Raw genomic sequence first — 57,671 nt, 5'->3', positions numbered from 1 at the left:
ATTCGTTATCCGATCCCGGAATGGTCACTTTACCGGTCAGGTTGACACGGGAACCATCCGTCGGGAAGTAACCACGGTCGAGCTTGTTATAGGTCCAACCATAGTTAAACGTGAAGTCGTCCGTTTTGAAGCTGTTATCCTGATCAGAGGTGTTTGGATGCTCACCCATAGAGTAGAGATAACGCCACATCGCAACCTGCGGCTGCATGTTGGACAGGGAGTTATGGACATAACCCAAACCCGCACGTAGCGAGTTATATTCGTTGATCGGGAAGCCCAACGTCACGTCTGTACCATAACTCTTGTTGGTATAGTCGGACAGGTCAGCGTCATCTGCCTGGAAGTCATTATAGAAGACACGACCGCCAAGGCTTACACCATCTACAGTGAAGTACGGGTTGGTTACCGACAATTCAGCATAGGTCTGGTAATCGTTTTTGGTCCCGTTGATACCAACAGCATAACCGGTACCTAACCAGTTATCCTGCTGCACGCCAGCCTGGAAGCTCACACCACTTTCAGTACCGTAACCGATACCAAAGTTGAAGCTACCGGTGTTGCGCTCTTTTACCTTGTAGACCACGTCAACCTGGTCCGGGCTACCCGGAACACGTTGAGTATCGGTATCAACCGTTTCAAAGAAGCCCAGACGATTCAGGCGTTCTTTACCCTGATCGACCAGATCGCTGCCTAACCAGGCACCTTCCATCTGGCGCATTTCTCGGCGCAGGACGGCATCTTTCGAGGTGTCGTTACCTTCAAAACGGATCTTACGTACGTAGAAACGGTTACCCGCATCAACGTTCACACGTAATTTAACGGTTTTGTCGGCGTCGTTGATTTCAGGCATCGACTGAACGCGCGGATAGGCATAACCGTAGCGACCGAGAAGTTTTTTAATGTCATCTTCCATTTTGGTCACTTTGGTGCCGTTATACAGCTCACCCGGCTCGATCTTAGTCAACTGTTCGATTTCCGCAGAGTGCCCGGCAAGGTTACCGCTCACTTCAACGCCAGAGAGTTTGTACTGATCGCCTTCGGTGATGTTTACCGTGACGTAGATACCTTTTTTATCTGGAGTCAGACTGACCTGGGTAGAGTCGATGTTGAAACGGGCATAACCGCGATCCAGATAGTAACTGCGCAGGGTTTCAAGGTCGCCCGCCAGTTTCTGTTTCTGATATTTACGATCGCCTACCACGTTCCACCACGGCACTTCGTCACGCAGCTGGAAATGAGAGATCAGTTCGTCGGTGGTGAAAGCATGGTTACCAACAATGTTGATTTGCTGGATTTCAGCTGACACACCTTCCTGGAACACCAGTTTTAGGTCAACACGGTTACGCGGCAGTGGGGTCACGACAGCTTTTACGCTGGCGCTGTATTTACCGACGCTGTAGTAGAAGTCTTCCAGACCTTTCTCGATATCGGCAATGGTGGTGCGATCGAGGGATTCCCCCACTCGCACGCCAGAAGCCTCGAGGTTTTGCTTCAGCATGTCATCTTTCACCGATTTGTTACCGGAGAAAGTGATGCTGGCAATGGTCGGACGTTCTTTTACCTGAACCAGAAGGGTATCACCATCACGAAGGACGCGAACATCCTCAAAGTTGCCGGTAGCAAACAGAGCGCGAATGGTATTACTGATATCTTCATCATTAACCGTGTCGCCTGTGCGCACCGGCATACTGAGGAGGGCCGCACCAACGGCGACACGCTGAAGGCCTTCGAAATGAATGTCTTTCACTACGAACTCTTCAGCACCGTATACGGTGGCGCTGCTAAACAGCAGCGACGCTATGAGCAACTTTTTCATCGCCATCGTTATTATGCGTTCTTCCTAACTAACTCTCATAACCGAGAGAAATCATTGAAAAGTGCAAGCCCCATTAACAGCACCAGCAGAATCGAGCCAATGCGATAACAAAAGTCTTGAACCCGCTCGGATACCGGTCCGCCCTTGATCTTTTCGATCGCAAGGAACAGCAGATGCCCCCCGTCAAGTACGGGCAACGGAAACAGGTTAATTATCCCTAAGTTCACGCTAATAAGCGCAAGGAACGGCAGGTAATAAACAACCCCGAGTTCCGCTGTCATCCCAGCCCCCTTGGCGATAGAGATCGGCCCACTGAGGTTGTTCAGTTTCACATCACCGGTGATCAATTTTCCCAGCATACTGACCGTCAGCTTCATCAATTGCCACGTTTTGTCCGTGGCCTCAACGATGGCGTTGAACGGTCCATACTGGCGTACAACTTTATACTCGTCTGGCAAAGGAATGACTTTCGGCTCAATGCCGGCAAAACCAATCGCTTTACCCTTACCCGGTTTGCTCTCCGGGATTAATGTCACAGACAAGGGACTCCCCTGTCTTTCGATATCTAACGCTAACGGTTTATCCGGGTTATCCCGGACAAGCATCACAAACGTCAGCCATTGCGTTAATGGCTGACCATCGACTTTAACGATCCTGTCGCCTGCTTGCAAACCCGCCTTACTTGCCGCTGAGTTTGGTGACACATTTTCCAGTACAGGTTCAATTTGCGGACCACGAGGGCGAATACCCAAAGAAGATACCGGATCTTCCTTATCAGGCTCAAACGCCCAGTTTCGCAAATCAAGCTTTACATCTCGTCGTTGATCGCTGCCAAAAGGTGCCACCGTAAGGGTGGTGCTTTCGTCGCCGATTTTGTCAACCAGTTGTAAGCGCACGGCATCCCAATCAGGCGTTTCGATACCATCTACAGCTTTTAGTTCCGTGCCAGGTACAATTTGTGCTTGTGCGGCAATCGAGTTGGCTGATATTTCACCAACAACCGGGCGAACGCCGGGAACACCAATGATAAAAACCAGCCAGTAAGCAAAGATAGCAAAAATGAAGTTTGCAACCGGACCTGCGGCGATTATCGCTGCACGCTGGCCAACAGTTTTATTGTTGAAGGCATGGTGGCGAAGTTCCGGAACAACCGGTTCTGCGCGTTCATCCAGCATTTTGACATAACCGCCCAGGGGGATCAGGGCGATGACATATTCGGTGCCGAGTTTGTCAGTGCGGCGCCAGAGCGCCTTACCAAAACCTATTGAGAAACGCTCAACGCGAACACCACAGCGCCGGGCAACCCAGAAATGACCAAATTCATGCACGGTGATAAGCACCCCCAGTGCAACAATGAACGAAGCCAAATCCCAGAGAAAACTCAGCATAATACCTTCCGTTAAAGCGTCCTGAATACCAGCAACAACAGGCAAGCAAAGACCGGCACCGCAGCCGTCAGGCTATCAATACGATCTAAAATACCACCGTGTCCTGGAATTAAATGACCGCTGTCCTTAATTCCTGCTTCGCGCTTAAACATGCTCTCAGTTAAGTCGCCGAGCACAGAAGCTAACGCTGCGACAATGGAGCAAATGAGTAAGGTGACGGGTGCGACGTCGAGATTCGCCCACATACCATAACCCCATGAGATTACTGCTGCGGTCGCGAGTCCGCCAATAAAACCTTGCCAGGTTTTACCCGGAGAAACCTTCGGCGCCAGCTTATGTTTGCCAAATAATTTGCCAAACATATATGCCCCTGAGTCAGCTCCCCAGACCAGGATCATGACATAGAGCAGCCATATCGCGCCACTGTAATGATTCTCGTCATAGTGCCAAGCACGTAACGTCAGCATGCCCCAAAAGAAAGGCACAATGGTTAATACACCGAAAATAATGCGTAACGTTTTAGAGTTGCGCCAGATTGCCGCCGAACCGGGGTAAAATAGCACCAATAATAACGCAACACCCCACCAACCAAGTGAAGCCCAAAGTGAGACTTCAACCAGTGGTTGATGAATATTCCGATGATATTCCGGCAATAGAAAAAGCATCAGCGCCAGCAATAACCCGCACAGCACCGCCAGCCATACCCGCTGCGAGCGAGTGGTAAAACCGCTAAGCTGTCCCCATTCCCACGCCGCCAGCATACAAACTACCAGCGTAACAATGGCGAACCCCACCGGCGGCAACAAAAACAGCGCCGCGATGACTACGGGTATTAAAACAAAAGCAGATATCAGGCGATACTTCAGCAAAAGCGACCCCCATCAGGCTGTTTCATCACCGGGCTCGGTGCCGCCGAAACGACGCTCACGATTAGCAAAGGCATTTAACGCCCCTTCAAAGTCTTGTTCATCGAAATCGGGCCAAAGAACATCTGTAAAGTAAAGTTCGGCATAGGCAATTTGCCAAAGCAAAAAGTTACTAATGCGATGCTCCCCCCCAGTCCTAATTACTAAATCTACAGGGGCCAGTTCATGCATACAGACATGCTGGTTAAGCATCTCTTCATCTATCTGATCCGGTTGCAGGTTTCCTTGCTGCACCTTTTCAGCCAGTTGCCTGACTCCCTGGGCAATATCCCAACGTCCACCGTAGTTCGCCGCAATATTTAGCGTCAGACCGGTATTCCCGGCAGTTAACGCTTCAGATTTACGAATACGTTCTTGCAAACGCGAGTTAAAGCGACTGGTATCGCCAATAATACGCAGACGCACGTTATGTCGGTGCAGGCTTTTTACTTCGCTATCAAGCGCCCACACAAACAGTTCCATTAACGCACTGACTTCCTGCGCTGGTCGGTTCCAGTTTTCACTACTAAAGGCATACAGCGTTAACGCCTCAATACCGTTGTTGGCCGCAAAAGAGACAGCCCGGCGGACGGATTTTGCCCCGGCTTTATGCCCAAAGGCACGAATCTTCCCTTGCTTTTTTGCCCAGCGACCATTGCCGTCCATAATGATCGCAACATGGCGACAGCCATGTGCTGGCAATTTTTCGCTAAGTGGTTGAGTAGCAGACAACATCACGCGTTTTTTATTCCCTGACAGGGTTTACGGTACTCAGGAATACTGAAGCCTATACAAAAAAAAGCCGTGTAAAACCACGGCATATCTGACCTTACAAAGCCAACTACTGACGATCAGATGGCGCAGACTATATCACTGAAGCCCTACGCTAACAAATAGCACGACTCTCTGTAGCCGGATTATCCTCAGCTTGCGAGACGCATCACCTCTTTTCTGGCGACCTCACGCGCATTGGCATCAACAGACAACACATCGTCCACACATTGTGGTTCGCGCATATCCATTTTTTCCAGCACGGATAAATTCAACGCGGCGATATCCGTAAAGCGGATTTGTTGCGCAAGAAAGGCTGCAACAGTGATTTCGTTTGCGGCATTCAATGCGGTCGTCGCTGCCTGGCCCTGTTCGAACGCCTTCATCGCCAGTTTCAGGCATGGATAACGCTCATAATCCGGTGCGGCAAATGTCAACGCACTTAATTTGCAAAAATCGAGCGGCTTCACGCCAGAGTTCACGCGATTCGGCCATGCCATGGTGTGGGCAATTGGCGTACGCATGTCGGGTTCGCCCAGTTGCGCCAGAACGCTACCGTCCTGATAACGCACCATCGAGTGAATCACTGACTGCGGGTGAATCAGCACTTCCATCTGGCTGGCGCTGGCGTTAAACAACCAGCGAGCTTCAATGTATTCCAGACCTTTGTTCATCATGGTAGCCGAATCGACAGAAATTTTACGTCCCATCGACCAGTTCGGATGACGGCATGCTTGATCGGGCGTCATTGTTGCCAAATCGCGCAAGGGCGTCTCACGGAAAGGGCCACCAGACCCGGTAAGTAAAATGGACACCACGCCATTTTGCTCAAGGTCAGCGTATCCCAGATTATGCTGAATAGGTTGCGGTAAACTCTGAAAAATGGCGTTGTGTTCGCTATCGACCGGTAATAACTGTGCTTTACTCTGCATTACTGCGTCCATAAACAGACGTCCGCAGGTGACCAGTGATTCTTTGTTTGCCAGCAGGATGGTTTTACCGGCGCGGATCGCGGCAAGGGTAGGTAACAGGCCAGCAGCGCCCACAATCGCCGCCATCACCTGATCAACATCTTCAAGCGCCGCCATATCGCAGGCAGCTTGTTGCCCGCTTAAGACTTCGGTGCGGCTACCCTGTTGCTGTAGCATCGTTTTAAGAAGTTTCGCACTCGCTTCATCGTCCATAACGGCATAGCGGGGAGAGAACTCCAGGCACTGTTCTACCATGCGAGTGACATTTTTGCCTGCCACCAGCGCAACTACGCGGAAGTGTTCGGGATTATGGCGCACCACGTCCAGCGTGCTGCAACCAATCGAGCCGGTCGAGCCCAGAATGGTGAGTTGCTTCATGAAACATCCAGAGTTGAGACAGAATAAAAAGCAAAACGCCGCCAGCCGATCCGCAAGGATCTACTGAGCGGCGTTTTTTGTCGTTCAAGAAATCAGAACTGCATCAGTTCTGCTTCTTTGTCTGCCAGCGCCGCTTCAATTTTCTTGATTGCAGCATCAGTCAGTTTCTGTACATCGTCCTGAGAACGGCGATCGTCGTCTTCGCTGATCTCTTTTTCTTTCAACAGTGCTTTCACTTTGTCGTTCGCATCACGACGCACGTTACGTACTGCAACACGCGCCTGTTCAGCTTCGCCACGAACGATTTTGGTCAGATCTTTACGACGCTCTTCCGTCAGCGGCGGCAGCGGAACACGAATGTCGCTACCCGCAGAGTTCGGGTTCAGGCCGAGATCGGACGCCATAATCGCTTTTTCAACGGCCGGAGACATTGAACGGTCAAACACGTTGATTTTCAGAGTACGGGAATCTTCTACCGTTACGCTTGCCAGCTGACGCAGCGGCGTTGGCGTGCCGTAATATTCCACGACAATGCCATCCAGCAGGCTGGGAGAAGCACGACCCGTGCGTATTTTGCTGATTTGGGTTTTGAACGCTTCAACGCATTTGTCCATGCGTACTTCAGCATCTTTTCTGATATCGCTAATCACGTTACGAATCCTTGAAAACTTGTCTCAGTCAGACCAGACAGTCACACACAGTGGAAGTGTGCTAAGTATAGCCCTGATTAAACATATTACGGGTAATTGTCTGGATTATTAGGCTATTTTATTTGCCATTTTGGCCCCGGGCAGTGCTCGCCATCCTCACGTACTTATGTACGCTCCGGTTGCTGCGCGCTGGCCGTGACCAGACTGCCTGCAACAATAACGCCTTATAACCAGACTTACGCCCCCGCGATACTTATGCGGAATCTTACCCTTATTTATCCATCACGGGAATTATTCCGTGATTAATGTTCCTTCTTTTTCACCCATTACCACACGGCGCAGTGCACCCGGTTTGTTCATGTTGAAAACACGAATCGGTAATTTGTGGTCACGAGCCAGCGTAAAGGCCGCCAGGTCCATGACTTTCAGCTCTTTTTCCAGCACTTCGCTGTAAGTCAGCTGCTCATACATAGTTGCAGTTGGATCTTTCGCTGGATCAGCAGTAAACACACCATCAACTTTGGTCGCTTTCAGCACCACATCGGCTTCAATTTCGATACCACGCAGGCAAGCTGCGGAGTCAGTGGTGAAGAATGGATTACCCGTACCGGCGGAGAGGATCACCACACGGTTGTTACGCAACAGGCTGATTGCTTCTGCCCAGCTGTAACTGTCGCACACGCCATTCAACGGAATAGCGGACATCAGACGAGCGTTCACATAGGCGCGGTGCAGTGCATCACGCATTGCCAGACCGTTCATTACGGTAGCCAGCATCCCCATGTGGTCGCCCACAACGCGGTTCATACCCGCTTTCGCCAGACCAGCGCCACGGAACAGGTTACCCCCACCAATCACCACACCAACCTGAATACCTAGTTCAACCAGCTCTTTAATTTCCTGAGCCATGCGATCCAGTATGCTTGCATCAATACCGAAGCCTTCCGTGCCCTGCAGAGCTTCGCCACTCAACTTAAGCAGAATGCGTTTATAGACGGGTTTTGCATTGGTAGCCATGTTTCTTTCCTGAGACTGTCAACGATTGAAATGAATTAATACTAGCGACATTGTACGTCGCTTTTCAGCGCAGCCCCATAAGGGTTAGCTGAATTTACAAGATGGGCGCAAAAAGAAGCCGCCCTCAGGCGGCTCCTTTTCGATAATTAAGACTGCTTGGACATCGCAGCAACTTCTGCTGCAAAGTCAGTCTCAACTTTCTCGATGCCTTCACCTACTTCGAAGCGGATGAAGCCAGTCACTTCAGCGTTATGCTCTTTCAGCAGCTGACCAACAGTTTTTGCCGGTTCCATAACGAACGGCTGACCGGTCAGAGAAACTTCGCCGGTGAATTTCTTCATGCGGCCTTCAACCATTTTCTCTGCGATTTCTTTCGGCTTACCAGACTGCATCGCGATGTCCAGCTGTACCTGGTATTCTTTCTCTACCACTTCAGCGGATACGTCTTCTGGTTTGATGAATTCTGGTTTGCTTGCAGCAACGTGCATAGCGATGTGTTTAACCAGCTCTTCGTCAGCGCCTTTAGCAGCAACCAGAACGCCGATACGTGCACCGTGCTGATAAGAACCCAGAACGTCGCCTTCCAGCGCAGCAACGCGGCGAATGTTGATGTTTTCACCAATTTTCGCTACCAGCGCAACACGTTCTTCTTCGAACTGTGCTTTCAGAACTTCAACGTCAGTGATTTTGCCAGCTACAGCTGCGTCCAGAACTTTGTCTGCGAACGCCTGGAAACCAGCGTCTTTCGCTACGAAGTCAGTCTGGCAGTTAACTTCCAGAATGATGCCGTAGTTGCCGTCGATTTTGGTTTTGATCACGCCGTCAGCAGCAACGTTGCCTGCTTTTTTCGCTGCTTTAATAGCACCGGACTTACGCATGTTTTCGATTGCCAGCTCGATGTCGCCGTTAGCTTCAGTCAGTGCTTTTTTGCAATCCATCATGCCTGCGCCAGTACGCTCACGCAGCTCTTTTACCAGGGATGCGGTAATTTCAGCCATTCTAAAATCCTCGGAGATGTGATCTGCCCGGCGTTAAACCGCACAGATATAAAAGTGAAAAAGGGGGCCATATGCAGGCCCCCTAACCAAACGTGTACTACCTGGTCTATAAGGGCTCTCCCCCCTTCATATTTCGCGCCGCAGATGCGTTGTCTTCGCTCGCTCATCCCGGTCACTTACTGATGTAAGCTCCCGGGAATTCTCGAGCTTGCCGCCTTTCTGCAACTCGAACTATTTTGGGGGAGTTATCAAGCCTTATTACTCAGCTTCTACGAAGCTTTCTTCCGCCTGGGAAGCCAGATCCTGAGAACGGCCTTCACGTACGGTTGCAGCAACAGCGCCCAGGTACAGGGTCACAGCACGGATTGCGTCGTCGTTACCCGGGATAACGAAGTCAACACCGTCCGGATCAGAGTTGGTATCAACGATAGCAAATACCGGAATACCCAGGTTGTTTGCTTCTTTGATAGCAATGTGTTCGTGGTCAGCATCGATTACAAACAGAGCGTCCGGCAGACCGCCCATGTCTTTGATACCGCCCAGGCTGTTTTCCAGTTTCTCCAGCTCACGAGTGCGCATCAGCGCTTCTTTCTTGGTCAGCTTTTCGAAAGTACCGTCCTGAGACTGAGTTTCCAGGTCTTTCAGACGTTTGATGGACTGACGAACGGTTTTCCAGTTAGTCAGCATACCGCCCAGCCAGCGATGGTTCACGAAGAACTGGTCGCAGCTCAGAGCAGCGTCTTTCACCGCTTCGCTTGCAGCGCGTTTAGTACCAACGAAAAGGATTTTACCTTTGCGAGAAGCAATCTTGTTCAGTTCAGCCAGAGCTTCGTTGAACATCGGTACAGTTTTCTCAAGGTTGATGATGTGAACTTTGTTACGCGCACCGAAGATGAACGGCTTCATTTTCGGGTTCCAGTAACGGGTCTGGTGACCGAAGTGAACACCAGCCTTGAGCATGTCGCGCATGGAAACAGTTGCCATGATTAAAACCTCTATATAAAAGTTGGGGTTATGCCTCCACGTATCCCATATTACCGACCCCAAAGGGCACCCCGGAATATGTGCCGATACGTGTGTGTTGTTACACAAAGTGAGATTGTCGCTTCCGTCCAGTCTGTGTATACGAAATGGATCGGAAGTCCGGCGCGCTTTATACCACAAATACGTTGCGGACACCAATAATTGTTGGCGCTGTGTACAGCACCAGACGATGAATTTTCTATTATAGAAAACGTTCAGTGGCACGTTTGGCGAAATTCAGAATGATTCTCAATTTGCCCGGGTGTGATACCATTGACAGCACTTACATATATATTGTCGGTATCACCGACGCTGATGGACAGAATTAATGGCTATCTCAATCAAGACCCCTGAAGATATCGAAAAAATGCGCGTCGCTGGCCGCCTGGCTGCCGAAGTGCTGGAGATGATCGAACCCTATGTTAAACCGGGCGTCAGCACCGGTGAGCTGGATCGCATCTGTAATGATTACATTGTTAATGAACAACACGCGGTTTCTGCCTGCCTCGGCTATCATGGTTATCCGAAATCTGTTTGCATCTCTATTAATGAAGTGGTGTGCCACGGTATTCCGGACGATGCCAAGCTGCTGAAAGATGGCGACATCGTTAACATCGATGTCACCGTTATTAAGGATGGTTTCCACGGCGATACCTCGAAAATGTTTATCGTCGGTAAGCCGACCATCATGGGCGAACGCCTGTGCCGCATCACGCAAGAGAGCCTGTACCTGGCGCTGCGTATGGTGAAACCAGGCATCAATCTGCGCGAAATCGGTGCAGCGATTCAGAAATTTGTCGAAGCAGAAGGCTTCTCTGTCGTTCGTGAATATTGCGGGCACGGTATTGGTCGCGGCTTCCATGAAGAACCGCAGGTGCTGCACTATGACTCCCCTGAAACCAACGTCGTGCTGAAACCAGGGATGACATTCACTATCGAGCCAATGGTCAACGCGGGTAAAAAAGAGATCCGCACCATGAAAGATGGCTGGACAGTAAAAACCAAAGATCGCAGCTTGTCTGCACAATACGAGCATACTATTGTGGTGACTGATAACGGCTGCGAAATTCTGACGTTACGCAAGGATGACACCATCCCGGCGATAATCTCGCACGACGAATAAGAGGAAGACAAACGCAAAAATGCCTGATGCGTCCGACCTTCTCCATTTGCAAGGAGTTGTAGGCCGGATAAGGCGTTCACGCCGCATCCGGCATGAACAAAGCGCACTTTGTCAACAATCTGAAGCCGGCGAATGCCGGCTTTTTTAATGTGATAATGTAATCTTATGGGTGGCGCACGATGAATACCCTTCCAGAACAGTACGCAAATACCGCTCTCCCCACCCTGCCCGGTCAACCGCAAAATCCATGCGCCTGGCCCCGTGATGAATTAACTGTCTGTGGGATAAAAGCCCATATCGATATCTTCCAGCGTTGGCTGGGTGATGCCTTTGATAGTGGGATCTCCGCTGAACAATTGATTGAAGCCCGCACTGAATTTATCGACCAGCTCCTGCAACGGTTATGGATTGAAGCAGGATTCAGCCAGATCGCCGATCTGGCGCTGGTTGCCGTCGGTGGTTATGGTCGTGGCGAGCTGCATCCGCTTTCAGACGTCGATTTACTGATCTTAAGCCGTAAAAAACTTCCGGACGATCAGGCACAAAAAGTGGGCGAGCTGTTAACGCTGCTCTGGGATGTGAAGCTGGAAGTCGGTCATAGCGTGCGCACGCTTGAAGAGTGCTTACTGGAAGGATTATCAGATTTAACCGTCGCAACCAACCTGATCGAATCCCGCTTGTTAATTGGCGATGTAGCGCTATTTCTCGAACTGCAAAAGCATATTTTCAGCGAAGGATTCTGGCCGTCCGATAAGTTTTACGCGGCGAAAGTTGAAGAACAAAACCAGCGCCACCAGCGTTATCACGGCACCAGCTACAATCTTGAACCAGATATCAAAAGTAGCCCCGGCGGCTTGCGCGATATCCACACTCTGCAATGGGTGGCCCGCCGTCATTTTGGCGCAACATCACTCGATGAAATGGTCGGATTTGGCTTCTTAACGTCTGCGGAACGTGCAGAGCTAAATGAGTGTTTGCATATTCTCTGGCGAATTCGCTTCGCCCTGCATTTGGTGGTCAATCGTTACGATAATCGCCTGTTATTTGATCGCCAGCTTAGCGTTGCCCAGCGTCTGAATTACGGTGGCGAAGGTAACGAGCCTGTCGAACAGATGATGAAGGATTATTTTCGCGTTACGCGCCGCGTTAGCGAACTTAACCATATGCTATTGCAACTGTTCGACGAGGCTATCCTCGCCCTCCCTGCCGACGAAAAACCGCGACCAATAGACGATGAATTTCAGCTACGCGGCACGCTTATCGATCTGCGCGATGAAACGCTGTTTATGCGCCAACCAGAAGCGATATTACGCATGTTCTATACCATGGTGCGCAACAGTGCGATCACCGGCATTTACTCCACCACACTGCGCCAGTTACGTCATGCCCGTCGCCATCTGCAACAACCGCTGTGCAATATTCCGCAAGCGCGAAAGCTATTTTTGAGCATTCTGCGTCACCCTGGTTCGGTGCGTCGTGGACTGTTACCGATGCATCGCCATAGCGTGCTCGGTGCCTATATGCCTCAATGGTCGCATATCGTCGGGCAGATGCAGTTTGACCTGTTCCACGCCTACACGGTGGATGAACATACTATTCGCGTGATGTTGAAACTGGAGAGTTTTGCCAGTGAAGAAACGCGCCAGCGCCATCCGTTGTGTGTGGATGTCTGGCCGCGATTGCCGTCACCTGAGCTTATCTTTATCGCCGCACTGTTTCACGATATCGCCAAAGGGCGCGGCGGCGACCACTCTATACTCGGCGCACAAGACGTAGTGCATTTTGCCGAGCTCCACGGGCTGAACTCGCGCGAAACGCAACTGGTAGCCTGGCTGGTTCGCCAGCACTTGCTGATGTCGGTCACCGCCCAACGCCGCGATATTCAGGACCCGGAAGTCATCAAGCAATTTGCCGAAGAAGTGCAAACGGAAACCCGGCTGCGCTATCTGGTATGCCTGACAGTGGCCGATATTTGCGCCACCAACGAAACACTATGGAATAGCTGGAAGCAAAGCCTGCTGCGCGAACTCTATTTCGCCACCGAAAAACAGCTACGACGCGGGATGCAAAACACGCCGGATATGCGCGAACGGGTTCGCCATCACCAGCTTCAGGCGCTGGCGCTGCTGCGTATGGACAATATCGACGAAGAGGCGTTACACCAGATTTGGTCACGTTGTCGCGCCAACTATTTTGTCCGCCATAGCCCAAATCAACTGGCCTGGCATGCGCGCCATTTATTGCAGCATGATTTAAGCAAGCCGCTGGTATTGCTTAGTCCGCAAGCCACACGCGGCGGAACGGAGATATTTATCTGGAGTCCGGACCGCCCCTATCTGTTTGCTGCCGTCTGTGCCGAATTAGACCGCCGCAATTTAAGCGTTCACGACGCACAAATTTTCACCACTCGCGACGGTATGGCGATGGATACCTTCATCGTGCTGGAACCAGATGGCAGCCCGCTGTCCGCTGATCGCCATGAAGTCATTCGTTTTGGACTTGAGCAGGTACTGACGCAAAGTAGCTGGCAGCCACCACAGCCGCGTCGTCAACCGGCCAAACTCCGTCACTTTACGGTTGAAACCGAAGTGACGTTTTTGCCTACCCATACCGATCGAAAATCATTCCTCGAACTGATCGCTCTCGACCAACCTGGACTACTGGCCCGAGTTGGAAAAATTTTTGCCGATCTGGGAATTTCGCTTCATGGCGCTCGAATTACAACCATTGGCGAGCGAGTAGAAGATTTATTCATAATCGCTACCGCTGATCGGCGCGCACTTAATAACGAGTTGCAGCAGGAAGTGCATCAGCGGTTGACAGAGGCCCTCAATCCAAACGATAAAGGGTGATGTGTTTACTGATATGAAAAGAGTTTAACAATGCAGCAGTTACAGAACATTATTGAAACCGCTTTTGAACGCCGTGCCGAGATCACGCCAGCCAATGCAGACACCGTTACCCGCGAAGCGGTAAATCAGGTGATCGCCCTGCTGGATTCCGGCGCACTGCGTGTAGCGGAAAAAATTGACGGTCAGTGGGTGACGCATCAGTGGTTGAAAAAAGCGGTGCTGCTCTCTTTCCGTATTAATGATAATCAGGTGATCGAAGGGGCAGAAAGCCGCTTCTTCGATAAAGTGCCGATGAAATTCGCTAACTACGATGAAGCGCGTTTCCAGAAAGAAGGCTTCCGCGTAGTGCCACCAGCGGCAGTGCGTCAGGGCGCATTTATCGCCCGTAATACCGTGCTGATGCCATCTTACGTCAACATCGGCGCATACGTTGATGAAGGTACGATGGTTGATACCTGGGCCACTGTCGGTTCCTGTGCGCAGATTGGTAAAAACGTCCACCTGTCTGGCGGTGTAGGCATCGGCGGTGTACTGGAGCCGTTGCAGGCTAACCCGACCATTATTGAAGATAACTGCTTCATCGGCGCACGTTCTGAAGTCGTTGAGGGCGTGATTGTCGAAGAAGGTTCCGTCATTTCCATGGGCGTATACATCGGTCAGAGCACCCGTATTTACGACCGTGAAACCGGCGAAATCCATTACGGTCGCGTACCGGCAGGTTCTGTGGTGGTATCCGGCAACCTGCCGTCGAAAGATGGTAAATACAGCCTTTACTGTGCGGTTATCGTTAAGAAAGTTGACGCGAAAACCCGCGGTAAAGTCGGTATCAACGAACTGCTGCGTACCATCGACTAAAAGTATGCACACGGGCAGCACGACGCTGCCCGTTTGCTTTCTGGCTCAGATTAATTCGTCCTACTCATTCTTCCCCTTTTTTAAATACTTTTTCATCTTGTTTCGGACTGTCGTGTAATTCGCAAAACGAAGATAAATGTGCTAATCCATCCCCTGGAATATCGCCAGAATAAAGCAGGTAATTTTTTGATTTTTACGCCATGATAGAAGTCTGGAAAAAAGGCTTTCTGCGATCACAGTCGAGCCGGGCGGGCCTGGCCAAATGCTAAGATAAGCACCATTTACTGACTCATTTTGAGGTAACGCTATGTACGACAATCTGAAAAGTCTGGGTATTACCAATCCTGAAGAAATTGATCGTTACAGCCTCCGGCAGGAAGCCAACAACGATATTCTGAAAATCTATTTTCAGAAAGACAAAGGCGAGTTTTTCGCTAAGAGCGTGAAGTTTAAATATCCGCGTCAGCGCAAAACAGTGGTCGCCGATGGTGTGGGTCAGGGTTATAAAGAAGTGCAGGAGATCAGCCCGAATCTGCGTTATATCATTGATGAGCTTGATCAAATCTGCCAGCGTGACCGCAGCGAAGTTGATCTTAAACGTAAGATCCTCGACGACTTACGTCACCTGGAGTCAGTAGTAACCAATAAGATCAGCGAGATTGAAGCCGATCTGGAAAAACTGACGCGTAAATAATCCCGAACAGACAGTTAGCTCGGGCAATCCCCTCTTCCCTTCGGGGTGAGGGGAGCAAGCCAGCGCCGCCTCGACCTTAACGCGTAACCTACCGCTCTTCATCCAGTTGCAACGCAACATACAGCAGCAACCTGTCATCAAAATTGCCCAAATCCAGCCCGGTCAGTTCCGATATACGATTAAGCCTATACTCCAGAGTATTGCGATGGATAAACAGCGCCTTTGACGTTGCCAGCGGCTGCACATTATGGCGAAACCACGCTGCCAGCGTCCGCCGCAGCAAGCCATTATTATCCATCGCTTTTAGCCGTGCCAGAGGACGCGCCAGTTCGTTGGCTTGCCAGTCGCCACGTAAACTGTCGAGTAATACTGGCAGCATCAGATCCTGATAAAAATAGCAGCGACTTTCTGGCATCCGCTGTTTACCCACTACCATCGTTGTTTTCGCCGTACGATAAGAACGCGCAATACTGCCAGCGCCGGTAAAATAATTGCCCAGTGACACGCGAAAACGCAACTGACCGTACTCCTTCATACGAGTAATAAGTTGCTCTACTCGCTTACGATGGTCCTCAGCATCCCAGCGCCCAAACGTATTCAATGCCGGTTTCAGCACCACCATTTCGGTTAGCGAGACTATCGCCACCAGATTGTTGCGTTCCGGCGTGGTGAGTGCATTTTGCAGTTGCTGTAGTTCCGCCATCGCGCTGTCCACGCCAAGCTGGCCGCTATCGACCTCGACAATGGCCACCACGCGGGGTTGATTGAGATCGATACCCAGTCGTTGCGCCCATTCGGTTAACGCTGGCGTATTTTCTTCAGCCTGAATCAGATGCATGACTAACTCTTCACGCAGTCGGCTATCCTGCGCCAGCAGGTGCATCAACCGCGACTGTTCCAGCATCATCTCCGCCGTCATACAGACCAGTTCACCATATTTGCGCAAATGCTCCGGTTCACCGGTCAGGCCGATAACGCCGACAATCTCGCCTTCCAGCCGTAACGGCAGGTTAATCCCCTGACGTACACCGTGCAGATGGCGCGCTACCGCATCATCGATATCGACCACCCGCCCTTGCGACAGTACCAGTAATGCACCTTCGTGCAATTCACCAATACGCTCACGATCGCCGCTGCCGATAATTCGCCCGCGAGCATCCATTACGTTGATATTGGTATCGATGATGCGCATGGTACGCGCCACGATATCCTGCGCCATTTTGGTATCAAGATGCCAGCCAGCCATAAGCCCTCCGTTGTGCACGGTTTAGCATAAGGAAGTACGCAACCCACAGCATTGTGCAAATGCACAAAGGACGACAGAGAAATATGGAGTTGTGGAGGGGGTCACAAATTGAAAAGAGAACCCCTTCCCGTTTGCAGGAAGGGGTTGAGGGAGATTACTGCATTAACAGGTAGATGGTGCTATCGCCGCGCTGAATGTTCAGCGCCAGCACTGACGGCTTGCTGTCGAGAACTTTACGCAGTTCAGCGATGTTTTTCACTGTCTGCTGGTTCGCGCCAATAATCACATCACCTTTTTTCAGGCCAATCTGCGCAGCCGGAGTACCGGTTTTCACGTTGTTCACGACCACGCCCTGATCTTTGCCTTTGTTGCTCATTTCAGCGCCTTCAATGCCGTTGAAGATAGAGCTGGAATCAACCTGATTCTGGCTGCTCTGCTGCAGTTCCAGATTCACGTTGACCTGCTTACCATCGCGCAGCAAGCCCAGGGTCAGTTTGCTGCCCACCGGCATAGTACCCACCTGAGCACGCAGCGCGGCAAAGCTGCTGATCGGCTTACCGTTCAGTGAGGTGATCACATCACCCGCTTTAATCCCCGCTTTTGCAGCAGAAGAGTTCGGCAGAACCTGGCTTACGAAAGCGCCACGCTGGGCGTCAACTTTCATTGCTTTCGCCAGCTCAGAGTTCAGCTCGGTCCCCATAATGCCCAACTCGCCGCGTTTCACCTGGCCGTATTCCACCATCTGCGAGGTCAGGTTTTTCACCATGTTGCTCGGGATAGCAAAACCGATACCGATGTTACCGCCGTCCGGTGCAAGGATCGCGGTGTTGATACCGATCAGTTCACCGTTCAGGTTAACTAGCGCACCACCGGAGTTACCCCGGTTGATTGCTGCGTCCGTCTGGATGAAGTTTTCGTAGTTTTCGGCGTTCAGACCGCTACGCCCCAGTGCAGAGACGATACCGGAAGTTACCGTCTCGCCCAGACCAAACGGGTTACCGATAGCGACGGTGTAATCACCCACGCGCAGCGCATCGGAATCCGCCATCTTAATCGCGGTCAGGTTTTTCGGGTTCTGGATCTGGATCAGCGCGATATCAGAGCGCGGATCTTTGCCGACCATCTTCGCGTCGAACTTACGGCCATCGCTCAGTTGAACTTTAATGACCGTCGCATTATCGACAACGTGGTTGTTAGTCACGACATAGCCTTTATCGGCATCAATGATGACGCCAGACCCCAGCGCCATGAATTTTTGTTGCTGGCCACCGCCGTTACCACCTTGTCCACCACCCTGACAGAACGGGGAGCTCTGGAACGGAGAACCTTCCTGGCAGAACGGGGAATCATCACCGAAGAACTGCTGGAAATTACGCGGCATACGCGGCGTATTAACGGTTGTGCTACCTTCTACGTTAATGCTGACCACTGAAGGCATCACCTTTTCGAGCATCGGTGCAAGGCTTGGCATCTGCTGGGCTGTCGTTGCTGAAGAAGTCTCAGCCGCCGTTGCAGAGAGCGGAGATAACGCCAAACCTAAACTCAGAGCCAGTGCACTCAGTGCTAATGTGGTTTTTTTCATGTATTTCAGTCTCGATTAACAGATAACGCAAAATTGCTGTGTTCTTCAGATTCGTTTTATAGCGCGAAGTTCCGAACTAAAGTTTCTGCAAAAAGTAAAAATTTATTGTCCGTCTTTACAAAAGCCTGGTTATTGTTCTACGGCCATCAGACGACGGTATTCATCCCACGCATAAAGGTCTGTCATACCGCTGATATAATCCTGTAACAGCCGGCAGCGGTAATAATATTCCCATAGCGGGAACTCAGGTGAATCTGACGATAATTTACTGACAGCCTCAACATAGGCCAACCGATGACGCGTTGAGAGCTTATGGAATAAACGCGTTTCAATAGGAAAACGTTTCACACGTTCTTTTTCAACAAGTTCGGTAAAGTCTGATAACGACATGTTTAACAACGGTCGATATATCTCTAATAAACCGCTAATCACCCGGTAGCCCTGCAATTCAAGCTGCTCGACATCTGGATGGCTAAACACATGTTTTACAGCGACATTTTTATATAACTTCAGCAACTGGCTACATTCGCTGGCATCCTCTAACAGTGCATGATTAAAGGTTCCGGCAAAAATTGCAGGTAAGTTATCAATAAATCGTTGTGCCGCATACGGCACCAGTTTATTTAAGGTATTTACGCGTAAATACATAAAAAACTGATCTTCCGTGCTACGACTTAAGCTATTTGAGCGCGATTTTTCCCAGGCATTTTCTACCACCTGCGCAAACAGAGAACCGTTCTCATGCTGGCCCCACGCTTCATGCAGATGATGATAAAGCTGTTCAACGGTAAATATTCTTTTTTCTACCGCATCTTCAAGGTCAGCCACACAATAAGATATATCGTCGGCAGCTTCCATAATCCACGTTAATGGGAAGCGACTGTAAAGTGCTAAATTAAGTTCTTTACGTAAACGCGCAATATAGAATTCTTCAGAAAGGTAGTAGCCCGGCTTTTTCATTAAATAATCGTGAGTCTCGGGCGTTTCGCCACGCCACCACGCCGGACGGGTATATTTTAAAATACCGCCGACCTGAGCCCAGGTAAGATTCATCCGCATCAATGTATGCACCAGACGAATACCCTGTGCATTACCTTCAAAATGACATAAGTCCTGACGAATTTTTCGCCGCAGCTCGTTAAGTGACTCCTCCCCTTCCCTCAATCGCAACGCCGCCACGCTACAGCGATCGTCGGTTAATGGCTGGCTTTCGGCATCCGCCGGGTACAAACGCTGACGGAACCAGTCATTAATAGCTGCCTCGCCAAAATGACCAAACGGCGGATTTCCTATGTCATGCATCAGACACGACATTTCGACAATGCTTTCAAACGGCCCGGTCAACTCGTCCAGACCGTAAGCCTCCAGCAATTTAAGCTCTTTCAGGCGGCTTAAAATCTCTTTAGCGATATAACGCCCCACCTGCTGAACTTCCATAGAATGGGTAAGACGCGTGCGCACGGCAGCATTGCGCTCAAGTGGGAAGACCTGTGTCTTTTGTTGCAGACGGCGAATCGCCGGGGAGTTGATAATACGCCCGCGATCGCTCTCGAAGATCCGCAGGATCTCATGTTCAGTTTTAACGCCCTGCGGTGAACGATAACGACGATGCCAGTTTATTTTATTTCGGAAATCAATCTGTGCCATGTCCTCTCCCGCGTGAGAAATACGCTTCCCCTCAAGCGCATGATAAACTATGCCTTCAAATCGAGCTTATCGCGAGTAAATCTATGAAAATCGGCATCATTGGTGCAATGGAAGAAGAAGTTACGCTGCTGCGTGACAAAATCGAAAACCGTCAAACTATCAGCCTGGGCGGTTGCGAAATCTATACCGGCCAACTGAACGGAACCGAGGTTGCGCTTCTGAAATCAGGCATTGGTAAAGTCGCAGCGGCGCTGGGTGCAACTCTGCTGCTGGAACACTGCAAGCCTGATGTGATTATTAACACCGGTTCCGCGGGTGGCCTGGCGCCAACGCTGAAAGTGGGCGATATCGTTGTCTCGGACGAAGCACGTTATCACGACGCGGATGTCACGGCGTTTGGCTATGAATACGGTCAACTGCCTGGCTGCCCTGCAGGCTTCAAAGCTGACGATAAACTGATCGCTGCCGCCGAGTCCTGCATTGCCGAACTGAATCTTAACGCTGTACGTGGCCTGATTGTTAGCGGCGACGCTTTCATCAACGGCTCTGTTGGTCTGGCGAAAATCCGCCACAATTTCCCGCAGGCCATTGCAGTAGAAATGGAAGCGACGGCTATCGCTCACGTTTGCCACAATTTTAACGTCCCGTTTGTGGTGGTGCGCGCCATCTCTGACGTCGCCGATCAACAGTCTCACCTTAGCTTCGACGAGTTCCTGGCCGTTGCTGCCAAACAGTCCAGCCTGATGGTTGAGTCACTGGTGCAGAAACTGGCTCATGGCTAAGTCACTCTTCAGGGCGCTGGTCGCCCTGTCTTTTCTTGCGCCACTGTGGCTCAACGCCGCGCCGCGTGTCATCACACTTTCCCCCGCTAACACCGAACTCGCATTTGCCGCCGGGATCACGCCGGTAGCGGTCAGCAGTTATTCCGACTATCCGCCAGAAGCACAAAAAATAGAGCAGGTTTCCACCTGGCAAGGGATGAATCTGGAACGTATTGTGGCGCTAAAACCCGATCTGGTCGTAGCCTGGCGCGGGGGTAACGCCGAGCGGCAAGTTGACCAGCTTGCTTCGCTGGGAATAAAAGTGATGTGGGTCGATGCGACAAGCATTGAACAAATTGCCGATGCGTTACGTCAACTGGCCCCGTGGAGCCCGCAACCTGACAAGGCCGAGAAAGCCGCGCAAACCTTGCTGGAACAGTATGCGCAACTCAAAGCTAAATTCGCCGATAAGCCTAAAAAACGTGTTTTCTTACAATTCGGCATTAATCCGCCGTTCACCAGCGGAAAAGAGTCGATTCAGAACCAGGTACTGGAAGTTTGCGGTGGAGAAAACATCTTTAAAAACAGCCATGTTCCCTGGCCGCAGGTTAGCCGCGAACAGGTATTAGCACGCGCGCCACAGGCAATTGTCATCACTGGCAGATCGGACCAAACTCCTAAAATCGAGCAATACTGGGGTGAACAGCTCAAAATTCCCATTATTCCTCTCACAAGTGACTGGTTTGAACGTGCAAGCCCACGTATTATCCTCGCTGCACAACAACTCTGTAATGCGCTTTCACAAGTGGATTAGCGCCTGACCTTTTCAGGTGCTCAGTGGGGATTGAACAATGCTCGTCTATTGGCTGGATATAGTCGGCACAGCGGTATTTGCCATCTCCGGCGTTTTACTTGCCGGAAAATTGCGTATGGACCCTTTTGGCGTCCTGGTATTAGGCGTGGTTACCGCGGTAGGCGGTGGAACCATTCGCGACATGGCGCTGGATCACGGTCCGGTATTTTGGGTGAAAGATCCCACCGATCTGGTCGTTGCAATGGTAACCAGCATGCTGACGATCGTCCTGGTACGCCAGCCAAGACGCTTGCCGAAATGGATGCTGCCGGTGCTGGATGCTGTTGGGTTGGCAGTCTTTGTTGGCATTGGCGTCAACAAAGCCTTTAATGCGGATGCGGGTCCATTGATTGCGGTATGTATGGGCGTTATTACGGGCGTCGGCGGCGGGATCATTCGCGATGTGCTGGCGCGCGAAATCCCCATGATTTTACGTACAGAAATCTACGCTACAGCCTGTATTATCGGCGGTATTGTCCACGCTACGGCTTATTATACGTTTTCCGTCCCGTTAGAAACGGCCAGTATGATGGGGATGGTGGTAACGCTATTGATTCGACTGGCAGCTATCCGTTGGCATCTTAAACTGCCGACGTTTGCGCTGGATGAGAATGGGCGTTAAAGAGAGCAGATGTGCCGGATAGCTTATCCGGCACATTAACAGCAGATTAGATGCTGAAGGAAGAACCGCAACCACAGGTGCTTTTCGCGTTCGGGTTGGTCACGATGAAACGCGAACCTTCCAGTCCTTCAGTATAATCAACGGAACCACCAACCAGGTATTGCAGGCTCATCGGGTCAACCACCAGGCCTACGCCCTGTTTTTCAATGGTCATATCGCCTTCGTTCACCTGATCATCAAAGGTGAAACCATACTGGAAGCCGCTGCAACCGCCACCGGTGATATACACGCGTAATTTCAGATTCGGGTTATCTTCGTCAGCGATCAGGCTTTTAACTTTGTTGGCTGCTGCGTCGGTAAACTCCAGCGGCAGTGCTACGTCATCACTCATATTTTGCTCCAAACGACATCGGCAATTGGGCAAATTCTAACCCAATAATAATCGCCATTATCTAATACCCTGGTATTTCGTTCAAGTATTCTCGCTGGCAACAGCGGCCTTGCTTCGCGCCAGTTGTTCCGCTTCCTGTTTTGCCAACGTGCGCGCAAGAATCGCCGAGTATAGCGGTTTTCCGCCGGTAAATTGTGCTAATAGTGTTGCGCCAAGACCGGTAATAATCATTGGCAAAATGAGCTGATAGTTATCTGTCATCTCTAATACCAGAATGATCCCCGTTAACGGCGCACGAATGGATGCCGCCAGTAACGCGCCCATTCCGGCAATAGCAAAGGTGCCTGCTTCAAGGTGATATTGCGGAAACAGTTCAACGGCAACCATTCCGAACGCGGTTCCCAGCACGGTACCCAGCGCCAGCATCGGGGCAAAAATACCGCCCGGCGCGCCGGAAGAGAAACAGAGTAAGGTGGTGATGACCCGCGCGACAAAGATAAATACCAGCATTCCCATGCTGAAGTTCCCCGCCGTGGCGATAGGAATCAGGTTAAAACCGCCACCGGAGGTTTCAGGCGCGACAAACCCCAGCAGCCCACACAAACCGCCAATCGCACCGCCCATCAGTACCCATTTGGTTATATTGCCGCCGTGTACGCGATGCAGCAAATCCTGCATCCCCAGCACCCATTTATTAAAAACAGGGCCGAAGATACCAAAAATAATACCGAGAATCAGATAAAGCCAAAGCGTATTGAGCGGGGCGTCAGAAAGTTTACCGACATCAATAAGTGCAACTTCGTGGTTAAATACCCGGTACATAATGGTCGACATAATGACGCCAATAAATACCGCTTTAATCGAAATTAGCGTATAGCGAAACTGCGGACGCATCTCTTCAATAATAAAAAGAATACCCGCCAGCGGCGCATTAAAAGCCGCCGCCAGACCCGCCGCCGCACCGGTTGCCAGTAACGTATGGCGAGCTTCGTCACCTTTCATGCGGAAAATATCAAGCACCATCCGGCCAATATTACCGCCAATCTGCACGGTTGGCCCTTCGCGCCCCAGGACCATACCGCCGCCCAGCGTCCCCAGACCACCAAAGAATTTCACTGGCAATACACGCCACCAGCGAACGGGACGTTGATCTTCCAGCGCCCCTTCAATTTCCGGGATACCCGAACCACCCGCTTCCGGCGCGTATTTGCGCACCAAGAAATAACCGAACATCGCCAGCGCTGCCGAACAGAGAAAAGCAACGGTTAACAGAAGTGGGTAATTATCGGCAGTATGTACCAGCGCGCCCATTCGTTGGTTCTGCAACCAGGCGACACCTTTGTCAAAAGCAACCGCTGCCAGCCCGACAAGGGTACCGACGACCGCCGCCATAAACAAAATAGCTAATGGCGTTTTATCACGCTCAAGAAGCTGGCGAATGAGTTGTCTGCGTCGCAGACGCGCAGCCTGCGGTATTTCATAAGAGGGAGTATCAGTTTTCATCCAATGATCACATATTGGTCATACAAATAAGATGACGGCATTTTACTCGCACATTCAATGAAAATCCTTTGCAAAGCGTAATGTTTCAAATGCACAAAACTTTTATACTCTACGAAGTCAAAGTTGCAGCAGTAAAAGCAACTTGTTGACGAGTATTTAACTTGTTATGAATAACCTAGAATAGCAGCCATTCACTTTTTCTACGAATCAGGAACCCCTCCATGAGTAAGTCTGAAAATCTTTACAGCGCAGCGCGCGAGCTGATCCCTGGCGGTGTGAACTCTCCTGTTCGCGCCTTTACTGGCGTGGGCGGCACTCCACTGTTTATCGAAAAAGCGGACGGCGCTTATCTGTATGATGTTGATGGCAAAGCGTATATCGATTATGTCGGTTCCTGGGGGCCGATGGTGCTGGGCCATAATCATCCGGCGATCCGTAACGCAGTGATTGAAGCCGCCGAGCGCGGTCTGAGCTTTGGTGCGCCGACCGAAATGGAAGTGAAAATGGCGCAACTGGTGACCGAACTGGTGCCGACGATGGATATGGTGCGCATGGTGAACTCCGGCACCGAAGCGACAATGAGCGCCATCCGCCTGGCCCGTGGTTTTACTGGCCGTGACAAGATCATTAAATTCGAAGGTTGCTACCACGGTCACGCTGACTGCCTGCTGGTGAAAGCCGGTTCTGGCGCGCTCACTTTAGGGCAGCCAAACTCACCGGGCGTTCCGGCGGATTTCGCTAAACATACCTTAACTTGTACTTATAACGATCTGGCCTCTGTACGCGCCGCGTTCGAACAGTACCCGCAAGAGATTGCCTGTATTATCGTCGAGCCGGTGGCAGGCAATATGAACTGTGTTCCACCGCTGCCAGAGTTCCTGCCAGGTCTGCGCGCGCTGTGCGACGAATTTGGCGCGTTGCTGATCATTGATGAAGTGATGACTGGCTTCCGCGTGGCGCTAGCTGGCGCACAGGATTATTACGGCGTGGTGCCAGATCTCACCTGTCTGGGCAAAATCATCGGCGGCGGAATGCCGGTAGGTGCCTTCGGCGGTCGTCGTGATGTGATGGATGCGCTGGCTCCGACTGGCCCGGTGTATCAGGCGGGTACGCTTTCCGGTAACCCGATTGCGATGGCCGCCGGTTTCGCCTGTCTGAATGAAGTCGCGCAGCCGGGCGTTCACGAGACACTGAATGAGCTGACAACACGTCTGGCAGAAGGTCTGCTGGAAGCGGCGGAAGAAGCGGGAATTCCGCTGGTCGTTAACCACGTTGGCGGCATGTTCGGTATTTTCTTTACCGACGCCGAGTCCGTAACATGCTACCAGGATGTGATGTCCTGTGACGTCGAGCGCTTCAAGCGTTTCTTCCATATGATGCTGGACGAAGGTGTTTACCTGGCACCGTCAGCGTTTGAAGCGGGCTTTATGTCCGTGGCGCACAGCATGGAAGATATCAATAACACCATCGATGCTGCACGTCGGGTGTTTGCGAAGTTGTGATCCAACATTGTTTGCCGGATGCGGCGTGAACGCCTTCGTTTGTAGGCCCGATAAGATGCGCCAGCGTCGCATCGGGCATTGTTTGTCGGATGCGACGTGAACGCTTTATCCGACCTGGAATTCAGGACCGTTTGTAGGCCCGATAAGACGCGCCAGCGTCGCATCGGGCATTGTTTGTCGAATGCGGCACCTTATCTGACCTACAGTTCAGCGCCGTTATATGGGCAAATTAACGGCTCTGCTTTCTCAGCAAATAGATAAAATATGGCGCGCCGATAAAGGTCGACAGCAGCCCCGCCGGGATCTGGAACGGAAACAGCACCATCCGCCCACACCAGTCAGCGAACACCAGCAGCAACCCACCCACCAGCGCTGAAATCACAATATGCGGCATCGTCCGTCGAAAGCCCATCATCCGCGCAATATGCGGTGCCATTAAACCGACAAAACTCAACGGTCCAATGGTCATTGTCGCGGTCGCCGTAAGGCAAGCCGCTAACAGCAGCAACGCAATTCGCGTCGGCGTCAGCGCCATCCCCACAGCCCGCGCGGTATCACCGCCCAGCGGTAAAATGGTCAGCCAGCGGCGGCACAGCGGGGTAATCGCCAGCAAAATCACCATCACAATCCCCGTGCGCCAGACCTGCGCATCGGTCGCGTTGTAGGTCGAACCAGAAATCCAGGTCAGCACTTGCGCCATTCGCGGGTCACCGCTCGCCTGCAACATCATCAAAAGCATGGTGAACGCGGTGCTTAGCGCCATCCCCGCCAGTAACATGCGGTGTGGGGAAAATCCACCGCGTCCGGCGGCGATCATAATGATCAACAGCGTCACCGCCGCCCCGAGACTTCCCGCGGGTAACAGCCAGCCAAAGGCATTACCCGGTACCAGAAACAACATCAACACCACGCCAAACGCCGCGCCAGAGCTAATCCCCAGCACTTCTGGGCTTGCCATCGGGTTTCCGGTCAGCCGCTGAATAATACAGCCCGCCACCGCCAGCATGACGCCCGCAAACAACGCCGCCATAATTCGCGGCCAGCGCCAGGGCATCAAATCCTCGAGCAACGCCCCGCTCGCCCACGTCCAGCCGTGCGCATCACGACCAAACGACAACGCCACCACCACTGCAATCAACAGCAGCACGCCGCCCGCGAGGGCAAAGGCCAGCACATGTTGGCGTTCAGCCGCGACACGATCGTTGACCTTCATATCCGGAGCGCTAATGCTGCGTAAACGCGGCAGCAGCCACAGTAACAGTGGCGCACCGATCAACGCAGTGACCGAACCGGTAGAAACTTCCATCCACACGCGAGTCAGCCAGAGGATGATTTGATCGGAAAGCCAGAGGATCAGCGCCCCAATCAGCGACGCCAGCATCAGTCGCGGCAGCAGACGCCGCGCGCCCAGCATTTTTGCCAGCAGCGGCGCGAACAAGCCGATAAAGCCGATAATCCCCACCGCGTTCACCAGCAGCGCACTGATGACAATCGCCAGCGACAGTGCCGCCAGACGCGCGAGCGACAAGGCCAGCCCCAGATTGCGCGCCACGCCATCATCAAGCCCCATCAGGGTTAACGGGCGAAGTAGCAGTAACGTCAGCATCACGCCGCCCAGCAGCTGCGGCCATAAACGCTCAACGCCGCCCCAGTCGGTTTGCGTCAGCGTTCCGGTGCTCCACAGGAACATGCTTTGCAGTTGGTCATGATGGAAGATAACCAGTAACTGATTGATTGCCCCACAATAAAGGCTCACTACCAGCCCCGCGAGGATCAGCGTTACCGGCGAAAGCCGTTTCCCCCACGCGACGCCAAAGACAATTAAGCCAACAACACAAGCCCCTGCCAGCGCAGCAAACTGGCTCGCCATCGCGCCGGGGATCGCCCAGAGCGTCGTGACGGTAATCCCCAGTTGCGCGCCTGTAGCAACGCCCAACGTCGTCGGTTCCGCCAGCGGGTTACGCAGCACTTGCTGAAACAGCACGCCCACCAGCCCCAGGCCCGCGCCCACCAGTAGCGAAATCGCCAGACGCGGCAGCAAGCTGTAGTGAAAAATCATCTGCTCGATGACATCGATATCCGGCGACCAGGCAGCCTGCGCCCATTGGCTACGCGGCAGCGCCTGCGAAAAGTTCATCCAGGTCAGCGCCGTAGCGACAATCACCAACAGCGCCAGCAATAACGCCGGGAAAAGCGCAATTCGTTTACTCACGCTTTACCTCCGATGGCGTTATCCAGAATACGTACAAAGTGCATTGCCGAAAGCGTCGCACCATAAAACCAGACTGCGGGTACGCGCTGAAAGCGTCCGGCGCGGACAAACGGCATGGCCTGCCACAGCGGGGTTGCCATTAGCGCGTCCATGTCTTTGCTGTTGTCGTGATCAAAACAGAGCACATCAACATCTTTATACGCCGCCAGACGATCGATACTGACGGTAGTACTGCCCCAGAAATTGGTTTCTCCCTGCCAGGCATTCACAATGCCGTATTCATCGAGAATTTCCTGGAACAGGCTGTTTGGACCGAAGACCAGCATATGGCGCGGATCGAGAAGCGACGTCAGCAATAACGGGCGCGCTCCACGCTTCACAAAGCGGGGTTTCATGCTGCGGATAAAGTCTTCATATTGCGCTAAATGCGTTTCTGCTGCGTTTTGTAGATTAAGTAAATCCGCCATTTCCGTCAGCGATTTACGCGCCATCGCCAGCGGCTGTTTGCCGTCGCTGAAGTTAAATCCGCGTCCCGGCGCAATGCGTGCCAGCATTTCTGGCGAAGGGCCATATCCCGCCGACCAGACCATAAACGACGGTTTCATTTCGGTCAGCAGTTCAAGGTTAGGTTCTGTACGCAAACCAACGTCAATCACCGAATCTGGCAATGGCGGTTCGCTGACCCACAGGCGATAGTTAATGGTGTCTGCCACACCGTAAGGTACGATGCCGAGCGCCAGCAGTAATTCCACCGGCAACCACTCCAGCGCCACAACGCGATGTGGATCAATAGCCGCCGCACGGGCGGTATTCATCTGCCATAGCAACGGAGAAAGCGCCATCGCCGTTAACAGTCGGCGGCGCGAAATAAGAGGTAAACCGCTCATCAATAAACAAAACTCACAGGTGCAGCACCCGCCGGATGCGGCAAAATCCCCATCGGGATGCCATAAATCATTTCGAGGGTTTCGCCGCGCATAATTTCCGCAGGCGTTCCCTGAGCAATCATTTCACCACCGCGCAGGGCGACCAGATAATCACAATAGCGCGCCGCCATATTGATATCGTGCAGCACAGCAATGACCGTCAGACCACGTTCCTGACTTAAACGATGCACCAGCGCCAGCACGTCAACCTGGTGGGCGATATCCAGCGCCGAGGTCGGTTCATCCAGCAGCAGGCAACGGCTGTCCTGCGCCACCAGCATGGCGATCCACGCCCGCTGACGTTCGCCGCCGGAGAGGCTATCGACCAGCCGATGCGCCAGCGGTTTTAAGCCAACCAGCGAAATCGCCTCTTCGACCTTTTCGCGATCTGCCGCGCCAAAGCGCCCCAGCGCGCCATGCCACGGGTAACGACCAATCGCCACCAGTTCACGCACGGTCATCCCTTCTGCCGGAGGAAGTTGCTGCGGCAAATAAGCCACTTTGCGGGCGAATGCTTTGCTACTCCAGCTTTCCAGCGGCTGGGTATCAAGAAGGATTTCGCCTTCCGACGGTGGCTGATGACGGCCAAGCATTTTGAGCAGAGTGGATTTACCAGAACCGTTGTGACCAATCAGACCGGTCACTTTCCCGGCAGGAAAGGTTAACGACAGCGGATGCAAAAGCGTGCGCCCTGGCACACGAAAGGAGATATTACGCAGTGCAAAAGTGGTATCGGAATGATTCGTGTATTCCTGCATAACAGCCAACTTGTGAAGCGGGCACGGAAATCCGTGCCCCAAAGAGAAAATTAGAAACGGAAGGTTGCGGTTGCAACGACCTGACGTTCTGCGCCCCAGTAACATGCATAATCACGATAGCAACTGGAGACATATTCGCGGTCGAACAGGTTATTCACGTTAACACCAACAGAAGAACCAGGCATACCGAAACGAGCAAGATCATATTTTATCATTGCATCAATCAGGGTATACCCCCCAACATTGAATGTCTGATTGGTCTTATCACCCGTAGTGTAGAAACTTGAAGTGTCGCCAAAATAACGCGCCCCTGCACCAAAACTCAGACCACTAAGAGTTGTTTCGTGGAAAGTGTAATCTGCCCACAGCGACGCCATATTTCGAGGAACCTCCGCCGGGCGTTTACCCTTATACAGTGTATCTTTGGTGTATTCAGCATCGGTGTAGCTGTATGCCGCAGTGACATTGATATTAGCGTTGACAGCTGCTTTCGCCTCAATTTCAAAGCCACGAGAACGAATCTCCCCCCCCTGTACGCTAAACAAAGTATTACTTGGGTCTGCAGTCAGATTTTTGTCTTTCGTCAACTGGAATACCGAGGCAGTGACAGTGACAGGCGTATCTTTCGGTACGTATTTGACACCTGCTTCGTACTGCTTACCGCGAGAAGGATCAAATGGTTTACCTTCTTTAGTCGCTCCAGATACTGGCTCGAAGGATTCGCTATAACTGAAATAAGGTGAGATACCGTTATCGAATAGATAATTAATGCCACCTCTCCAGGTGAACTGCTGATCGTTAATTTCATCCAAAGAACTCGTTGAACGAGTATAGGTAGAGGTTTTCGCAAAATCGTAACGACCACCCAACGTCAATACCCACTTATTCCACTCAGACTGATCCTGAATATAAAGTCCTGTCTGTTCCTGACGGTTAATTACCGCATATGGGAAATTGATATTGATATTGGCGTTACCATACTGTGGATCCTGCATACTAATTGGATTTGCAGTACCATAGTTCGCATCAATATCGTTACGCATGCGCAGGTAATCCACGCCAGTAAGCAAGGTATGTGCTACAGCACCGGTAGCAAAGTTGGACTGTAGTTGCGTATCAACGGTGAACGAATTTAAATCTTCGTCTGAGCGTACATAAGCACGGCTAATTTGCGCTGGCGCGATGTAACCATTGCCATATACTGCATCGTAGAGTGTATGAATGCGGGTATAGCGCAGATTCTGACGTACAGTAAAAGTATCATTAAATTCATGAGCAAAGCTGTAGCCAATTAATTGTTGACGACGAGACATCCTATTGTCTTTCTCGCCTTCATTAAAATCTGTTGGCAATTTGTGCCAGCTACCATTTGCATCCTGATAGGGGACAACGGTTCCCTGACGCGGTAACCAACCATAATAGCCCGCATCGGGATCACTCTGGAAATTACTCAGGAAAGTCAAATCCGTTTTATCATCAGGACGCCAACTGAATGAAGGAGCTACTGCATACCGTGTAGCTTTTGCATACTTTTGTTGTGCATCCTGACTATGTCCTAATCCCGTCAAGCGATATGACCAAACACCATCATCATCTATTGCATCACTAAAATCGAATCCAGTCTGCCAAAGATTATCCGTTCCCATTTTGAACTGGATCTCTTTAATCGGATCCGTTGAAGGACGCTTGCTGACCATGCTCACTACTCCGCCCGGATGGCTTTTACCGTACAGTACGGATACTGGGCCACGGAGTAATTCCACACGTTCAAGGAAATAAGGGTCAATAGAGGCTTCAGAGTAGTTATCCCCCTGAAGTTTTAAGCCGTCCAGATATTGGTTGGTATTAACTGTACTGGGTGTAGTAAATCCACGAATAGTAACAACATCATATGTCGTTGAACTACCACGCGTTGAAAAGACACTTGGCGTATAATCCAGAGCTTCTTTTACCGTTGCGGGTTGTTTGATATCCATCTCTTCTCGGGTCACAACCGAAATAGACTGTGGCGTTTTTTCGATTGGCGTATCCGTTTTAGTCGCAGTAGCAGAGTGCTTCGCCGCAATAGTTGCAGCCGGCCCCCATGCGCTTTCTTGCGGCGCAGGTGCAGCGGTAACGGTGATAGTGTCTTCTTTCGGTTCAACCGCTGCCTGTGCATAAACAGACATGCCGCTAACCGCTGTGGCTACTACAACTGCGATTTTACGCAGCGAGTGTTTTGGCTGAGCAGTTTTGGAACGCGCCATTGGTATATCTCTGATGAAAGTGAATGATAACGTAAACGAGAATGATTATTATAAAGATAAAATAATATTCGAAACGGCGAGACGATAGCAAGCAGTACCCATCAGAGATCCAACCAAAGGGTCAATAAACAACCAGATGAAAAGAAAGGGTTAATGCTTTTGGAGGGATGTTATTTTACCGGATGGCTACTCGCCATCCGGTATGTCACGCTTAGACGTTAATTACTACCAAACATATCCTTGATCCAGCCTGCCACGCCGTCGCTGTCTTTCTGCTGCTGTTGAGCAGGTTGCTGTTGCGGCTGTGAAGACTGATCAAATGGATTGCCTGACGGCTGCTGCTGTACCTCACTCTGCTGGCACAGCGATTGCGGATCGCTGGTCCAGACCGGCAAAGTACGCATACCACCGCTGCAAACAAAGTTACCATCGTAATCCACACCCATATCCACGATATCTTCCGGCGGTACAAGATTCAGCGGCGTTGGTGTCTGATTAGCCAGATAACGCTGGTAAATCGACATCGCCCCGCTGGCACCGTACAGCTTAGTCGGCTGGTTGTTATCGCGGCCGACCCAGGTGATAGTCACCGTGCTGCCGTCAATGCCCGCAAACCAGGTATCAACGTTGTTGTTGGTAGTCCCCGTTTTCCCTGCCAGATGCAGATTTGGATATTTCGCCCCAAGCTGACGTCCCGTACCACGTTGCACCACTTGCTGCATGGTCCACAGCGTCAGATACGCCGCCTGCGCCGGAACTGCGCGTTCCGCCTGCGGGAAGCTCTGATACAGCACCTTACCATCTTCCGCGATTACCGAACGCAGCGCAGAAAGCGGCGCGCGGTTACCGCCGCTGGCGATAGTCTGGAACGCCTGCGCCACTTCGATTGGCGTTAAGTTCAGCGCTCCCAGCAACATTGCCGGAACTGGATTCAACTGGTCTTTCGGCACGCCCAGTTTGATCCAGGTATCCGTAACCGCAGGCAGCCCCAGCGCCATCCCCAGATTCACCGTCGGCACGTTCATCGAACGGGTCAACGCATCCACCAGCATCACTCTGCCGCTTTCGCTATAGCGACGATCATCGTTCTGCGGTGACCAGACCTGACCGTTCGGCTGACGCAGCGCGATTGGCGCATCAGCAATCCACGTGTTCAGGCGATAGATTTTCGGCTGGCTTAACGCCGTAAGGTAAGTCGCTGGTTTTGCCAGTGAACCAATCGAACGACGCGCCTGCATCGCACGGTTGTAGCCCGCGAACTGCGGTTCAGCCCCCCCGACCATCGCACGGACTTCGCCACTAAAGCGGTCAACGACGACAATCGCCGTTTCCAGATCGCTCAACTTACGCTGTTTCTTCAGTGCAGGAATGCCTTCTACGGCAGCTTTTTCTGCCGCATCCTGGGCCACTGAGTCAAAAGTAGTGAAGATCTTCACACCAGAGAGATCTTTCACCTTATCGCCCAGTTTCGCCTGCAACTCCTGACGCACCAGCTGCATAAAGGCTGGCTGAGGAGAGATTACTCCGCCGCGTGGCTGTACGCCCAGCGGTCGCGCACTCAGCATTTCATACAGTTCGCCGTCGATAATCTGCTGTTGTTGCAGCAAACGCAGCACCAGGTTACGTCGCTCCAGCGCCAGTTTCGGATTACGCCACGGGTTGTAGATCGACGCGCCTTTCACCATGCCAACTAACAGCGCCTGCTGGTCAAGGCTCAACTCTTCTACCGGGCGACCAAAGTAGTACAGGCTCGCCAGCGGGAAGCCACGAATTTCGTTGTCGCCGCTCTGACCGAGATACACCTCGTTCATATACAGCTCAAGAATGCGATCTTTGCTGTAACGTGCATCCATGATCAACGCCATATAGGCTTCGTTCGCTTTACGCCAGTAAGAACGTTCGCTGGAGAGGAACAGGTTTTTCACTAACTGTTGCGTCAGTGTACTCGCCCCCTGCACCGTGCGTCCGGCTGTCAGGTTCGCCAGCACCGCACGTCCAATGGAGTAGAGGCTGATGCCATCATGCTCGTAGAAATGACGGTCTTCTGTCGCCAGCAAGGTATCTACCAGCAAGTCCGGGAAACCACTGCGCGGCACAAACAGACGCTGCTCACCATTTGGTGAGGAGATCATGGTGATCAGGCGCGGATCAAGACGGAAGAAACCGAACTGACGGTTGTTCTCCATATTGACGATGGTCGCCAGATGATCACCATCAAAAGTCAGACGCGCACGCACCTGCCCTTCTTTACTGTCCGGGAAATCAAACGGACGGCGGATCATTTCAATGCTGTTGGCCTGCACGGTAAATTCGCCAGGGCGCGTCATTTTCGACACCTGACGATACTGGGTCGCCTCCAGCAGTTTCACCATCTCGTTCTTGCTGATGGTCATATCTGGTTCAAGGTTAACCATTCGGCCATAGACCGCCGCTGGCAACTGCCAGACCTTGCCATCAATACGGCTACGAATTTTTTGATCGAGATAAACGCCGTAAATGGCGATCAGCACGGCAAAAACGATAGCCAGTTTTAGCAGCAGCCATAACCAGCCGCGTTTGCCACGAGGCTTACGCCCTTTTCCTTTGCCCTTTCCTTTGCGCGGCATCGGTTCTTCGTCCTCATAGTCATCATAATCGTCGTAATCATCGTCGTCTTCGTAACGACGACGGCTTACCTTTTGTTTGACTGGACGCGTCGGTTTCCCTTTGCGTCCAATTGGCTCGCGGTCATTCCCGGCCATGCTTTTTCTCCGCAATATTCAGGCGCAAAAGCCTGATTTTCTGTTCTTCTGTTGCAATACAGAAGAAGATATCTCTCAAAATGCTTTTCTCCCTCTCCCTGTGGGAGAGGGCCGGGGTGAGGGCATCAGCGCGCACATTACCCCTATGCCCGTTTACCAACCTTACGAATACTTTTTCGTCCGCCGCGTTGGTGCGGTATTCGCCGGGTCGTCCGGCCAGACGTGTTTGGGATAACGCCCTTTCATCTCCTTTTGCACCTCACGATACGCCCCTTTCCAGAAGGCCCCCAAATCACGGGTGATTTGCAGCGGCCTTTGGGCGGGTGAAAGCAACTCCAGCACCAGTGGCACACGCCCCTGGGCGATTGTCGGATTGGTGGCTTCGCCAAACATCTCCTGCATTCTTACTGCCAGCGCAGGCGGGTTATCTTCATGATAACGAATGGCGATCCGACTTCCCGTCGGCACAGTGTAATGCGCAGGCAGGGAACTCACCAGACGTTGCTGCATTCCCCAATCGAGTAATCCATGCAGCGCCTGGTAAATATCGACTGATTTCAGGCCACGTAGCGAATGTACGCCGCTCATATGCGGCAACAACCACGTTTCAAGCGTCGCCAATAAACTCGCGTCATCGACCGCTGGCCAGTCATACTCTGGTAACCACTTCGCAGCGCACAGTAAACGCAGGCGTAGCTGTTCCGCTTCTGGCGTCCAGTTGAGGACGTTTAATCCTTTATCGCGTATACCGTTAAGCATCGCCTGATGTAATTCTTCTTCCGAAGGTTTCGCTAGTGGCTGCACTTTTACCGTGAGCTGGCCAATTTGCAACCGACGCCAGGCTTTCAGCGTGCCTTGAGCGTCGTCCCACTCCACAGTGTCAGACTGCTGCACCAGTTGCGGGCAACGTTCTACTAACGTATCAATATCGACCGGCAGCGCCAGCAAAATCCGCGCATCCGGCGAGGCGCTGCCCTGCAATAATAACGGTGCGATCAGCCATTCGTGGCGGTTTAACGCGTCGTCGGCATCCAGCATCGCCCCCATGCCGTTCGCCAGTTGATAGCGACCATCTTGCCCACGCCGACGAGCAATACGATCGGCAAACGCCCCGGCAAGTAGCGGCGCAATAAGCGAACTGTCCTCCTCACCGCCGCGTACGTTTAAGCGTTTCAACAGTTGCTGACTACGTTGCTGCCAGGCAGGTTGATTACGCGAGAACGCCACGCCAAGATCGCCATTCCCCATCCGTGGCGGTTCTTCGAGAATGGCGGCAATTTTTGCGGCGGTAACCGCTTCATCGTCACTCTTCGCACTCACCAGCATTGCCGCTAAACGCGGATCGTTACCCAGCGCCGCCATTTTTTGCCCTTGCGCACTAAGCCGTTCACCGTCCAGCGCCCCCAGCATGTGTAACAGACGTTTCGCCGCCTGTAGATTCACCGCTGGCGGGTGATCCAGCCAGTTCATCTGTGCCGGATCGCTACATCCCCATTGCAGTAATTCCATCAACAAACCGGAGAGATCGCTTTGTAAGATCTCCGGTTCACTTTGCGCTGCGGCGCGTTCCGCCTGCTCTTTAGCGATTAAATGCAGGCAAATACCTGACTCCAGACGCCCGGCGCGCCCGGCACGTTGCGTCATCGACGCCTGACTAACGCGCTGAGTGATCAACCGAGTAAGACCCGTACGCGGATCAAAGCGCGCTACCCTTTCCTGGGCGCAATCCACCACCAGACGGATACCTTCGATGGTTAGACTGGTTTCAGCGATGTTGGTCGCCAGCACCACTTTGCGCATGCCTGGCGGCGCAGGGAGGATAGCTTTTCGCTGATCGTTCAGCGACAACGCGCCATACAGCGGGCAGAGCAAAACGTCACTACCGATGCGCGAAGCCAGCTGTTCCTGCACACGCTGAATCTCCCCGACGCCGGGTAAAAACAGCAGTAACGATCCCGTCTCCTGGCGCAGCAGTTCGGCGATAGCAACTGCGACGGCTTCGTCAAAACGCTGATGTGCGGGCAACGGCTGATAACGCCGCTCAACCGGAAACGAGCGCCCTTCTGAGATGACGATAGGCGCTTGCGGCAGCATTTGCTGCAAGCGGTCGTTGTCCAGGGTCGCCGACATAATCAGCAGCTTTAAGTCATCGCGCAGACCTTGTTGCACATCGAGTAACAACGCCAGCGCCAAATCCGCCTGCAAACTGCGTTCATGAAATTCATCGAGGATCACCAGCCCCACGCCGTTCAGTTCCGGGTCGCGCTGGATCATGCGCGTCAACACGCCTTCGGTGACCACTTCCAGACGAGTATTCGGCCCGACGCAGTTTTGCGCACGCATCCGGTAGCCAACTGTGTCGCCAGGCTTTTCGTTCAGCAGCTCCGCCAGGCGTTGCGCAACGTTACGCGCCGCCAGTCGACGTGGCTCCAACAGGATGATTTTCCCGTGAATCCCTGAATGCGCCAGCAGTTGCAGCGGTAGCCAGGTCGATTTTCCGGCTCCGGTCGGCGCACTTAATAACACCTGCGGCGCATAATCGAGGGCGGCAAGTAATTCAGGTAAGACGGCTGCAACGGGTAACGACGACACAAAACGCTCCAGAGGGTTAACATTCTTCGCGCCACATTGTAGCATCGCGGTAATTCATAACCGAGTGCCTGACATGTCTGAACCGCAACGGCTGTTCTTTGCCATTGACCTACCTGCTGAAATCCGCGAACAGATTATTCACTGGCGCGCCGCACAGTTTCCACCTGAAGCGGGCCGCCCGGTTGCTGCTGAGAATTTGCATCTGACGTTGGCGTTTTTAGGCGAAGTAAGCGCAGACAAAGAGAAGGCGCTCTCACTGCTGGCCGGGCGAATTCGTCAACCCGGTTTTACACTCACGCTTGATGACGCAGGTCAGTGGCTGCGTTCACGCGTGGTATGGTTGGGTATGCGCCAGCCGCCGCGCGGCTTAATCCAACTGGCGAATATGCTTCGTTCTCAGGCAGCACGCAGTGGTTGTTTTCAAAGCAATCGACCATTTCATCCGCATATCACCTTATTGCGCGACGCCAGCGAGGCGGTAACAATCCCACCGCCTGGTTTTAATTGGTCATATGAGGTGAAGGAGTTCACTCTTTATGCTTCCTCGTTTGCCCGTGGGCGTACACGCTACACACCGCTCAAACGCTGGACGCTGACGCAATAAAAAGGATTGTCATAATGGAATTTTCTCCTCCTTTACAGCGCGCCACGCTAATTCAGCGTTATAAACGCTTTTTAGCCGATGTGATCACACCTGATGGTCGTGAATTGACGCTACACTGCCCCAACACTGGCGCGATGACCGGTTGTGCAACGCCTGGCGATACCGTCTGGTATTCGACTTCCGACAATACAAAACGGAAATACCCGCACACCTGGGAATTAACCCAAAGCCAAAGCGGCGCATTTATTTGCGTTAATACGCTTTGGGCGAATAGATTGACGAAAGAGGCTATCCTTAATGGGGAAATTTCGGAGCTATCAGGCTATAGCTCGCTGAAAAGCGAAGTAAAATACGGTGCCGAGCGCAGTCGTATTGACCTCATGTTACAGGCGAGGTTTCGACCTGACTGCTATATTGAAGTGAAATCGGTTACGTTAGCGGAAAATGAGCAAGGTTACTTTCCCGATGCCGTTACCCAACGTGGGCAGAAACATCTTCGGGAGTTGATGAGCGTAGCGGCTGAAGGCCAACGAGCGGTGATTTTTTTCGCTGTACTGCATTCAGCCATTACACGGTTTTCACCCGCGCGCCACATCGATGAGAAATACGCGCAACTATTGTCAGAAGCACAACAGAGGGGAGTAGAAATTCTGGCTTATAAAGCGGAACTTTCTGCTGAAGGTATGGCTCTTAAAAAATCACTGCCTGTTACATTGTAGTAGTGTAAGTAACTGGTTAATTTACATTCTGGTCGCGTGCGCAAATACGCTTTTCCTCACACAGTTGTCAAGTGTTACGTTTAGATAATTGCTATCCGGAAAAGCATCTGCTATTTATAGCGGCCTCATTTTTCCCCCGAACATGGGGATCGATAGTGCGTGTTAAGGAGAAGCAACATGCAAGAAGGGCAAAACCGTAAAACATCGTCCCTGAGTATTCTCGCCATCGCTGGGGTGGAGCCATATCAGGAGAAGCCGGGCGAAGAGTATATGAACGAAGCCCAGCTGGCGCACTTCCGTCGTATTCTGGAAGCATGGCGTAATCAACTCAGGGATGAAGTCGATCGCACCGTTACACATATGCAGGATGAAGCAGCCAACTTCCCGGACCCGGTAGACCGTGCAGCCCAGGAAGAAGAGTTCAGCCTCGAACTGCGTAACCGCGATCGCGAGCGTAAGCTGATCAAAAAGATCGAGAAGACGCTGAAAAAAGTGGAAGACGAAGATTTCGGCTACTGCGAATCTTGCGGTGTTGAAATTGGTATTCGTCGTCTGGAAGCGCGCCCGACAGCCGATCTGTGCATCGACTGCAAAACGCTGGCTGAAATTCGCGAAAAACAGATGGCTGGCTAATTACAGCCGTTCCATCACGTTTACCACAGGCGGGAAATACTCCCGCCTTATTTTTTGTTCAAAGAGATGACAGACACACAGTATATTGGTCGCTTCGCCCCCTCTCCTTCCGGCGAGCTTCATTTTGGCTCTCTGATCGCTGCGCTTGGCAGCTATTTGCAGGCTCGCGCCCGGCAAGGTCGCTGGCTGGTACGCATTGAAGATATCGACCCGCCTCGTGAAGTTCCCGGTGCCGCAGAAACTATCCTGCGCCAGCTGGAACATTACGGCCTGCACTGGGACGGCGATGTTCTTTGGCAATCCCAACGTCACGACGCCTATCGCGAAGCACTCGCCTGGTTACATGAGCAAGAGCTAAGTTATTACTGCACCTGCACGCGTGCGCGTATCCAAAACATTGGCGGTATTTACGATGGTCATTGCCGAGCATTGCATCATGGACCAGACAACGCGGCTGTGCGTATTCGGCAGTTGTATCCGGTCACGCAGTTTACTGATCAACTACGCGGAATTATTCACGCCGACGAAAAACTGGCGCGAGAAGATTTTATTATTCATCGTCGTGATGGTTTGTTTGCCTATAACCTGGCGGTGGTGGTCGATGATCACTTCCAGGGCGTCACAGAAATTGTTCGTGGGGCAGATTTAATTGAACCGACAGTGCGGCAAATCTCGCTGTACCAGCTTTTTGGCTGGCAGGTGCCAGATTACATTCATTTACCGCTGGCGCTAAACGCACAAGGAACTAAACTTTCCAAGCAGAATCATGCGCCTGCGTTACCGAAAGGCGATCCGCGCCCTGTGCTAATCGCGGCACTTCATTTTCTGGGTCAGCAGGCAGAAGCGCACTGGCAGGATTACAGCGTAGAGCAAATCCTTCAGTCAGCCGTCAAAAACTGGACGCTGACCGCCGTGCCAGAGTCGGCAATTGTAAATTCAACATTCTCAAATGCGTCATGCTGAGCTATGATTAGCCGCTATTTTTTTGTCCTGAATGATGTTTGACACTACCGAGGTGTATTATTTTTACCCGAGTCGCTAATTTTTGCCGCAAGGTGTTGAGCCGCGAGGAGAGCGAAGCTGAACAAGCAGTCGCCCGTCCACAGGTGACGGTGATCCCGCGCGAGCAGCATGCTATTTCCCGCAAAGATATCAGTGAAAATGCCCTGAAGGTAATGTACAGGCTCAATAAAGCGGGATACGAAGCCTGGCTGGTTGGCGGCGGCGTACGCGACCTGTTACTTGGCAAAAAGCCGAAAGATTTTGACGTGACCACCAACGCCACGCCTGAGCAGGTGCGCAAACTGTTCCGTAATTGCCGCCTGGTAGGTCGCCGTTTCCGTCTGGCTCATGTGATGTTTGGCCCGGAAATTATCGAAGTCGCCACCTTCCGTGGTCACCACGAAGGCAATGTCAGCGACCGCACGACTTCTCAGCGCGGGCAAAACGGCATGTTGCTACGCGACAACATTTTCGGCTCCATCGAAGAAGACGCCCAGCGCCGCGATTTCACTATTAATAGTCTGTATTACAGCGTCGCGGATTTTACCGTCCGTGATTACGTTGGTGGCATGCAGGATCTGAAAGACGGTGTTATCCGCCTGATTGGGAACCCGGAAACGCGCTACCGTGAAGATCCGGTACGTATGCTGCGCGCAGTACGTTTTGCCGCGAAACTGGGGATGCGCATCAGCCCAGAAACTGCCGAGCCGATCCCACGCCTTGCTACTCTGCTCAACGATATTCCGCCAGCACGCCTGTTTGAAGAGTCTCTTAAACTGTTGCAAGCGGGCTACGGTTACGAAACCTATAAACTGCTGTGTGAATATAATCTGTTCCAACCGCTGTTCCCGACCATTACCCGTTACTTCACGGAAAATGGCGACAGCCCAATGGAGCGGATCATTGAGCAGGTACTGAAGAATACCGATACGCGTATTCATAACGATATGCGCGTTAACCCGGCGTTTTTGTTTGCCGCCATGTTCTGGTATCCACTGCTGGAAACAGCGCAGAAAATTGCTCAGGAAAGCGGCCTGACCTACCACGACGCTTTCGCGCTGGCGATGAACGACGTGCTGGACGAAGCCTGCCGTTCACTGGCAATTCCGAAACGTCTGACTACGCTAACTCGCGATATCTGGCAGTTGCAGCTGCGTATGTCCCGTCGTCAGGGCAAACGGGCATGGAAACTACTGGAGCATCCGAAATTCCGCGCCGCCTACGACCTGCTGGCTCTGCGTGCTGAAGTGGAACGCAACGCCGAGCTGCAACGTCTGGCGAAATGGTGGGGGGAGTTCCAGGTTTCTGCGCCACCAGACCAAAAAGGGATGCTCAACGAGCTGGATGAAGATCCGACACCGCGCCGTCGTACTCGCCGTCCGCGCAAACGCGCGCCGCGTCGCGAGGGTACCGCATGACGGTGGCGTATATTGCCATAGGCAGCAATCTGGCCTCTCCGCTGGAGCAGGTCAATGCTGCCGTGAAAGCATTAGGTGACATTCCGGAAAGCCGCATTCTTGCCGTTTCTTCATTTTACCGTACCCCACCGCTGGGGCCGCAAGATCAACCCGATTACTTAAACGCAGCCGTAGCGCTGGAAACCGCTCTTGCCCCTGAAGAGTTACTCAATCACACACAGCGTATTGAGTTGCAGCAAGGTCGCGTCCGCAAAGCTGAACGCTGGGGGCCACGCACGCTGGACCTCGACATTATGTTATTCGGTAATGAAACGATTAATACCGAACGACTCACCGTTCCGCACTACGATATGAAAAATCGTGGATTTATGCTGTGGCCGCTGTTTGAGATTGCGCCGGAGCTGGTTTTTCCTGATGGAACAACATTAGACAACTTATTACAAATAAATAAATACGATGAATTAGACAAGTGGTAATTCAATAGCCACTTGAATATAAATAAATTCTGAAAAATACTCCCCAACAATTGCAATCAATGCATTTTTTAAGTTACAACCACAATTAATAATATATCCCACCCTCTTAACCTTCCCACCCCATACACTATTTTTTCAACTTTAGATATTTAGTTTTACTTAAAGATGAATTAAGTGGATATATAATTTTTATTATGCACAATATCCCCCCTAATGATGAGCAGATGTAACATTCGGTAAATTCAAGTCCTCATCATTAACAAACCAATCTTTCTAGTCTATCGGGCCTCCCCATGTGCGGACTCCCGATTGAAGTTAAACTCATGGAATATAATTCAAGGATTTTTATGTCTAAAAAATTAGGTTTTGCCCTGTCTGGTCTTATGCTGGCAATGGTTGCAGGTACTGCTTCTGCAGATATGGACGGTGGTCAGTTAAATATCAGCGGTCTGGTTGTTGATAACACCTGTGAAACCCGTGTAGACGGTGGTAACAAAGATGGTCTAATCCTGCTGCAAACTGCAACTGTTGGTGAAATCACTGACGGCGTACTGAATGATACCGTTGGTGCTAAAGCTAAACCTTTCAGCATCACCGTTGACTGTAGCAAAGCGAACCCGAATCCAGGTAGCACAGCTAAAATGACCTTCGGTTCTGTTTTCTTTGGTAATAGCAAAGGAACGCTGAACAACGACATGTCTATTAACAACCCGTCTGATGGCGTAAATATCGCTCTGCACAATATTGATGGTTCCACTATCAAACAGGTTCAAATTAACAACCCCGGCGATGTGTATACTAAAACCATGGATGCAACGACAAAATCTGCAATTTATGATTTTAAAGCATCTTACGTTCGTGCTGACGCAAATCAGACAGCGACTGCTGGTTATGTAAAAACTAACACTGCATACACCATTACTTATCAGTAAGTATTCACCAATTAAATTGATTGAATGAATATACAGGGAATAGTATTAATAATTACTATTTTTATATTATTCCCTGTTTTAATTAACTCTGTCAGGGATGGTTTATGTTTTTTAACACCAAACATACAGCAGCTTTATGCTTCGTAACCTGTATGGCTTTTAGCTCATCGTCTATTGCGGATATTGTCATTTCGGGTACTCGCGTAATATATAAAAGCGATCAAAAAAGTGTCAGCGTACGTCTGGAAAATAAAGGGAATAACCCGTTACTTGTCCAGAGTTGGTTAGATACTGGCGATGACAACGCTGAACCTGGCAGTATTACAGTCCCCTTTACCGCCACACCGCCAGTATCGCGTATTGATGCCAAACGTGGGCAAACAATCAAACTGATGTACACCGCCAGTACCTCACTGCCTAAAGACAGGGAGAGCGTATTCTGGTTTAACGTACTGGAAGTTCCACCAAAACCAGATGCAGAAAAGGTCGCGAATCAAAGCCTGCTGCAACTGGCATTTCGCACACGTATAAAACTGTTCTATCGCCCGGATGGATTGAAGGGAAATCCCTCTGAAGCCCCATTAGCCCTGAAATGGTCCTGGTCAGGTTCAGACGGTAAAACGGCATTACAAGTCACTAATCCAACGCCTTACTACGTCTCTTTTAGCAGTGGCGATTTAGAAGCCAGCGGTAAACGCTATCCGATTGATGTGAAAATGATTGCACCATTCAGTGATGAAGTCATGAAAGTCAATGGCCTTAATGGCAAAGCAAATTCTTCAAAAGTGCACTTTTACGCCATTAATGACTTTGGTGGCGCCATTGAAGGTAATGCCCGACTGTAATCAGGCAAGGATATAATTCCGCAGGAAGCATAGCGTGACTATAAAATATACTAAAAATTATCATCATCATCTGACCCGTATCGCCACGTTATGCGCGCTGCTGTATTGCAATAGTGCTTTCAGTGCTGAACTCGTTGAATATGACCCTACCTTCCTGATGGGGCAGAATGCATCTAATATTGATCTCAGTCGATACAGCGAAGGTAACCCCGCTATACCGGGTGTTTACGACGTCAGTGTTTATGTCAACGATCAACCAATCATTAACCAAAGTATTACATTTGTAGCGATTGAAGGAAAAAAGAACGCCCAGGCCTGTATCACATTAAAGAATTTATTGCAGTTTCATATTAATTCCCCCGATATAAATAACGAAAAAGCCGTTCTGTTTGCCCGGGATGAAACGCTCGGTGATTGCCTCAATTTGACGGAAATTATCCCTCAGGCTTCCGTTCGTTATGACGTTAACGATCAACGTCTGGATATAGACGTTCCTCAAGCCTGGGTAATGAAAAATTACCAAAACTATGTTGATCCATCATTATGGGAAAACGGCATTAATGCGGCTATGTTGTCATATAACCTCAACGGATATCATAGTGAAACCCCTGGTCGAAGAAATGACAGCATTTATGCTGCTTTTAACGGTGGGATGAATTTAGGTGCATGGCGACTGCGAGCCTCCGGCAACTACAACTGGATGACCGATTCTGGCAGTAATTATGATTTTAAGAATCGGTATGTACAACGAGATATCGCCTCACTACGCTCTCAATTAATTATTGGTGAATCTTATACTACGGGCGAAACCTTTGATTCCGTCAGTATCCGAGGCATTCGCGTATACAGTGACAGCCGAATGTTGCCTCCGACATTAGCCAGCTTTGCACCTATCATACATGGCGTCGCCAATACCAATGCCAAAGTCTCTATTACGCAAGGCGGCTATAAGATTTATGAAACGACTGTGCCTCCAGGCGCTTTCGTCATTGATGATCTTAGCCCGTCAGGGTACGGCAGTGATCTTATTGTGACCATCGAAGAATCCGATGGCTCAAAAAGGACATTCTCGCAACCTTTTTCATCGGTTGTTCAAATGTTACGCCCTGGCGTTGGACGTTGGGATATTAGCGGTGGCCAGGTCTTAAAAGATGATATTCAGGATGAACCTAATTTATTTCAGGCCAGCTACTACTACGGTCTGAATAACTATCTGACGGGTTATACTGGTATTCAGATTACCGATAATAACTATACCGCCGGTTTGTTAGGTCTTGGCCTGAATACCTCAGTCGGTGCATTTTCTTTCGATGTGACTCACTCCAATGTCCGTATCCCGGATGATAAAACATACCAGGGGCAAAGTTATCGTGTTTCCTGGAACAAATTATTCGAAGAAACAAGTACTTCACTGAATATCGCGGCCTATCGCTATTCAACACAAAATTACCTTGGTCTTAATGATGCACTAACTCTAATTGATGAAGTGAAACATCCCGAACAAGATCTTGAACCGCAAAACATGCGTAATTACTCGCGCATGAAAAATCAGGTTACGGTCAGTATTAACCAACCGTTGAAATTTGAGAAAAAAGATTACGGTTCATTTTATCTTTCCGGAAGTTGGTCCGATTACTGGGCTTCAGGACAAAATCGTAGCAATTACTCTATTGGCTACAGTAACAGTGCATCCTGGGGCAGCTACAGTGTCAGTGCACAGCGTTCATGGAATGAAAACGGCGACACTGACGATAGCATTTATCTCAGTTTCACCATTCCTATTGAAAAATTACTTGGCACTGAACAGCGTACTTCAGGTTTCCAGAGTATTGATACTCAAATGAGCAGTGACTTTAAGGGCAATAATCAACTCAACGTCAGTAGCAGTGGCTATAGCGATAACGCTCGCGTCAGTTATAGCGTGAATACAGGCTATACGATGAATAAAGCCAGTAAAGATATGAGTTATGTTGGTGGATATGCCAGCTATGAGTCACCGTGGGGAACCCTGGCCGGTTCAGTTTCTGCGAATAGCGATAACAGTCGTCAAGTTTCTCTCAGCACTGACGGTGGTTTTGTATTACATAGCGGCGGCCTGACCTTCAGTAATGACAGCTTTAGCGACTCCGATACACTGGCGGTAGTTCAGGCTCCTGGTGCCAAAGGGGCTCGAATAAATTATGGGAATAGCACCGTAGACCGCTGGGGATATGGCGTTACCAGTGCTCTTTCTCCTTATCATGAAAACCGTATCGCGCTGGATATCAACGATCTTGAGAACGATGTTGAATTAAAAAGTACCAGTGCTGTAGCTGTGCCGCGTCAGGGTTCAGTCGTCTTTGCTGATTTTGAAACCGTGCAAGGGCAATCAGCCATTATGAACATCACACGAAGTGATGGTAAAAATATTCCATTTGCTGCAGATATTTATGATGAGCAAGGCAATGTCATTGGTAATGTTGGACAGGGTGGACAGGCTTTTGTTCGTGGTATTGAACAGCAGGGAAATATCAGTATTAAGTGGCTCGAAGAAAGTAAACCTGTAAGCTGCCTTGCGCATTATCAACAAAGTTCAGAAGCAGAAAAAATAGCGCAATCTATTATTCTGAATAGAATTCGGTGTCAGATTCAGTAACTACAAGGGACGTCAAATGATAAAAACAACGCCACATAAAATAGCGACACTGATGGGAATATTATTATCACCCTCAGTATTAGCAACGGATATTAATGTAGAGTTTACGGCCACCGTCAGAGCGACAACCTGTAACATCACACTTACTGGTAATAACGTCACGAATGATGGCAATAATAACTACACATTGAGAATCCCCAATATGGGCCTGGATAAGATCGCGAATAAAACGACAGAATCTCAGGCTGATTTTAAACTGGTTGCTAGTGGTTGCAGCAGTGGCATTAGCTGGATTGATACCACTCTGACCGGAAACGCCTCATCAAGTTCACCCAAGCTTATTATACCGCTGTCTGGTGATACAAATTCGACGACAAGTTATATCGGTATGGGTTTCAAGAGACGGAATACTGATGATGCCACTTTTCTTAAACCCAACAGTGCGGAAAAGATACGCTGGGACACAGGCGAAATACCGTCCGACAAAGGTCTTGAAATGACTGTTGCGTTACGTGAAACATCTCAAGGCGCTGGTGTGCCGGGGAACTTCCGCGCTCTGGCAACATTTAATTTCATCTATCAATAAGAAGGATAATTAAGATGACATTTAAAAATTTACGTTATGGATTATCCAGCAGTCTGGTTCTGGTAGCCTCACTATTCAGTGTCCCGTCTTATGCAGCAACAGACAGCATTGGGCTGACCGTTATTACCACTGTGGAAATGGGTACCTGCACAGCAACACTTATGGATGGTAATAATAAAATCTCCACGGTTAATTTTGGTGATGTATATATATCTGAAATCAATGCTAAAACCAAAATTAAAACATTCAAACTACAGTTTAAAGATTGTGCAGGAATTCCAGGAAAGAAAGCATATATAACATTAACCAAAGTTGGCACATGTGAAGGAAATGCCAATAATGGTGATGGATTTGCCAATGCATCTACATCCACAGAAAAAGCAAATGCGGTTGTGGTTGAAGTCTGGGGTGCCATAACACCAGATCGAGCAGATAAAAATAAACAATTTAGCTGCGCTACTCCTCAAGCGAAAGAAAAGAGTATTGTGGATGCAACAGGTACTAATGTTGTGAACTTTGATATGAGTGCAGTCCTTGTGGTAGATAAGGATAAAACTGTCAATAATGTTACGGCAGGTGATTTTTTCGCCCCTGCAACATTTACTATCACCTATAACTAACAGACTGACAGATTCAGGAACTATATATGCATCCCACTCAACGCAAGCTGATGAAGAGAATAATTCTGTTTCTGTCATTACTGTTTCCCATTACCTGTCCAGCCATCGCTGGACAGGATATCGACCTTGTTGCCAATGTAAAAAACAGCACTTGCAAAAGCGGAATCAGTAACCAGGGTAATATTGATCTTGGCGTCGTTGGGGTGGGATATTTTTCAGGTAATGTGACTCCTGAAAGTTATCAACCAGGTGGAAAAGAGTTCACTGTCACTGTCTCAGACTGTGCTTTACAGGGAACTGGCGATGTGTTAAATCAATTACATATTGATTTTAGAGCTCTTAGCGGTGTCATGGCTGCTGGGTCCAGGCAAATATTTGCCAATGACGAAGCAACAGGCGCTAAAAATGTTGGCGTAGTTATTTTTTCTATCCAGGATTCTGCAAATACGTTCAATGTATTAAATACAGCAGGTATATCACGCTCAGTCTATCCCGTGATGACATCAGTAATGGATAATTCATCATGGAAATTTTATGCCAGAATGCAAAAAATTGATTCCACACTGGATGTTACTTCTGGCCAAGTCAAAAGCACCGTACTGGTTGATATTTATTATGAGTAACTCTAATGTAAGAAAAAACAATATGCACACACAGACCACCACATATTATATGCACGTATTATTTAAATTTTTCTATATAATTCTAACTACAATATTCTGCATCTCAGCTTACGCAAACAATACAAGTTTCATTGTAGGTAATAATGCTGGCGTTGATGCCTTTAGTGGTCCATCTTCAAGCGGAAAAGCAATATTTCGTTATGCGACTATTACTAACAATCTGGTGTTTTATAAACCACCTCCCGGTGATGGCATTAACAAAACTGATGTAAAACTGTTTTGGTCTCAACTAGATAGTTTGGGAGGGAGTGGGGGGACAGGGACTCTTTACTGTAATACCAGTGGAAATGCCAGTGGGGCACCGATGAAAATTGAAAATGCAATGATTGACTCTCATTTAACTTACGCGGGTCATAAGTTATTTTCAACGTCTGTTCAGGGACTCTATTATACGCTATCAATTTCCAACATTTGGTCAGCCTGGGTCAAATCAAATATCAGTGGAGATAGTATTTATATTGGAGATAGCGCAGACCAATACTTTTCATTCTACATAGATGATGTGGATCTTCAGACAAGAGGTTGCGACAGAGCAAATACAACCAGTAAATATTGGGCTATTGGTGGTTTAATGCAGAGTCTCACCGTTGAATTTTATACTGATTCATCTTTCAACCCGACACAAAACCAACAGGTTCAGTTGTTAAGCTCATCCGACTATCTTTATGCTTTCAAGGCTTATGGTGTTGGTGATGGTATTAATCAACACAGCAATCACCTTTATATAAATTTTGATTTAGTCAATATAAAAATCACTTTACCTACTTGTTTTACTTCAGTATTAAGCGGCACCAATGTAAGCGGCTCTACAGTAAAAATGGGAGAATATGGTCCTGGACAAATTAAAAATGGCGCAACTCCGGTTCTTTTTGACATTTCGTTACAGAACTGTATTCGTGTTCGTAATATCGAAACAAAATTAGTTTCAACAAAAATCGGCATAGAAGACAAACAGCTTCTTGGAAACACCCTCACAGGAACGGGGGGAGCAAAAGGTGTCGGTGTACTTATTGAAGGATTAGCCACTAGCAGAAGCGCCTTAATGACTCTGAAGCCTAATGACGCAACCTCTGTATATAAAGATTATGAAGAGGAAGATGATAATACTGACGGAATTTACCCAGATAAAGGCAATGGAACGACACAACCACTTCACTTCCAGGCGACGTTAAAGCAAGACGGGAATATTGCTATCGAACCCGGTGAGTTTAAAGCCACCAGTACATTCCAGGTAACCTATCCCTGATAACATTGTGGCACCGTCTGGTAATGGCGGTGCCACAATAGAGAAATCATTGCCCCCACCAATGTGACTGATAAAATGCCAGACAGCACAACATCATTTATCAGGATACGTTATGAAACCGACCACCATCTCCTTACTGCAGAAGTACAAACAGGAAAAAAAACGTTTCGCGACCATTACCGCTTACGACTACAGCTTCGCGAAACTTTTTGCTGATGAAGGACTTAACGTCATGCTGGTAGGCGACTCACTGGGCATGACGGTTCAGGGGCATGACTCCACCCTGCCAGTTACCGTTGCTGATATCGCCTACCATACCGCTGCGGTACGTCGCGGAGCGCCAAACTGCCTGCTGTTGGCTGACCTGCCGTTTATGGCGTATGCCACGCCGGAACAAGCCTTTGAAAACGCCGCAACGGTTATGCGTGCCGGTGCCAATATGGTCAAAATTGAAGGCGGTGAGTGGCTTGTTGAAACGGTACAAATGCTTACCGAGCGCGCAGTTCCTGTATGTGGTCACTTAGGTTTAACACCGCAGTCAGTGAATATTTTCGGCGGCTACAAAGTACAGGGGCGCGGCGATGAAGCGGGCGATCGACTGCTCAGCGATGCATTAGCCTTAGAAGCCGCTGGTGCACAACTGCTGGTGCTGGAATGTGTGCCGGTTGAGCTGGCAAAACGCATTACCGAGGCACTGGCGATCCCGGTTATTGGTATTGGCGCAGGCAACGTCACTGACGGGCAGATCCTCGTGATGCACGACGCCTTTGGCATTACCGGCGGTCACATTCCTAAATTCGCCAAAAATTTCCTCGCTGAAACGGGCGACATCCGCGCGGCGGTGCGGCAGTATATGGCTGAAGTGGAGTCCGGCGTTTATCCGGGCGAAGAACACAGTTTCCATTAAGGAGTCACGTTGTGTTAATTATCGAAACCCTGCCGCTGCTGCGTCAGCAAATTCGCCGCCTGCGTATGGAAGGTAAGCGCGTGGCGCTGGTGCCAACCATGGGTAACCTGCACGATGGCCATATGAAACTGGTCGACGAAGCCAAAGCCCGCGCCGATGTGGTAGTCGTCAGTATTTTCGTTAACCCAATGCAGTTCGACCGCCCGGAAGATCTGGCTCGCTATCCACGCACCTTGCAGGAAGACTGCGAAAAGCTGAACAAGCGCAAAGTCGATCTGGTTTTCGCGCCCTCGGTAAAGGAGATCTACCCGAACGGTACTGAAACCCACACCTATGTTGATGTTCCTGGCCTTTCGACCATGCTGGAAGGTGCCAGCCGTCCAGGACATTTTCGCGGCGTTTCGACTATCGTCAGCAAGCTGTTTAACCTGGTCCAGCCGGATATCGCCTGCTTCGGTGAAAAGGACTTTCAGCAACTGGCGCTGATCCGCAAAATGGTTGCCGATATGGGCTTCGATATTGAGATTGTCGGCGTACCGATTATGCGTGCGAAAGACGGTCTGGCGCTGAGTTCCCGTAACGGTTATCTGACGGCAGAACAACGCAAAATTGCGCCCGGTCTGTACAAAGTTTTAAGTTCGATTGCCGACAAATTGCAGGCGGGAGAGCGGGATCTCGATGAAATTATTGCCATTGCAGGGCAAGAACTGAATGAAAAAGGCTTCCGCGCTGATGATATTCAGATTCGCGATGCCGACACGCTGCTGGAAGTCTCTGAAAACAGCAAACGGGCAGTAATTCTGGTAGCCGCCTGGCTTGGCGATGCTCGCCTGATCGACAACAAAATGGTCGAGCTGGCGTAATACTTAACTGGCGCTACAGCTGACGGCGCCAGTTATTCATTGCCACGATATTTGTAAGCGATTGTTCATATCGTAGACAACTTAGTTAATCAGCTTATCAAGCTCAGCAAGAGGTAAATTTGCCATCTCTGCAACGTCTTCTCGAGACATCCCTTTACTCAAAAGACGCTGGGCGAATTCCTGCCTTTCCTCTTGTCTTGCCTCCTGTCTCCCTTCCTGTCTTCCCAGCTGAATCCCCTTCTCCATCCCTTTCTCAATCCCCTTCTCAATCCCTTTCTCTTCAAACCACTGCGCCAGCGTCATCATAGACTCCCCTCCTATTTCCCTGTCTCTCACCACACCGTAAAACAAATCCGCTTGTTCAGTATGACCGCGTTGCAGCATATAGTTTTGCATGGCAACTAACTGACTTCCGCTAGTGTACCCTTCGTCAATCAGCGTGACCAGTTGCTCCAGCAATAACATTAAGTCGCGCTGGCGAATATGTTTTTGCAGCAGTTCGAGAATCGCAATCCGCCGATGTTGCATGATTTCGTCATCCGGTGTGATGGTGATGTCCACCAGCGGGAATGGACTGTTATAGACGCGTCGCGCCAGCTCCGGTGAGTAAAACATATCAAACCAGCACATTGAGAGTGGATAAGGTGTGGCCTCGCCCTGATAAAACAGAATTGGCACCACCAGCGGCAGCTTATCGTGATCCGCCTCCAGATGTCGGTGCATGGCAGCAATCGAATAGCGCATCATGCGAAAGGCCATTTTCTTATCCGGCTTGCTTTGATGCTCAATCACAACGTGCAGATAACCAGGATTGCCCTGCATTTGCACGGAATAGAGCACGTCCGTGCTATGTCCTTTCAGGCTCTCTTCAATGAAACTCCCCGACTCTAAATGAAGCGTGTTGAGGTCACAAAGTTCGCGTAATTCCACTGGCAAATGGATATCCAGGAAGTCGCGAGCCGTCTCCGCATGCATTAAAAATTGTTTAAATACCGCGTCATGCGGTGTGGTACTCGGTGCGTCCATCTTCCCTGCCTTCCATGTTGCCCTATGTGAAGGAAGTATCCGGCCAATATGCGCTGTCGTCTGCTGCCTCTTTGTTGTTTACCGAGCAGCGTTCAGAGAAATTTCAATTGGTTACAGGCGTTACATGGCAAGCTTCGGCGCGGTACGCAAACTGCTGGTGCAAATGCCACCAGATCAGTAGACACTTATCAAAAATCGGGCAATACTGCGTGAGAATTTCCTCAAAGCAGGCATCGCCTGCTTCGTTAACGACAGGGTAGAAAGGTAGAAGTTATGATTCGCACGATGCTGCAGGGCAAACTCCACCGCGTGAAAGTGACTCATGCGGACCTGCACTATGAAGGTTCTTGCGCCATTGACCAGGATTTTCTTGACGCAGCCGGTATTCTCGAAAACGAAGCCATTGATATCTGGAATGTTACCAACGGCAAGCGTTTCTCCACCTATGCCATCGCGGCAGAACGCGGTTCGAGAATTATTTCTGTCAACGGTGCGGCGGCCCACTGTGCCAGCGTCGGCGATATTGTCATCATCGCCAGCTTCGTCACTATGCCAGATGCAGAAGCCCGTACCTGGCGCCCCAACGTTGCCTACTTTGAAGGCGACAATGAAATGAAACGTACCGCGAAAGCGATTCCGGTACAGGTTGCCTGATAATCACCCCTGCGGCTGGTTACTCACCAGCCGCGACATCGTCTCCAGCGAATCTGTTCTTAAAATATACAGCCGCTTTAATAAATACGGATTATCCCCCGGTTTAACTTTCCCTTTCATGGTGGTCACCGCCAGATGAAACCCGGCTTCATTTGCTGCCTTCACTGCTTTGTCATTAAATCCACCAAATGGATACGAAAGATACAAGACTCGAGGATTAAATTGGTTTAGCGCCCGGCGAGAGCGTTCGAAATCAAACAGAATATTATGCTCACTGCGGCTGAGTAATATGGGTCGGCGATAACCATCAACCCGATGTAAAAAATGCGTATGCGACTGGAAATCAAAAACATCGCTGACATCAAGCAGTTCAGAAACACTCATAAACTGTAATGACTGCGGATTCCATTTCTGTGGATGACGTTTGATGCGAGAGGTAATAATAAATGCCGTCGCCTTCATGCCATATTGTTTCAGAATGGGATATGCATAACGACTCACTGATTTCAAGCCATCATCAAACGTCAGCACCACCGCGCGAGCCGGAAGATTCAACGAATTACGCAGATACCCTTCCAGTTGATACAAGGTTAACGTGGTATATCCACGATCGCGCAACCAGGTCATCTGGTTATTGAAAGCCCGCACCGACGTCGTGGTCGAAGTATGACGAAAACGGGTGTTCTCTTCATCGCGTAAAATATGATGGTAGGTCAATACAGGAATACCGTTATCCTGCTGCGCATCCAGTGCACTGATATAGGCCAGTCGTTCGCCAATACGAATTTGATACCAGGTTTGATTCAGGCGATCTTTTAATTTATTAATAATGGGATAACGCAAATTATCGGCCAACACGCCAAATGGCGCACTACCCGCATCAGGCGCGTTGTATATCGGAGTATCTTTCCATGTAATAAGATTTTGGTTACTCAGTGGCTTATTCAGATCCCCCAGACCATCTTCAACTTTTTGCCGCCCTTGTACAGGTTCCAGATGCCCTTTATCAATATACCCCGTAGCAAAACCAAAATTGAATTCATAATAATCGGCAGCGGTTGGGATGACCGAAATAATCTGCCCGGCGCGAATGTTGCCGACGGTTACCGTTTTGTCGCCAATTTTTCCCCAGATAGCTGCATCCTGAGTGGTTTGCATATAACGCGCGGGAAGCGCTGCGCCGACACCAGATGAAACCAGCAGCAGTAAAAAAATAATCTTTTTAATCATGAGAAAACTACCAGGCGAGAAACAGCGCCGTTAGTGTAGCAAAATCGGAATGCGATTTAATACTCGAACCAATTATGCTTGAGGACAAAGGGGGGATTTTTTTGTTGTTGGTGCCAGAGACTACTGACTTCAGGCCCACCCAGTTCGACAATTCGCTCGCGAAACTCCGCGCTGGATAACGTTTCACGGTAGGCCATCATCTGCTCAATTAACGGTAACGTGACACCAGAAATCACTTCGCAACGGGAATGTTTGTGGCTTAATAACGATGCAACACGATAAGGCGCAGCACCTGCAATATCGGTTAAAAAGATAACCCCATCGCCAGAATCTGTTTCATGCAGAGCATCGCACATCATGCGGCTGAGCATATTGGAACTTAATCCGCGCCAGAAATTCACCGCCCGGCACTGGATAAGTGCGCCATGTTTTTTTTCCAGCGCATCCAACATCTCTTGCGCCCGGTCGTCGTGACAGGTAATTACCCAACCTAACATTACCTTCCTCCTTAGCTGAAAATCAGTCTACCCTGACCATTGTTGATAAAGGGTGATAGTCGTCAAAACTCCTCTCCCCCGAATCCAGAGGAGAGGAACTAGCCTTAGCTGCGCAGACCGCGTCCGCGCTGGATCAGCGACCAGCAGATCAGATAAAACGCAATAATAAAAATAACCAGCACACCAAAAGTAGTAACCAGCGGCACATCATTAATGCCGAGGAAGCCGTAGCGGAATCCACTGATCATATAAACGATTGGGTTGAGATGCGACAGCCCCTGCCAGAACGGTGGCAACAAGGTCAGTGAGTAAAACACCCCGCCCAAATACGTGAGTGGCGTTAACACAAAGGTTGGTACCAGGCTGATGTCATCAAACGTTTTGGCAAACACACCATTAAGCAATCCGGCAAGAGAGAACAACACCGCCGTGAGCACCAGCGTTAAAGCGACAAATACCCACGAATGCACCTGAAACGGTACAAAGAACAGCGAAATTGCTGTCACCAGCATACCAACAAGCAGTCCGCGCGCTACGCCACCGCCGACATATCCGGCAATAATGACGTGAGTCGGAACCGGAGCGACCAGCAGTTCTTCAATATTACGCTGGAACTTGGCGCCAAAAAATGATGAAGCGACGTTGGCGTAGGCATTGGTGATTACCGACATCATGATCAGCCCCGGAACAATGAACTGCATATAGCTGAAGCCATGCATATCGCCAATACGCGAACCAATCAGGTTACCGAAGATGATAAAGTAAAGGGTCATGGTGATAACCGGTGGCACCAGCGTCTGTATCCAGATACGCATAAAGCGATGGATCTCTTTCGCCCAGATGCTTTTTAACGCCACCCAGTAAAGATGCATCATGTGCGATCTCCTTGTTTTTCATTAACCAGTGAAACAAACAACTCTTCCAGACGGTTAGCTTTGTTACGCATACTTAATACCTGAATGCCCTGCTCACTTAACTGCGTGAATACGCTGTTGATCCCCTGCTCACGCAGCACTTCAACTTCCAGCGTGGCGGTATCTACCAGTCGGTACTGATAGCCATCGAGCTTCGGTAACGGGCTTTTCGGTGCGAGATCGAGAATAAAGGTTTCTGATTTCAGCTTTGCCAGCAGTGCCTTCATCGAGGTATTTTCCACCAGTTCGCCGTGCTGAATAATGCCGATATTGCGGCACAGCATTTCTGCTTCTTCCAGGTAATGCGTGGTAAGAATGATGGTGGTGCCTTTGTCGTTTAAATCCTTCAAAAAGCCCCACATTGAGCGACGAAGTTCGATATCCACACCTGCCGTTGGCTCGTCCAGAATCAGCAGTTTAGGTTCGTGCATCAGCGCGCGGGCAATCATTAAACGACGTTTCATCCCGCCCGATAACATGCGCGCACGTTCGTTGCGTTTTCCCCACAAATCGAGTTGCTTAAGATACTTTTCGCTGCGTATGTACGCTTCTTTGCGCTCTACACCGTAGTACCCCGCCTGATTCACCACAATTTGCTGTACGGTTTCAAACGGGTTGAAGTTAAATTCCTGTGGCACCAGTCCTAACTGACGTTTAGCGTTGACGACATCTTTTTCAAGATCGTAACCAAATACGCTGACCCGCCCGGAGGTTTTATTTACCAGAGAGCTGATAATACCGATAGTGGTTGATTTTCCGGCCCCGTTCGGCCCGAGAAGCGCATAAAAATCACCCGCTTCGACTTGCAAATCTATCCCACGAAGCGCCTGAACGCCGCCTGGATAGGTTTTTTTAAGCTGTTGAAGTTCCAGTGCAATGGTCATAAATTTTTACTTACCTTACGTTCTTACACTTTATCTGTGGTTTAAATCGTCCCGGAGTTGCCCTATATTAGCCAAACGTAATTATTTGGTTACAGGTCGTTAACCTCCATGAAAGACATAGATACACTCATCAGCAATAATGCACTATGGTCAAAAATGCTGGTGGAAGAGGATCCCGGGTTTTTTGAGAAACTGGCACAAGCGCAAAAACCGCGCTTTCTATGGATTGGATGTTCCGACAGTCGCGTTCCTGCAGAACGTTTAACCGGTCTTGAGCCGGGCGAACTCTTTGTTCACCGTAATGTTGCTAACCTGGTCATTCACACCGACCTGAACTGCCTTTCCGTGGTTCAGTATGCAGTGGATGTTCTCGAAGTTGAACACATTATTATCTGTGGCCACTACGGTTGCGGCGGCGTACAAGCCGCAGTTGAAAACCCGGAACTGGGGCTTATCAACAACTGGCTGCTGCACATCCGCGATATCTGGTTCAAACATAGCTCATTGCTCGGCGAAATGCCGCCAGAGCGCCGTCTGGATACCTTGTGTGAACTGAACGTCATGGAACAGGTGTATAACCTGGGCCACTCCACCATTATGCAATCAGCGTGGAAACGCGGGCAGAAAGTGACCATTCACGGCTGGGCCTACGGCATTCACGACGGCTTGCTGCGTGATCTGGATGTTACTGCCACCAACCGCGAAACCCTTGAGCAACGTTACCGTCACGGGATTTCCAACCTCAAGCTGAAACACGCCAACCACAAATAAATATGCTATGCCGGATGCAACACATCCGGCAACTTCACACTTACTCGTCCAGCAGAATCACTTTGCCGATATATGGCAGATGACGGTAACGCTGTGCGTAATCAATGCCGTAACCCACCACAAACTCATCCGGGATCGAGAAACCGATAAATTCTACCGGGACGTTCACTTCACGACGGGACGGTTTATCCAGCAGCGTACAAATCGCCAGCGACTTCGGTTCACGCAGGCTTAAGATTTCACGCACTTTCGACAGTGTATTCCCCGAGTCGATGATATCTTCAACAATCAGCACGTCCTTGCCACGGATATCTTCATCCAGATCTTTGAGGATTTTCACATCACGGGTGGTGGACATGCCGCTACCGTAGCTGGAGGCGGTCATAAAATCGACTTCATGAGATACCTGAACTTCACGGCACAGGTCCGCCATAAACATAAATGAGCCACGCAGCAGACCTACCAGCACCATATCGCTGCCGCTGTCTTTGTAACGCTCAGTA

At 50.3% G+C, this 57,671-nt stretch carries 53 protein-coding genes (2 of these 53 cut by a window edge); 25 read left to right on the top strand and 28 right to left on the bottom strand.

Going from position 1 to position 57,671, the window contains the following annotated elements; all coding sequences use genetic code 11:
• The 9 genes from bamA to rpsB all read right to left on the bottom strand — a co-directional run.
• On the bottom strand, positions 1-1,822 hold the 5' portion of the coding sequence (bamA, locus tag FEK42_RS20310) for an outer membrane protein assembly factor BamA (RefSeq protein WP_138211940.1). It extends 611 nt beyond the left edge of the window; 1,822 of the gene's 2,433 nt are visible here — the first part of the coding sequence; it begins with the start codon at positions 1,820-1,822; its stop codon lies beyond the left edge, outside the window.
• A gap of 29 nt (positions 1,823-1,851) precedes the next feature.
• Complete coding sequence (gene rseP, locus FEK42_RS20305) at positions 1,852-3,204, bottom strand: sigma E protease regulator RseP (protein ID WP_130260760.1); 1,353 nt, start codon at positions 3,202-3,204, stop codon at positions 1,852-1,854.
• Between the two features lie 11 nt (positions 3,205-3,215).
• Positions 3,216-4,073: a phosphatidate cytidylyltransferase gene (gene cdsA / locus FEK42_RS20300; RefSeq protein WP_130205024.1), complete on the bottom strand. Its 858-nt coding sequence runs from the start codon at positions 4,071-4,073 to the stop codon at positions 3,216-3,218.
• A gap of 12 nt (positions 4,074-4,085) precedes the next feature.
• The gene (gene ispU / locus FEK42_RS20295) at positions 4,086-4,844 is read right to left on the bottom strand and encodes a (2E,6E)-farnesyl-diphosphate-specific ditrans,polycis-undecaprenyl-diphosphate synthase (RefSeq protein ID WP_112014149.1); all 759 of its coding nucleotides are present in this window, start codon (positions 4,842-4,844) and stop codon (positions 4,086-4,088) included.
• Between the two features lie 188 nt (positions 4,845-5,032).
• Positions 5,033-6,229 carry a 1-deoxy-D-xylulose-5-phosphate reductoisomerase gene (ispC, locus tag FEK42_RS20290; RefSeq protein WP_135491934.1) on the bottom strand — a complete coding sequence of 399 codons (1,197 nt, stop codon included), beginning with the start codon at positions 6,227-6,229 and terminating at the stop codon, positions 5,033-5,035.
• Between the two features lie 92 nt (positions 6,230-6,321).
• The gene (gene frr, locus FEK42_RS20285; protein WP_000622419.1) at positions 6,322-6,879 is read right to left on the bottom strand and encodes a ribosome recycling factor; all 558 of its coding nucleotides are present in this window, start codon (positions 6,877-6,879) and stop codon (positions 6,322-6,324) included.
• A 291-nt stretch (positions 6,880-7,170) separates the two neighbouring features.
• A complete protein-coding gene (gene pyrH, locus FEK42_RS20280) occupies positions 7,171-7,896 on the bottom strand; it encodes a UMP kinase (protein ID WP_000224573.1) in 726 nt (241 codons plus the stop codon).
• A 146-nt stretch (positions 7,897-8,042) separates the two neighbouring features.
• Positions 8,043-8,894 (bottom strand): translation elongation factor Ts, encoded by an 852-nt coding sequence (gene tsf, locus FEK42_RS20275; RefSeq protein WP_000818112.1) that lies wholly within the window; start codon positions 8,892-8,894, stop codon positions 8,043-8,045.
• A gap of 258 nt (positions 8,895-9,152) precedes the next feature.
• Positions 9,153-9,878, bottom strand: a complete 726-nt coding sequence (gene rpsB, locus FEK42_RS20270; RefSeq protein WP_000246884.1) for a 30S ribosomal protein S2 — start codon at positions 9,876-9,878, stop codon at positions 9,153-9,155.
• A 367-nt stretch (positions 9,879-10,245) separates the two neighbouring features.
• On the opposite strand from rpsB, the gene map reads away from it, so the two are divergent.
• The 4 genes from map to FEK42_RS20250 all read left to right on the top strand — a co-directional run bounded on the left by map (position 10,246) and on the right by FEK42_RS20250 (position 15,441).
• A complete protein-coding gene (map, locus tag FEK42_RS20265; protein WP_001018190.1) occupies positions 10,246-11,040 on the top strand; it encodes a type I methionyl aminopeptidase in 795 nt (264 codons plus the stop codon).
• Between the two features lie 179 nt (positions 11,041-11,219).
• Positions 11,220-13,892, top strand: a complete 2,673-nt coding sequence (glnD, locus tag FEK42_RS20260; protein ID WP_135406075.1) for a bifunctional uridylyltransferase/uridylyl-removing protein GlnD — start codon at positions 11,220-11,222, stop codon at positions 13,890-13,892.
• 30 nt (positions 13,893-13,922) lie between these two features.
• Positions 13,923-14,747, top strand: coding sequence for a 2,3,4,5-tetrahydropyridine-2,6-dicarboxylate N-succinyltransferase (gene dapD / locus FEK42_RS20255; RefSeq protein ID WP_138211939.1), 825 nt, complete (start codon positions 13,923-13,925; stop codon positions 14,745-14,747).
• 307 nt (positions 14,748-15,054) lie between these two features.
• Entirely contained in the window at positions 15,055-15,441 is a 387-nt protein-coding gene (locus tag FEK42_RS20250; protein ID WP_000272188.1) for a DUF3461 family protein, read from the top strand.
• Positions 15,442-15,529: 88 nt separating this feature from the next.
• On the opposite strand, the gene cdaR is transcribed toward FEK42_RS20250, so the two are convergent.
• From cdaR to dgt, 3 genes are all read right to left on the bottom strand, one after another.
• Entirely contained in the window at positions 15,530-16,687 is a 1,158-nt protein-coding gene (gene cdaR / locus FEK42_RS20245; protein ID WP_130217332.1) for a DNA-binding transcriptional regulator CdaR, read from the bottom strand.
• 154 nt (positions 16,688-16,841) lie between these two features.
• Positions 16,842-18,269, bottom strand: coding sequence for a serine endoprotease DegP (gene degP / locus FEK42_RS20240; protein WP_130205012.1), 1,428 nt, complete (start codon positions 18,267-18,269; stop codon positions 16,842-16,844).
• Positions 18,270-18,398: 129 nt separating this feature from the next.
• Entirely contained in the window at positions 18,399-19,916 is a 1,518-nt protein-coding gene (gene dgt, locus FEK42_RS20235; protein WP_138211938.1) for a dGTPase, read from the bottom strand.
• A gap of 83 nt (positions 19,917-19,999) precedes the next feature.
• Here dgt and mtnN point away from each other — a divergent pair, with 83 nt between their 5' ends.
• The 3 genes from mtnN to FEK42_RS20220 are packed head-to-tail and all read left to right on the top strand — an operon-like array spanning position 20,000 to position 22,152.
• Positions 20,000-20,698, top strand: a complete 699-nt coding sequence (mtnN, locus tag FEK42_RS20230; protein ID WP_064525028.1) for a 5'-methylthioadenosine/S-adenosylhomocysteine nucleosidase — start codon at positions 20,000-20,002, stop codon at positions 20,696-20,698.
• Positions 20,691-21,491: a vitamin B12 ABC transporter substrate-binding protein BtuF gene (gene btuF / locus FEK42_RS20225; protein WP_135491933.1), complete on the top strand. Its 801-nt coding sequence runs from the start codon at positions 20,691-20,693 to the stop codon at positions 21,489-21,491. Before mtnN ends, btuF begins: the two co-directional genes overlap by 8 nt.
• A gap of 37 nt (positions 21,492-21,528) precedes the next feature.
• Positions 21,529-22,152: a TRIC cation channel family protein gene (locus FEK42_RS20220; RefSeq protein ID WP_064525034.1), complete on the top strand. Its 624-nt coding sequence runs from the start codon at positions 21,529-21,531 to the stop codon at positions 22,150-22,152.
• Between the two features lie 46 nt (positions 22,153-22,198).
• Here FEK42_RS20220 and erpA read toward each other — a convergent pair whose 3' ends face one another.
• From erpA to FEK42_RS23095, 4 genes are read right to left on the bottom strand one after another with little or no spacing between them, the layout of a single operon-like run.
• Positions 22,199-22,543 (bottom strand): iron-sulfur cluster insertion protein ErpA, encoded by a 345-nt coding sequence (erpA, locus tag FEK42_RS20215; RefSeq protein WP_001295564.1) that lies wholly within the window; start codon positions 22,541-22,543, stop codon positions 22,199-22,201.
• Positions 22,536-22,601: a small protein YadW gene (gene yadW / locus FEK42_RS20210; protein WP_120795373.1), complete on the bottom strand. Its 66-nt coding sequence runs from the start codon at positions 22,599-22,601 to the stop codon at positions 22,536-22,538. Before yadW ends, erpA begins: the two co-directional genes overlap by 8 nt.
• A 23-nt stretch (positions 22,602-22,624) precedes the next feature.
• Positions 22,625-24,046: a H(+)/Cl(-) exchange transporter ClcA gene (gene clcA, locus FEK42_RS20205; protein ID WP_135491932.1), complete on the bottom strand. Its 1,422-nt coding sequence runs from the start codon at positions 24,044-24,046 to the stop codon at positions 22,625-22,627.
• On the bottom strand, positions 24,043-24,105 hold the full coding sequence (locus FEK42_RS23095) for a hypothetical protein (RefSeq protein ID WP_214251109.1): 63 nt from the start codon (positions 24,103-24,105) through the stop codon (positions 24,043-24,045). Before FEK42_RS23095 ends, clcA begins: the two co-directional genes overlap by 4 nt.
• 162 nt (positions 24,106-24,267) lie before the next feature.
• Here FEK42_RS23095 and hemL point away from each other — a divergent pair, with 162 nt between their 5' ends.
• On the top strand, positions 24,268-25,548 hold the full coding sequence (hemL, locus tag FEK42_RS20200) for a glutamate-1-semialdehyde 2,1-aminomutase (protein ID WP_130260753.1): 1,281 nt from the start codon (positions 24,268-24,270) through the stop codon (positions 25,546-25,548).
• A gap of 229 nt (positions 25,549-25,777) precedes the next feature.
• Here the strand turns inward: hemL and fhuB are convergent, their stop codons facing one another.
• The 6 genes from fhuB to hrpB form a co-directional block, all read right to left on the bottom strand.
• Complete coding sequence (fhuB, locus tag FEK42_RS20195; protein ID WP_135491931.1) at positions 25,778-27,760, bottom strand: Fe(3+)-hydroxamate ABC transporter permease FhuB; 1,983 nt, start codon at positions 27,758-27,760, stop codon at positions 25,778-25,780.
• Positions 27,757-28,647, bottom strand: a complete 891-nt coding sequence (fhuD, locus tag FEK42_RS20190; RefSeq protein ID WP_135491930.1) for a Fe(3+)-hydroxamate ABC transporter substrate-binding protein FhuD — start codon at positions 28,645-28,647, stop codon at positions 27,757-27,759. Before fhuD ends, fhuB begins: the two co-directional genes overlap by 4 nt.
• Positions 28,647-29,444 carry a Fe3+-hydroxamate ABC transporter ATP-binding protein FhuC gene (gene fhuC, locus FEK42_RS20185; protein ID WP_096319580.1) on the bottom strand — a complete coding sequence of 266 codons (798 nt, stop codon included), beginning with the start codon at positions 29,442-29,444 and terminating at the stop codon, positions 28,647-28,649. Before fhuC ends, fhuD begins: the two co-directional genes overlap by 1 nt.
• Before the next feature lie 50 nt (positions 29,445-29,494).
• Positions 29,495-31,690: a ferrichrome porin FhuA gene (fhuA, locus tag FEK42_RS20180; RefSeq protein ID WP_138211937.1), complete on the bottom strand. Its 2,196-nt coding sequence runs from the start codon at positions 31,688-31,690 to the stop codon at positions 29,495-29,497.
• Between the two features lie 218 nt (positions 31,691-31,908).
• Complete coding sequence (gene mrcB / locus FEK42_RS20175; RefSeq protein ID WP_130257830.1) at positions 31,909-34,431, bottom strand: bifunctional glycosyl transferase/transpeptidase; 2,523 nt, start codon at positions 34,429-34,431, stop codon at positions 31,909-31,911.
• A 162-nt stretch (positions 34,432-34,593) separates the two neighbouring features.
• Entirely contained in the window at positions 34,594-37,023 is a 2,430-nt protein-coding gene (gene hrpB / locus FEK42_RS20170) for an ATP-dependent helicase HrpB (RefSeq protein WP_135491929.1), read from the bottom strand.
• Between the two features lie 73 nt (positions 37,024-37,096).
• Between hrpB and thpR the strand changes: the two genes are divergently transcribed.
• The 15 genes from thpR (at position 37,097) to panC (ending at position 51,192) form a co-directional block, all read left to right on the top strand.
• Positions 37,097-37,627: an RNA 2',3'-cyclic phosphodiesterase gene (gene thpR, locus FEK42_RS20165; RefSeq protein ID WP_130204991.1), complete on the top strand. Its 531-nt coding sequence runs from the start codon at positions 37,097-37,099 to the stop codon at positions 37,625-37,627.
• A gap of 14 nt (positions 37,628-37,641) precedes the next feature.
• Positions 37,642-38,346: a DNA/RNA nuclease SfsA gene (sfsA, locus tag FEK42_RS20160; RefSeq protein WP_130204989.1), complete on the top strand. Its 705-nt coding sequence runs from the start codon at positions 37,642-37,644 to the stop codon at positions 38,344-38,346.
• Between the two features lie 177 nt (positions 38,347-38,523).
• A complete protein-coding gene (dksA, locus tag FEK42_RS20155; RefSeq protein WP_001155227.1) occupies positions 38,524-38,979 on the top strand; it encodes an RNA polymerase-binding protein DksA in 456 nt (151 codons plus the stop codon).
• Between the two features lie 66 nt (positions 38,980-39,045).
• Positions 39,046-39,942: a tRNA glutamyl-Q(34) synthetase GluQRS gene (gene gluQRS / locus FEK42_RS20150; protein ID WP_167852510.1), complete on the top strand. Its 897-nt coding sequence runs from the start codon at positions 39,046-39,048 to the stop codon at positions 39,940-39,942.
• A 59-nt stretch (positions 39,943-40,001) separates the two neighbouring features.
• Complete coding sequence (gene pcnB / locus FEK42_RS20145; RefSeq protein ID WP_205712856.1) at positions 40,002-41,399, top strand: polynucleotide adenylyltransferase PcnB; 1,398 nt, start codon at positions 40,002-40,004, stop codon at positions 41,397-41,399.
• Positions 41,396-41,875: a 2-amino-4-hydroxy-6-hydroxymethyldihydropteridine diphosphokinase gene (gene folK, locus FEK42_RS20140; RefSeq protein WP_135490792.1), complete on the top strand. Its 480-nt coding sequence runs from the start codon at positions 41,396-41,398 to the stop codon at positions 41,873-41,875. Before pcnB ends, folK begins: the two co-directional genes overlap by 4 nt.
• Before the next feature lie 347 nt (positions 41,876-42,222).
• Entirely contained in the window at positions 42,223-42,807 is a 585-nt protein-coding gene (locus FEK42_RS20135; protein WP_130204981.1) for a fimbrial protein, read from the top strand.
• Positions 42,808-42,911: 104 nt separating this feature from the next.
• On the top strand, positions 42,912-43,652 hold the full coding sequence (locus FEK42_RS20130; protein WP_130204979.1) for a fimbrial chaperone: 741 nt from the start codon (positions 42,912-42,914) through the stop codon (positions 43,650-43,652).
• 34 nt (positions 43,653-43,686) lie between these two features.
• The gene (htrE, locus tag FEK42_RS20125) at positions 43,687-46,287 is read left to right on the top strand and encodes a Yad fimbria usher protein HtrE (RefSeq protein WP_135491927.1); all 2,601 of its coding nucleotides are present in this window, start codon (positions 43,687-43,689) and stop codon (positions 46,285-46,287) included.
• Between the two features lie 16 nt (positions 46,288-46,303).
• The gene (locus tag FEK42_RS20120; protein ID WP_135491926.1) at positions 46,304-46,873 is read left to right on the top strand and encodes a fimbrial protein; all 570 of its coding nucleotides are present in this window, start codon (positions 46,304-46,306) and stop codon (positions 46,871-46,873) included.
• Between the two features lie 14 nt (positions 46,874-46,887).
• Positions 46,888-47,493 carry a fimbrial-like protein YadL gene (yadL, locus tag FEK42_RS20115; protein ID WP_135491925.1) on the top strand — a complete coding sequence of 202 codons (606 nt, stop codon included), beginning with the start codon at positions 46,888-46,890 and terminating at the stop codon, positions 47,491-47,493.
• A 26-nt stretch (positions 47,494-47,519) separates the two neighbouring features.
• Positions 47,520-48,116 carry a fimbrial-like protein gene (locus FEK42_RS20110; RefSeq protein ID WP_135491924.1) on the top strand — a complete coding sequence of 199 codons (597 nt, stop codon included), beginning with the start codon at positions 47,520-47,522 and terminating at the stop codon, positions 48,114-48,116.
• Positions 48,117-48,138: 22 nt separating this feature from the next.
• Positions 48,139-49,422: a fimbrial-like adhesin gene (locus FEK42_RS20105; protein WP_276609144.1), complete on the top strand. Its 1,284-nt coding sequence runs from the start codon at positions 48,139-48,141 to the stop codon at positions 49,420-49,422.
• A gap of 112 nt (positions 49,423-49,534) precedes the next feature.
• Entirely contained in the window at positions 49,535-50,329 is a 795-nt protein-coding gene (gene panB, locus FEK42_RS20100; RefSeq protein WP_130204969.1) for a 3-methyl-2-oxobutanoate hydroxymethyltransferase, read from the top strand.
• 11 nt (positions 50,330-50,340) lie between these two features.
• Positions 50,341-51,192, top strand: a complete 852-nt coding sequence (gene panC, locus FEK42_RS20095) for a pantoate--beta-alanine ligase (protein ID WP_000905370.1) — start codon at positions 50,341-50,343, stop codon at positions 51,190-51,192.
• 81 nt (positions 51,193-51,273) lie between these two features.
• Here panC and FEK42_RS20090 read toward each other — a convergent pair whose 3' ends face one another.
• Positions 51,274-52,218: an Rpn family recombination-promoting nuclease/putative transposase gene (locus tag FEK42_RS20090; RefSeq protein ID WP_135491922.1), complete on the bottom strand. Its 945-nt coding sequence runs from the start codon at positions 52,216-52,218 to the stop codon at positions 51,274-51,276.
• A 273-nt stretch (positions 52,219-52,491) separates the two neighbouring features.
• On the opposite strand from FEK42_RS20090, the gene panD reads away from it, so the two are divergent.
• On the top strand, positions 52,492-52,872 hold the full coding sequence (gene panD / locus FEK42_RS20085) for an aspartate 1-decarboxylase (protein WP_000621508.1): 381 nt from the start codon (positions 52,492-52,494) through the stop codon (positions 52,870-52,872).
• Between the two features lie 3 nt (positions 52,873-52,875).
• On the opposite strand, the gene FEK42_RS20080 is transcribed toward panD, so the two are convergent.
• The 4 genes from FEK42_RS20080 to FEK42_RS20065 form a co-directional block, all read right to left on the bottom strand.
• Positions 52,876-54,102 carry a polysaccharide deacetylase family protein gene (locus tag FEK42_RS20080; protein WP_138211936.1) on the bottom strand — a complete coding sequence of 409 codons (1,227 nt, stop codon included), beginning with the start codon at positions 54,100-54,102 and terminating at the stop codon, positions 52,876-52,878.
• Positions 54,103-54,158: 56 nt separating this feature from the next.
• Entirely contained in the window at positions 54,159-54,599 is a 441-nt protein-coding gene (locus FEK42_RS20075; protein ID WP_130204961.1) for a PTS sugar transporter subunit IIA, read from the bottom strand.
• A 104-nt stretch (positions 54,600-54,703) separates the two neighbouring features.
• Complete coding sequence (locus FEK42_RS20070) at positions 54,704-55,474, bottom strand: ABC transporter permease (RefSeq protein WP_064525104.1); 771 nt, start codon at positions 55,472-55,474, stop codon at positions 54,704-54,706.
• Positions 55,471-56,397 carry an ABC transporter ATP-binding protein gene (locus tag FEK42_RS20065; protein ID WP_000150638.1) on the bottom strand — a complete coding sequence of 309 codons (927 nt, stop codon included), beginning with the start codon at positions 56,395-56,397 and terminating at the stop codon, positions 55,471-55,473. Before FEK42_RS20065 ends, FEK42_RS20070 begins: the two co-directional genes overlap by 4 nt.
• Positions 56,398-56,505: 108 nt before the next feature.
• Between FEK42_RS20065 and can the strand changes: the two genes are divergently transcribed.
• Complete coding sequence (gene can, locus FEK42_RS20060; RefSeq protein ID WP_130204959.1) at positions 56,506-57,168, top strand: carbonate dehydratase; 663 nt, start codon at positions 56,506-56,508, stop codon at positions 57,166-57,168.
• A gap of 40 nt (positions 57,169-57,208) precedes the next feature.
• Here can and hpt read toward each other — a convergent pair whose 3' ends face one another.
• On the bottom strand, positions 57,209-57,671 hold the 3' portion of the coding sequence (gene hpt, locus FEK42_RS20055) for a hypoxanthine phosphoribosyltransferase (protein WP_000683335.1). Its footprint extends 74 nt past the window's final position; the window shows 463 of its 537 coding nt (coding positions 75-537); its start codon lies beyond the right edge, outside the window — the gene reads right to left on this strand; it ends in the stop codon at positions 57,209-57,211.

Origin of the sequence: Escherichia sp. E2748 (genome assembly GCF_005781125.1) — a bacterium.
Taxonomy (GTDB): Bacteria; Pseudomonadota; Gammaproteobacteria; order Enterobacterales; family Enterobacteriaceae; genus Escherichia.
The sequence above is the reverse complement of the archived record's forward strand: the minus strand, read 5'-3'. Positions and strand labels throughout refer to the sequence as shown.

Bases quoted from the DNA above. Each gene is read 5' to 3' on its own strand.
- rseP (WP_130260760.1), bottom strand. From the start codon at position 3,204: ATGCTGAGTTTTCTCTGGGATTTGGCTTCGTTCATTGTTGCACTGGGG.
- ispU (WP_112014149.1), bottom strand. From the start codon at position 4,844: ATGTTGTCTGCTACTCAACCACTTAGCGAAAAATTGCCAGCACATGGC.
- ispC (WP_135491934.1), bottom strand. From the start codon at position 6,229: ATGAAGCAACTCACCATTCTGGGCTCGACCGGCTCGATTGGTTGCAGC.
- pyrH (WP_000224573.1), bottom strand. From the start codon at position 7,896: ATGGCTACCAATGCAAAACCCGTCTATAAACGCATTCTGCTTAAGTTG.
- tsf (WP_000818112.1), bottom strand. From the start codon at position 8,894: ATGGCTGAAATTACCGCATCCCTGGTAAAAGAGCTGCGTGAGCGTACT.
- rpsB (WP_000246884.1), bottom strand. From the start codon at position 9,878: ATGGCAACTGTTTCCATGCGCGACATGCTCAAGGCTGGTGTTCACTTC.
- map (WP_001018190.1), top strand. From the start codon at position 10,246: ATGGCTATCTCAATCAAGACCCCTGAAGATATCGAAAAAATGCGCGTC.
- glnD (WP_135406075.1), top strand. From the start codon at position 11,220: ATGAATACCCTTCCAGAACAGTACGCAAATACCGCTCTCCCCACCCTG.
- dapD (WP_138211939.1), top strand. From the start codon at position 13,923: ATGCAGCAGTTACAGAACATTATTGAAACCGCTTTTGAACGCCGTGCC.
- FEK42_RS20250 (WP_000272188.1), top strand. From the start codon at position 15,055: ATGTACGACAATCTGAAAAGTCTGGGTATTACCAATCCTGAAGAAATT.
- cdaR (WP_130217332.1), bottom strand. From the start codon at position 16,687: ATGGCTGGCTGGCATCTTGATACCAAAATGGCGCAGGATATCGTGGCG.
- degP (WP_130205012.1), bottom strand. From the start codon at position 18,269: ATGAAAAAAACCACATTAGCACTGAGTGCACTGGCTCTGAGTTTAGGT.
- dgt (WP_138211938.1), bottom strand. From the start codon at position 19,916: ATGGCACAGATTGATTTCCGAAATAAAATAAACTGGCATCGTCGTTAT.
- mtnN (WP_064525028.1), top strand. From the start codon at position 20,000: ATGAAAATCGGCATCATTGGTGCAATGGAAGAAGAAGTTACGCTGCTG.
- btuF (WP_135491933.1), top strand. From the start codon at position 20,691: ATGGCTAAGTCACTCTTCAGGGCGCTGGTCGCCCTGTCTTTTCTTGCG.
- FEK42_RS20220 (WP_064525034.1), top strand. From the start codon at position 21,529: ATGCTCGTCTATTGGCTGGATATAGTCGGCACAGCGGTATTTGCCATC.
- erpA (WP_001295564.1), bottom strand. From the start codon at position 22,543: ATGAGTGATGACGTAGCACTGCCGCTGGAGTTTACCGACGCAGCAGCC.
- clcA (WP_135491932.1), bottom strand. From the start codon at position 24,046: ATGAAAACTGATACTCCCTCTTATGAAATACCGCAGGCTGCGCGTCTG.
- hemL (WP_130260753.1), top strand. From the start codon at position 24,268: ATGAGTAAGTCTGAAAATCTTTACAGCGCAGCGCGCGAGCTGATCCCT.
- fhuD (WP_135491930.1), bottom strand. From the start codon at position 28,647: ATGAGCGGTTTACCTCTTATTTCGCGCCGCCGACTGTTAACGGCGATG.
- fhuC (WP_096319580.1), bottom strand. From the start codon at position 29,444: ATGCAGGAATACACGAATCATTCCGATACCACTTTTGCACTGCGTAAT.
- fhuA (WP_138211937.1), bottom strand. From the start codon at position 31,690: ATGGCGCGTTCCAAAACTGCTCAGCCAAAACACTCGCTGCGTAAAATC.
- mrcB (WP_130257830.1), bottom strand. From the start codon at position 34,431: ATGGCCGGGAATGACCGCGAGCCAATTGGACGCAAAGGGAAACCGACG.
- thpR (WP_130204991.1), top strand. From the start codon at position 37,097: ATGTCTGAACCGCAACGGCTGTTCTTTGCCATTGACCTACCTGCTGAA.
- sfsA (WP_130204989.1), top strand. From the start codon at position 37,642: ATGGAATTTTCTCCTCCTTTACAGCGCGCCACGCTAATTCAGCGTTAT.
- dksA (WP_001155227.1), top strand. From the start codon at position 38,524: ATGCAAGAAGGGCAAAACCGTAAAACATCGTCCCTGAGTATTCTCGCC.
- gluQRS (WP_167852510.1), top strand. From the start codon at position 39,046: ATGACAGACACACAGTATATTGGTCGCTTCGCCCCCTCTCCTTCCGGC.
- folK (WP_135490792.1), top strand. From the start codon at position 41,396: ATGACGGTGGCGTATATTGCCATAGGCAGCAATCTGGCCTCTCCGCTG.
- FEK42_RS20135 (WP_130204981.1), top strand. From the start codon at position 42,223: ATGTCTAAAAAATTAGGTTTTGCCCTGTCTGGTCTTATGCTGGCAATG.
- FEK42_RS20130 (WP_130204979.1), top strand. From the start codon at position 42,912: ATGTTTTTTAACACCAAACATACAGCAGCTTTATGCTTCGTAACCTGT.
- FEK42_RS20120 (WP_135491926.1), top strand. From the start codon at position 46,304: ATGATAAAAACAACGCCACATAAAATAGCGACACTGATGGGAATATTA.
- yadL (WP_135491925.1), top strand. From the start codon at position 46,888: ATGACATTTAAAAATTTACGTTATGGATTATCCAGCAGTCTGGTTCTG.
- FEK42_RS20110 (WP_135491924.1), top strand. From the start codon at position 47,520: ATGCATCCCACTCAACGCAAGCTGATGAAGAGAATAATTCTGTTTCTG.
- FEK42_RS20105 (WP_276609144.1), top strand. From the start codon at position 48,139: ATGCACACACAGACCACCACATATTATATGCACGTATTATTTAAATTT.
- panB (WP_130204969.1), top strand. From the start codon at position 49,535: ATGAAACCGACCACCATCTCCTTACTGCAGAAGTACAAACAGGAAAAA.
- FEK42_RS20090 (WP_135491922.1), bottom strand. From the start codon at position 52,218: ATGGACGCACCGAGTACCACACCGCATGACGCGGTATTTAAACAATTT.
- panD (WP_000621508.1), top strand. From the start codon at position 52,492: ATGATTCGCACGATGCTGCAGGGCAAACTCCACCGCGTGAAAGTGACT.
- FEK42_RS20080 (WP_138211936.1), bottom strand. From the start codon at position 54,102: ATGATTAAAAAGATTATTTTTTTACTGCTGCTGGTTTCATCTGGTGTC.
- FEK42_RS20075 (WP_130204961.1), bottom strand. From the start codon at position 54,599: ATGTTAGGTTGGGTAATTACCTGTCACGACGACCGGGCGCAAGAGATG.
- FEK42_RS20070 (WP_064525104.1), bottom strand. From the start codon at position 55,474: ATGATGCATCTTTACTGGGTGGCGTTAAAAAGCATCTGGGCGAAAGAG.
- FEK42_RS20065 (WP_000150638.1), bottom strand. From the start codon at position 56,397: ATGACCATTGCACTGGAACTTCAACAGCTTAAAAAAACCTATCCAGGC.
- can (WP_130204959.1), top strand. From the start codon at position 56,506: ATGAAAGACATAGATACACTCATCAGCAATAATGCACTATGGTCAAAA.